The 55,135-nt window shown below is 59.0% G+C and carries 52 protein-coding genes, 2 tRNA genes and 3 rRNA genes (2 of these 57 running past the window's edge); 32 read left to right on the top strand and 25 right to left on the bottom strand.

Annotated features, from left to right (window positions below):
• Positions 1 to 258: the 5' portion of a hypothetical protein gene (locus SynMEDNS5_RS11500; RefSeq protein ID WP_186585991.1), read on the bottom strand. Its footprint begins 6 nt before the window's first position; only the first 258 of its 264 coding nucleotides appear in the window; it begins with the start codon at positions 256 to 258; its stop codon lies off the left edge, out of view.
• Positions 259 to 414: 156 nt separating this feature from the next.
• Here SynMEDNS5_RS11500 and psbD point away from each other — a divergent pair, with 156 nt between their 5' ends.
• Positions 415 to 1,470: a photosystem II D2 protein (photosystem q(a) protein) gene (gene psbD / locus SynMEDNS5_RS11495; protein ID WP_006041823.1), complete on the top strand. Its 1,056-nt coding sequence runs from the start codon at positions 415 to 417 to the stop codon at positions 1,468 to 1,470.
• A gap of 111 nt (positions 1,471 to 1,581) precedes the next feature.
• Here psbD and SynMEDNS5_RS11490 read toward each other — a convergent pair whose 3' ends face one another.
• Positions 1,582 to 2,970, bottom strand: a complete 1,389-nt coding sequence (locus tag SynMEDNS5_RS11490; RefSeq protein WP_370593539.1) for a DUF2079 domain-containing protein — start codon at positions 2,968 to 2,970, stop codon at positions 1,582 to 1,584.
• Positions 2,967 to 4,421, bottom strand: a complete 1,455-nt coding sequence (locus tag SynMEDNS5_RS11485) for a glycosyltransferase family 39 protein (RefSeq protein WP_255440158.1) — start codon at positions 4,419 to 4,421, stop codon at positions 2,967 to 2,969. The genes SynMEDNS5_RS11490 and SynMEDNS5_RS11485 overlap by 4 nt, the downstream gene beginning before the upstream one ends.
• Between SynMEDNS5_RS11485 and SynMEDNS5_RS13205 the strand changes: the two genes are divergently transcribed.
• The 7 genes from SynMEDNS5_RS13205 to SynMEDNS5_RS11455 all read left to right on the top strand — a co-directional run bounded on the left by SynMEDNS5_RS13205 (position 4,405) and on the right by SynMEDNS5_RS11455 (position 14,987).
• On the top strand, positions 4,405 to 4,638 hold the full coding sequence (locus SynMEDNS5_RS13205) for a hypothetical protein (RefSeq protein ID WP_255440157.1): 234 nt from the start codon (positions 4,405 to 4,407) through the stop codon (positions 4,636 to 4,638). The genes SynMEDNS5_RS11485 and SynMEDNS5_RS13205 overlap by 17 nt on opposite strands.
• 299 nt (positions 4,639 to 4,937) lie before the next feature.
• Positions 4,938 to 6,737 carry an iron uptake porin gene (locus SynMEDNS5_RS11480; RefSeq protein ID WP_186583487.1) on the top strand — a complete coding sequence of 600 codons (1,800 nt, stop codon included), beginning with the start codon at positions 4,938 to 4,940 and terminating at the stop codon, positions 6,735 to 6,737.
• Positions 6,738 to 6,930: 193 nt separating this feature from the next.
• A complete protein-coding gene (locus SynMEDNS5_RS11475; protein ID WP_186583486.1) occupies positions 6,931 to 8,829 on the top strand; it encodes an iron uptake porin in 1,899 nt (632 codons plus the stop codon).
• 239 nt (positions 8,830 to 9,068) lie between these two features.
• Positions 9,069 to 11,012 carry an iron uptake porin gene (locus tag SynMEDNS5_RS11470; protein WP_186583485.1) on the top strand — a complete coding sequence of 648 codons (1,944 nt, stop codon included), beginning with the start codon at positions 9,069 to 9,071 and terminating at the stop codon, positions 11,010 to 11,012.
• 200 nt (positions 11,013 to 11,212) lie between these two features.
• Entirely contained in the window at positions 11,213 to 12,181 is a 969-nt protein-coding gene (gene cysK / locus SynMEDNS5_RS11465) for a cysteine synthase A (protein ID WP_186583484.1), read from the top strand.
• Positions 12,182 to 12,186: 5 nt separating this feature from the next.
• Positions 12,187 to 12,891: a J domain-containing protein gene (locus tag SynMEDNS5_RS11460; RefSeq protein WP_186583483.1), complete on the top strand. Its 705-nt coding sequence runs from the start codon at positions 12,187 to 12,189 to the stop codon at positions 12,889 to 12,891.
• Positions 12,891 to 14,987, top strand: coding sequence for a glycosyltransferase family 39 protein (locus SynMEDNS5_RS11455; protein ID WP_186583482.1), 2,097 nt, complete (start codon positions 12,891 to 12,893; stop codon positions 14,985 to 14,987). Before SynMEDNS5_RS11460 ends, SynMEDNS5_RS11455 begins: the two co-directional genes overlap by 1 nt.
• Here the strand turns inward: SynMEDNS5_RS11455 and SynMEDNS5_RS11450 are convergent.
• Positions 14,966 to 15,223: an NAD(P)H-quinone oxidoreductase subunit O gene (locus tag SynMEDNS5_RS11450; protein ID WP_186583481.1), complete on the bottom strand. Its 258-nt coding sequence runs from the start codon at positions 15,221 to 15,223 to the stop codon at positions 14,966 to 14,968. The two genes, SynMEDNS5_RS11455 and SynMEDNS5_RS11450, sit on opposite strands and share 22 nt — an antisense overlap.
• A 43-nt stretch (positions 15,224 to 15,266) precedes the next feature.
• Between SynMEDNS5_RS11450 and SynMEDNS5_RS11445 the strand changes: the two genes are divergently transcribed.
• Both SynMEDNS5_RS11445 and SynMEDNS5_RS11440 read left to right on the top strand, forming a co-directional pair.
• Positions 15,267 to 16,535, top strand: a complete 1,269-nt coding sequence (locus SynMEDNS5_RS11445) for a cation:proton antiporter (protein ID WP_255440154.1) — start codon at positions 15,267 to 15,269, stop codon at positions 16,533 to 16,535.
• 32 nt (positions 16,536 to 16,567) lie between these two features.
• A complete protein-coding gene (locus SynMEDNS5_RS11440; RefSeq protein WP_186583480.1) occupies positions 16,568 to 17,515 on the top strand; it encodes a TIGR01777 family oxidoreductase in 948 nt (315 codons plus the stop codon).
• On the opposite strand, the gene SynMEDNS5_RS11435 is transcribed toward SynMEDNS5_RS11440, so the two are convergent.
• The 4 genes from SynMEDNS5_RS11435 to SynMEDNS5_RS11420 form a co-directional block, all read right to left on the bottom strand.
• Positions 17,451 to 17,726 (bottom strand): hypothetical protein, encoded by a 276-nt coding sequence (locus SynMEDNS5_RS11435; RefSeq protein WP_186583479.1) that lies wholly within the window; start codon positions 17,724 to 17,726, stop codon positions 17,451 to 17,453. The two genes, SynMEDNS5_RS11440 and SynMEDNS5_RS11435, sit on opposite strands and share 65 nt — an antisense overlap.
• Positions 17,723 to 18,928, bottom strand: coding sequence for a lipid-A-disaccharide synthase-related protein (locus SynMEDNS5_RS11430; protein ID WP_186583478.1), 1,206 nt, complete (start codon positions 18,926 to 18,928; stop codon positions 17,723 to 17,725). Before SynMEDNS5_RS11430 ends, SynMEDNS5_RS11435 begins: the two co-directional genes overlap by 4 nt.
• Position 18,929: 1 nt before the next feature.
• On the bottom strand, positions 18,930 to 19,349 hold the full coding sequence (locus tag SynMEDNS5_RS11425; protein WP_186583477.1) for a hypothetical protein: 420 nt from the start codon (positions 19,347 to 19,349) through the stop codon (positions 18,930 to 18,932).
• 63 nt (positions 19,350 to 19,412) lie between these two features.
• Complete coding sequence (locus tag SynMEDNS5_RS11420) at positions 19,413 to 19,823, bottom strand: iron-sulfur cluster assembly accessory protein (protein ID WP_186583476.1); 411 nt, start codon at positions 19,821 to 19,823, stop codon at positions 19,413 to 19,415.
• A 111-nt stretch (positions 19,824 to 19,934) separates the two neighbouring features.
• Here SynMEDNS5_RS11420 and zds point away from each other — a divergent pair, with 111 nt between their 5' ends.
• From zds to SynMEDNS5_RS11405, 3 genes are read left to right on the top strand one after another with little or no spacing between them, the layout of a single operon-like run.
• A complete protein-coding gene (gene zds, locus SynMEDNS5_RS11415) occupies positions 19,935 to 21,401 on the top strand; it encodes a 9,9'-di-cis-zeta-carotene desaturase (RefSeq protein WP_186583475.1) in 1,467 nt (488 codons plus the stop codon).
• Positions 21,402 to 21,405: 4 nt separating this feature from the next.
• Positions 21,406 to 21,855: an SRPBCC family protein gene (locus tag SynMEDNS5_RS11410; RefSeq protein ID WP_186583474.1), complete on the top strand. Its 450-nt coding sequence runs from the start codon at positions 21,406 to 21,408 to the stop codon at positions 21,853 to 21,855.
• On the top strand, positions 21,827 to 22,396 hold the full coding sequence (locus SynMEDNS5_RS11405; protein WP_186583473.1) for a hypothetical protein: 570 nt from the start codon (positions 21,827 to 21,829) through the stop codon (positions 22,394 to 22,396). The genes SynMEDNS5_RS11410 and SynMEDNS5_RS11405 overlap by 29 nt, the downstream gene beginning before the upstream one ends.
• Here the strand turns inward: SynMEDNS5_RS11405 and SynMEDNS5_RS11400 are convergent.
• From SynMEDNS5_RS11400 to SynMEDNS5_RS11380, 5 genes are read right to left on the bottom strand one after another with little or no spacing between them, the layout of a single operon-like run.
• A complete protein-coding gene (locus SynMEDNS5_RS11400; RefSeq protein ID WP_186583472.1) occupies positions 22,366 to 23,184 on the bottom strand; it encodes a uroporphyrinogen-III synthase in 819 nt (272 codons plus the stop codon). The genes SynMEDNS5_RS11405 and SynMEDNS5_RS11400 overlap by 31 nt on opposite strands.
• Positions 23,181 to 24,389 carry a glycosyltransferase family 2 protein gene (locus SynMEDNS5_RS11395; RefSeq protein WP_186583471.1) on the bottom strand — a complete coding sequence of 403 codons (1,209 nt, stop codon included), beginning with the start codon at positions 24,387 to 24,389 and terminating at the stop codon, positions 23,181 to 23,183. Before SynMEDNS5_RS11395 ends, SynMEDNS5_RS11400 begins: the two co-directional genes overlap by 4 nt.
• A gap of 36 nt (positions 24,390 to 24,425) precedes the next feature.
• The gene (locus tag SynMEDNS5_RS11390; RefSeq protein ID WP_186583470.1) at positions 24,426 to 26,054 is read right to left on the bottom strand and encodes a glycoside hydrolase family 3 N-terminal domain-containing protein; all 1,629 of its coding nucleotides are present in this window, start codon (positions 26,052 to 26,054) and stop codon (positions 24,426 to 24,428) included.
• On the bottom strand, positions 26,041 to 26,463 hold the full coding sequence (gene rbfA / locus SynMEDNS5_RS11385) for a 30S ribosome-binding factor RbfA (protein ID WP_186583469.1): 423 nt from the start codon (positions 26,461 to 26,463) through the stop codon (positions 26,041 to 26,043). The genes SynMEDNS5_RS11390 and rbfA overlap by 14 nt, the downstream gene beginning before the upstream one ends.
• Position 26,464: 1 nt before the next feature.
• Entirely contained in the window at positions 26,465 to 26,671 is a 207-nt protein-coding gene (locus tag SynMEDNS5_RS11380) for a DUF751 family protein (protein ID WP_006043059.1), read from the bottom strand.
• A gap of 60 nt (positions 26,672 to 26,731) precedes the next feature.
• Here SynMEDNS5_RS11380 and SynMEDNS5_RS11375 point away from each other — a divergent pair, with 60 nt between their 5' ends.
• Positions 26,732 to 27,460 (top strand): glutathione S-transferase family protein, encoded by a 729-nt coding sequence (locus SynMEDNS5_RS11375; protein WP_186585987.1) that lies wholly within the window; start codon positions 26,732 to 26,734, stop codon positions 27,458 to 27,460.
• Here SynMEDNS5_RS11375 and SynMEDNS5_RS11370 read toward each other — a convergent pair.
• Positions 27,429 to 28,118 (bottom strand): DUF6816 family protein, encoded by a 690-nt coding sequence (locus SynMEDNS5_RS11370; RefSeq protein WP_186585988.1) that lies wholly within the window; start codon positions 28,116 to 28,118, stop codon positions 27,429 to 27,431. The two genes, SynMEDNS5_RS11375 and SynMEDNS5_RS11370, sit on opposite strands and share 32 nt — an antisense overlap.
• A 31-nt stretch (positions 28,119 to 28,149) precedes the next feature.
• Between SynMEDNS5_RS11370 and SynMEDNS5_RS11365 the strand changes: the two genes are divergently transcribed.
• Positions 28,150 to 28,413, top strand: coding sequence for a chlororespiratory reduction protein 7 (locus SynMEDNS5_RS11365; RefSeq protein ID WP_186583468.1), 264 nt, complete (start codon positions 28,150 to 28,152; stop codon positions 28,411 to 28,413).
• 3 nt (positions 28,414 to 28,416) lie between these two features.
• Here the strand turns inward: SynMEDNS5_RS11365 and SynMEDNS5_RS11360 are convergent, their stop codons facing one another.
• Positions 28,417 to 28,992, bottom strand: coding sequence for a shikimate kinase (locus SynMEDNS5_RS11360; RefSeq protein WP_186583467.1), 576 nt, complete (start codon positions 28,990 to 28,992; stop codon positions 28,417 to 28,419).
• A 51-nt stretch (positions 28,993 to 29,043) separates the two neighbouring features.
• Between SynMEDNS5_RS11360 and SynMEDNS5_RS11355 the strand changes: the two genes are divergently transcribed.
• On the top strand, positions 29,044 to 29,964 hold the full coding sequence (locus SynMEDNS5_RS11355; protein ID WP_186583466.1) for a 6-carboxytetrahydropterin synthase: 921 nt from the start codon (positions 29,044 to 29,046) through the stop codon (positions 29,962 to 29,964).
• Between the two features lie 12 nt (positions 29,965 to 29,976).
• Positions 29,977 to 30,663 carry a RibD family protein gene (locus SynMEDNS5_RS11350; RefSeq protein ID WP_186583465.1) on the top strand — a complete coding sequence of 229 codons (687 nt, stop codon included), beginning with the start codon at positions 29,977 to 29,979 and terminating at the stop codon, positions 30,661 to 30,663.
• Here the strand turns inward: SynMEDNS5_RS11350 and SynMEDNS5_RS11345 are convergent.
• Positions 30,618 to 31,046 (bottom strand): hypothetical protein, encoded by a 429-nt coding sequence (locus SynMEDNS5_RS11345; protein ID WP_186583464.1) that lies wholly within the window; start codon positions 31,044 to 31,046, stop codon positions 30,618 to 30,620. The two genes, SynMEDNS5_RS11350 and SynMEDNS5_RS11345, sit on opposite strands and share 46 nt — an antisense overlap.
• Positions 31,047 to 31,162: 116 nt before the next feature.
• Between SynMEDNS5_RS11345 and SynMEDNS5_RS11340 the strand changes: the two genes are divergently transcribed.
• Positions 31,163 to 32,344 carry a GNAT family N-acetyltransferase gene (locus SynMEDNS5_RS11340; protein WP_186583463.1) on the top strand — a complete coding sequence of 394 codons (1,182 nt, stop codon included), beginning with the start codon at positions 31,163 to 31,165 and terminating at the stop codon, positions 32,342 to 32,344.
• 24 nt (positions 32,345 to 32,368) lie between these two features.
• Positions 32,369 to 32,743 (top strand): DUF4346 domain-containing protein, encoded by a 375-nt coding sequence (locus SynMEDNS5_RS11335; protein ID WP_186583462.1) that lies wholly within the window; start codon positions 32,369 to 32,371, stop codon positions 32,741 to 32,743.
• Positions 32,744 to 32,767: 24 nt separating this feature from the next.
• Here SynMEDNS5_RS11335 and SynMEDNS5_RS11330 read toward each other — a convergent pair whose 3' ends face one another.
• Positions 32,768 to 34,342, bottom strand: a complete 1,575-nt coding sequence (locus SynMEDNS5_RS11330) for a B12-binding domain-containing radical SAM protein (RefSeq protein ID WP_186583461.1) — start codon at positions 34,340 to 34,342, stop codon at positions 32,768 to 32,770.
• Between the two features lie 132 nt (positions 34,343 to 34,474).
• Between SynMEDNS5_RS11330 and SynMEDNS5_RS11325 the strand changes: the two genes are divergently transcribed.
• Entirely contained in the window at positions 34,475 to 34,591 is a 117-nt protein-coding gene (locus tag SynMEDNS5_RS11325; RefSeq protein ID WP_255440151.1) for a cytochrome B6, read from the top strand.
• On the opposite strand, the gene SynMEDNS5_RS11320 is transcribed toward SynMEDNS5_RS11325, so the two are convergent.
• Together SynMEDNS5_RS11320 and rimO are read right to left on the bottom strand one after the other, a co-directional pair.
• The gene (locus SynMEDNS5_RS11320) at positions 34,578 to 35,807 is read right to left on the bottom strand and encodes an MFS transporter (RefSeq protein ID WP_186583460.1); all 1,230 of its coding nucleotides are present in this window, start codon (positions 35,805 to 35,807) and stop codon (positions 34,578 to 34,580) included. The genes SynMEDNS5_RS11325 and SynMEDNS5_RS11320 overlap by 14 nt on opposite strands.
• Entirely contained in the window at positions 35,804 to 37,210 is a 1,407-nt protein-coding gene (gene rimO, locus SynMEDNS5_RS11315; protein ID WP_186583459.1) for a 30S ribosomal protein S12 methylthiotransferase RimO, read from the bottom strand. The genes SynMEDNS5_RS11320 and rimO overlap by 4 nt, the downstream gene beginning before the upstream one ends.
• Positions 37,211 to 37,280: 70 nt before the next feature.
• Between rimO and SynMEDNS5_RS11310 the strand changes: the two genes are divergently transcribed.
• Entirely contained in the window at positions 37,281 to 38,222 is a 942-nt protein-coding gene (locus tag SynMEDNS5_RS11310) for a vitamin K epoxide reductase family protein (protein WP_186583458.1), read from the top strand.
• A 25-nt stretch (positions 38,223 to 38,247) separates the two neighbouring features.
• Here SynMEDNS5_RS11310 and nadB read toward each other — a convergent pair whose 3' ends face one another.
• The 3 genes from nadB to SynMEDNS5_RS11295 form a co-directional block, all read right to left on the bottom strand.
• A complete protein-coding gene (nadB, locus tag SynMEDNS5_RS11305; RefSeq protein ID WP_186583457.1) occupies positions 38,248 to 39,927 on the bottom strand; it encodes an L-aspartate oxidase in 1,680 nt (559 codons plus the stop codon).
• 53 nt (positions 39,928 to 39,980) lie between these two features.
• Positions 39,981 to 40,358, bottom strand: a complete 378-nt coding sequence (psbU, locus tag SynMEDNS5_RS11300; RefSeq protein WP_186583456.1) for a photosystem II complex extrinsic protein PsbU — start codon at positions 40,356 to 40,358, stop codon at positions 39,981 to 39,983.
• Positions 40,359 to 40,470: 112 nt separating this feature from the next.
• A complete protein-coding gene (locus SynMEDNS5_RS11295) occupies positions 40,471 to 41,190 on the bottom strand; it encodes a DUF3120 domain-containing protein (protein ID WP_186585985.1) in 720 nt (239 codons plus the stop codon).
• Positions 41,191 to 41,337: 147 nt separating this feature from the next.
• Here SynMEDNS5_RS11295 and SynMEDNS5_RS11290 point away from each other — a divergent pair, with 147 nt between their 5' ends.
• From SynMEDNS5_RS11290 to SynMEDNS5_RS11240, 11 genes are all read left to right on the top strand, one after another.
• Complete coding sequence (locus SynMEDNS5_RS11290; RefSeq protein WP_186583455.1) at positions 41,338 to 42,198, top strand: undecaprenyl-diphosphate phosphatase; 861 nt, start codon at positions 41,338 to 41,340, stop codon at positions 42,196 to 42,198.
• Between the two features lie 19 nt (positions 42,199 to 42,217).
• A complete protein-coding gene (locus SynMEDNS5_RS11285; RefSeq protein ID WP_186583454.1) occupies positions 42,218 to 43,615 on the top strand; it encodes a TIGR03279 family radical SAM protein in 1,398 nt (465 codons plus the stop codon).
• 24 nt (positions 43,616 to 43,639) lie between these two features.
• Positions 43,640 to 45,361, top strand: coding sequence for a TolC family protein (locus tag SynMEDNS5_RS11280; RefSeq protein WP_186583453.1), 1,722 nt, complete (start codon positions 43,640 to 43,642; stop codon positions 45,359 to 45,361).
• 13 nt (positions 45,362 to 45,374) lie between these two features.
• Positions 45,375 to 46,178 carry an inositol monophosphatase family protein gene (locus SynMEDNS5_RS11275; RefSeq protein WP_186583452.1) on the top strand — a complete coding sequence of 268 codons (804 nt, stop codon included), beginning with the start codon at positions 45,375 to 45,377 and terminating at the stop codon, positions 46,176 to 46,178.
• Positions 46,179 to 46,776: 598 nt separating this feature from the next.
• Positions 46,777 to 48,261 (top strand): 16S ribosomal RNA (locus SynMEDNS5_RS11270).
• A gap of 185 nt (positions 48,262 to 48,446) precedes the next feature.
• Positions 48,447 to 48,520: transfer RNA gene (locus tag SynMEDNS5_RS11265), tRNA-Ile, on the top strand.
• 9 nt (positions 48,521 to 48,529) lie between these two features.
• Positions 48,530 to 48,602: transfer RNA gene (locus SynMEDNS5_RS11260), tRNA-Ala, on the top strand.
• Positions 48,603 to 49,049: 447 nt separating this feature from the next.
• Positions 49,050 to 51,915: ribosomal RNA gene (locus tag SynMEDNS5_RS11255) — 23S ribosomal RNA — on the top strand.
• Positions 51,916 to 52,030: 115 nt separating this feature from the next.
• A 5S ribosomal RNA gene (gene rrf, locus SynMEDNS5_RS11250) occupies positions 52,031 to 52,147 on the top strand.
• Together the 16S, 23S and 5S rRNA genes with 2 tRNA genes alongside form the textbook arrangement of a ribosomal RNA operon.
• A gap of 97 nt (positions 52,148 to 52,244) precedes the next feature.
• Positions 52,245 to 53,177: a YihY/virulence factor BrkB family protein gene (locus SynMEDNS5_RS11245; RefSeq protein WP_186583451.1), complete on the top strand. Its 933-nt coding sequence runs from the start codon at positions 52,245 to 52,247 to the stop codon at positions 53,175 to 53,177.
• A 50-nt stretch (positions 53,178 to 53,227) separates the two neighbouring features.
• Complete coding sequence (locus SynMEDNS5_RS11240) at positions 53,228 to 53,575, top strand: hypothetical protein (RefSeq protein WP_186583450.1); 348 nt, start codon at positions 53,228 to 53,230, stop codon at positions 53,573 to 53,575.
• Positions 53,576 to 53,593: 18 nt separating this feature from the next.
• Here SynMEDNS5_RS11240 and SynMEDNS5_RS11235 read toward each other — a convergent pair whose 3' ends face one another.
• The 3 genes in view from SynMEDNS5_RS11235 to xseA are tightly spaced (at most 47 nt apart) and all read right to left on the bottom strand, a layout consistent with a single transcriptional unit that may run on beyond the window.
• Positions 53,594 to 53,971, bottom strand: a complete 378-nt coding sequence (locus tag SynMEDNS5_RS11235; protein WP_186583449.1) for a DUF2834 domain-containing protein — start codon at positions 53,969 to 53,971, stop codon at positions 53,594 to 53,596.
• Positions 53,964 to 54,245, bottom strand: a complete 282-nt coding sequence (xseB, locus tag SynMEDNS5_RS11230) for an exodeoxyribonuclease VII small subunit (RefSeq protein WP_186583448.1) — start codon at positions 54,243 to 54,245, stop codon at positions 53,964 to 53,966. The genes SynMEDNS5_RS11235 and xseB overlap by 8 nt, the downstream gene beginning before the upstream one ends.
• Positions 54,246 to 54,292: 47 nt before the next feature.
• Positions 54,293 to 55,135, bottom strand: the 3' portion of a protein-coding gene (gene xseA, locus SynMEDNS5_RS11225; protein WP_186583447.1) for an exodeoxyribonuclease VII large subunit. It continues 306 nt past the right edge of the window; only the last 843 of its 1,149 coding nucleotides appear in the window; its start codon lies beyond the right edge, outside the window; it ends in the stop codon at positions 54,293 to 54,295.

The raw sequence follows: 55,135 nt of genomic DNA, 5'->3' as shown, positions 1-55,135 counted from the left end.
TTCGAGGGAGAAGCCCGGGCGCTTCGTGCCGCCGCTGGCGGCTGTTTTCTCATAAATCTGCACAGCCAGCAGATCGCTCGTGAGAACGCTGAGTCGCTTGCCCTCCACCTTCTCGCAGCTGAGCTCGAGCAGGCGTGGCTGTCCCTGCTCAAGGGCCGTACGCACTTGTTGGTAAAGCGCTTCTGCCGAATCGTGCTCCTTTCTTTGCACGGAGACCGGCATCGGACTCATGCGCAGAGCCAGCTCAATCACGTACACAGACCAATCCCGTAGATGGCACCATCTTCGCCAATCAGGGCGATCCCCGAGTCGTTGGGCATTTTTACTCATGTCGGGCTTGTTGTTCGGCTTTCTTGCCCACAAACAGCGCACGGCCACTAGGCTCGTCACGTAAAGCTTCATGAAGCTCCTCCAATGACGATCGCTGTAGGACGCGCGCCACAGCGGGGATGGTTCGACGTCCTCGATGACTGGCTCAAGCGCGACCGCTTCGTTTTTGTCGGCTGGTCCGGCATTCTTCTCTTTCCAACGGCCTATTTGGCCATCGGTGGCTGGCTCACCGGCACCACTTTTGTTACCTCCTGGTACACCCACGGCATTGCCTCCTCGTACCTGGAAGGTTGCAACTTCCTCACCGCTGCTGTGTCCACCCCCGCTGATGCGATGGGTCACAGCCTGCTTCTGCTCTGGGGCCCTGAGGCCCAAGGCGACTTCGTTCGCTGGTGCCAGCTCGGCGGCCTCTGGGCCTTCGTGGCCCTGCACGGCGCCTTCGCACTGATCGGCTTCATGCTGCGTCAGTTCGAGATCGCTCGTCTGGTGGGCATCCGCCCTTACAACGCCATCGCCTTCTCCGGTCCGATCGCGGTGTTCGTCAGCGTCTTCCTGATGTACCCCCTCGGCCAGAGCAGCTGGTTCTTCGCGCCCTCCTTCGGTGTGGCTGCGATCTTCCGCTTCCTCCTCTTCCTTCAGGGCTTCCATAACTGGACCTTGAACCCCTTCCACATGATGGGCGTGGCCGGCATCCTCGGCGGCGCACTGCTCTGCGCCATTCACGGCGCAACCGTGGAAAACACCCTGTTTGAGGACGGCGAGCAGGCCAACACCTTCAAGGCGTTCGAGCCCACTCAGGAAGAAGAGACCTATTCAATGGTCACCGCCAACCGCTTCTGGAGCCAGATCTTCGGGATCGCGTTCTCCAACAAGCGCTGGCTGCACTTCTTCATGCTGTTCGTGCCTGTGATGGGCCTGTGGACCAGTTCCATCGGCATCATCGGCCTGGCCCTCAACCTGCGCGCCTACGACTTCGTGTCGCAGGAGATCCGCGCTGCAGAAGATCCCGAATTCGAGACCTTCTACACCAAGAACATCCTTCTCAATGAAGGTCTGCGTGCCTGGATGGCACCGGCTGACCAGCCGCACGAAAACTTCGTCTTCCCTGAAGAGGTTCTGCCCCGCGGCAACGCTCTCTGATTGTCAGAACTCAATTCAAGTTTTCCTCGGGAATGCCTTCGGGCATCCCCTTTTTTTTGCTTGCCAGAGACCCTCGAGCATTGCAGTGGTTGGCGTATCTTCGTGATCGCATTAGCCAGCTGATTCACCAGCAAGGGGGCGCGCTGATGTTGCGCCGGGTGCAAGGCACAATTCAAGGCCTGAAGGCCACCGCCGGCAGTCCCAATCGCTGCGCTGCGCTTGGTTGAGCAATCGCTGTTGCACCTTTTGGGAAGAGCCCCAGCCGGGGTCGCTTGGGTGAAGAAGCAGAGCCGTCCAGCCCTCTGCATCCAGCGGGCCATCAAAGCTTTTCTTAGGAAAGGCGATCTGGCGCCGTTGACTCAGGTGAGGCACGAGATAACTGGTGGTGAGCATGCCGGCATCGGCTGGCACGGTGGCTGTGGCTGCGGCCGCATCACTTTGCAAAGTGATGCGTTCCAGATAGGGCCCTGTGAAGAACCAGGGTTTGGCCAGGGCCAGCCAGAAGGCTGTCGCCCAGATCAGGCTCCAGGAAAGTCGCGGGCGCGGGCGGCTTTTTGCCAACCCACCATCAACGGCCGCCAGCACAGCGACCAGCGCCAGAGGCAAGCTGTAGTGATGCACAAGGGTTCGGTAGCTAGCGGAGCCCGACAGCAAATTGACCAGCACTAGGGGTAGTGCGATCAGCAGAGTCGGCAGTGATCGCCGTCGCCAGAGCCAGATGCAGGGCAGGCAGAGCAGCAGTAGATACTGAAGACCTCCGCTCCAGTCAAGGCTCTGAAAGATCTGCATTGGTCCGCCGCTGAGATGGCTGAACATGCGAGCGGCGGCCTTGGGGCCTTCGCCATTGCGCAGCCAGGGGTACAGCCACCGACTCAGCATCAGCAACCAGCCCGCAGCCAGTCCGATGACGGCGGCACTCCACCGCCAGCGCTGGCGCCATGCCAAATCGAGCCCCATGCCGCCGAGCACCAGCACCAGCCCATCACGGGCCCCCAGCATCACCAGCAGCAGGGCCAGCCAGAGGCGCGGGCGCTCCTCCCGTTCGGCCCAGAGGGCCAAGGCGAAGGCCGGCATCGCCCAGGTCTCAGGGTGAAAGTCAAAAAGGGTTGCGTTGAACACCACCGGTTGCAGCCACCAGAGTCCGCAGGCCAGCCAACAGTTGTATCTAGTGAGTCCAGCCTGCTGCGCCAGCCACCAAATTGGGATTGCCGTAAGGCTCAACGCCAAGGCCTGTGTTAGCAGTAGCCACTGCACCGATGGCAGCAGTCGGTAGAGCGCACCAGCGCCATACAACAACCAGGCGCCGTGATCCGCCAGCACGTGAACGTGCTCCATCGAAGAGATCGGCGGCAACCCCTTGCTGATCAGCCAGACCCACTGGTCAAACAGACCCAGGTCGTAGGCGTTGCTCTGCAGCAGGCCATGCCGCAGGGCGCTGCAGCCCCAGCCCATCAGACCCAAACCGACGGCAAGACCCCAGAGCTGGCGAGGTGGTTTCATTGGCATCGCCACAGCTTCCAGTCGCCTGCGACCGGGTCATGATTTAGTAAACAGCCAGGCATCCGCTTATTGCTCACAAGCCAGAAGGGCGTCTCGGGTGATTCGCTTTTGCGGTAACGCTGCAAATTACGACCTGCGTACCAGCCAAGGGATGGCCGGGTGGGACCTTGAAGCCAAACGGACGCATTGGCCGGCAGCGCCCGCACTTGGGCGGCCACAGGTCGTGGATCCCAGCTTTCATTCAGCTCCCACAACCAAAGGCGGCTGTGCCAAAGAGCCAGCAGCGCCAGGCTCCAGGCGATCACCAGGATCCCCAGCCCTCGTCGTCGTCGCTGGGGCTGGGGATGTCTGATGACTTGACCTCCTAACAACAGTCCGAACCCCGCCAGAAGCAGGCTCAGGCCCGGCAGTTGCGGCTCGCGGATTACCAGCGTGCCCAATCCAGCCAGGCTCAGTCCAAAGCCGAGGGCCTGCCAGCACCGGGTCACCCAGTGGGGCGCACCGGAGTCGAGCAATTGAGTCAGCCCCTCGGCGCAGAGCAAGGCAAGCGGAGGCCAGAGGAGGTGGCTGTACCAGGGCAACTGGGTGCGTAGCGGCAGCACCAGTGCGGCACTGCCGATGAACAGCCCAAGCTCCCAGCGTCCGGCGCTCTGTCGCCGGTGTCCCCAGGCCCAGCGCAGTCCAATGGGGAGCAGCAGAAGCCAGGGCCAGCCCCCTTCGAGCACTTCCACCCACGGGGTCCACCAGCCATGGCCATCGCCGATGCTGCTCGTCAGGCGAGCCAGTCCCTGCCCGCCCCACATCAGCAGTGCATCGCTGCCTCGCACACTCCAGTGCCAGAGATGCCAGGCCAAACCTGGCAGGAGCCCTAAAACCAGGGTGATCCAGCCACGCCAGCGAGGCCAGCTGCTGCGGCCACCCACGATCAGAGCGATCAGGGCCAATCCCAGCAGCGCCGGCGGTTTCAAAAGCAGCACGCCACTGCCGGCAACTCCTGCAGCGAGGGCTCTTAACGGTTGCTCTCGGGACCTGACCCAGCCCCACCAGAGCAGCAGGCTGCAACTCACAAGAGTTCCATCCAGCATTGCCAGCCGACCGTGACGTGCCATCGGGAGGAGGGTCATCAAAACCACGCCAGCGAGTAGGGCCTTGCGGTTTTTGTGAGCACCACCCAGAGCCCTGCGCAGCAGAACGATCAGCGGCACTGCCAGGCTGGAAAGAAGGGCGGGCAACAGACGCACCAAGGTTTCGTTCTCGCCGTGGCTGCGGATCAGTTGCCCGATTGGTGCATGGAGACCGGGAGGTTTGTTGAGGTAGGCCTGCTGCCATTTCATCGGCAGCAAGTTTGTGGTGGAGCGGGCCACGGTGGCAACCCGTCCTTCGTCCCAGTCGCGCAGCGGCAGGTTGCCAAGTCCCGGCAACCAGAGTGCGAGCGTGAGCAGCCAGAGCAAAAGCGGAACCAGCCAGTGGCTTTGCCCTGCAAAAGTTCTCCTGCCTCCGTTATGGTTCAAGAGTTCAGACCGCAGTGATGTGGTGGTGTTCGTTGATCTTCGGATCCAGGGCTCGACCGGATGCATCACCGGCGATCATCAATCCATTCAGGAGGAGGTGTCCATGAGTTCCAGTTCTTTCACGCAGGGTCTGCTGATCGCGGAGAACGCCGGCTGACGGCTTCATCTTTTAAGTGATCAATCGGTTCCGCGCCAAAGCGGACCCGGCGAGAGCCCCCGTTCGGTTTCCGAATGGGGGCATCGTTTTAAGTGCTTGTTTTGACGATCAACCACCTTGTTGTTGGAGGTGCGATTCGTTCAGCATTTTGTTGTTTTGAACATTTGAGCCTCAAATGGCAACATCTGATACCAGACGGGTAAAAGAGCGGCACATATTGGCTGGTTAAGGGGGGGTAATGCAACATATTTCCATCATCGCTACGGCGTGTTCCCTCAATTTTTGGTGTGAGGAATCTCATGAAACTTTTCCAGCAACTGCTGGTGGCACCTGCAGCCCTTGGTTTGTTGGCTCCGCTGGCATCCGATTCAATGCGCCCCGCTTCAGCCACCGAGCTGAACATCGACGGGGTTTCGGAGTACACGGCTAAGCCTCGTAAGGCTCGTTCCAGCTCCAGCCTGGACCAGGTCACCAGCATCACTCAGTTCTCCGATGTGTATCCCACTGATTGGGCGTACCAGGCACTGAGCAACCTGATCGAGCGCTACGGCTGCGTCGCTGGCTATCCCAACGGCACCTACCGTGGCAACCGGGCCATGACCCGCTTTGAAGCGGCTGCCCTGCTGAACGCCTGTCTCGACCGCGTCACCGAAGTGACCGACGAGCTCAAGCGCCTGATGAAGGAGTTCGAGAAGGAACTCGCCATCCTCAAGGGCCGCGTGGACGGTCTGGAAGCCCGCGTTGGCGAACTGGAATCTACCCAGTTCTCCACCACCACCAAGATGAGTGGTGTGGCCACCTTCGTGACCGGTGCTAATACCTTCGGCGGGGATGCCACCGTTGTTGGTCAATATGGCATTTCTACAAAGCTTGACTCCAACCCGAATTCTCCATTTTTTGGGGTGGGTAGTCGTAAGAAAATGGCCAGCGTTGCCAACCAAAATCTCGGCGCTGCTGTCTTTAACTACGATTTGAAAATTGATTTCGATACCAGTTTTACTGGTAAAGATCTGCTGCGTACCAGACTGCGTACTGGCAATTTCACCAATAGCGCTTTTGGCTTCAGTGCCAGCTCGGGAATTGTTAGTCCGTTTGGAGGAACCTACGCAACAGCTTCTGGTTTAGAGGTTGCCTTTGAAGAAGGCCCTAAGGCCAACGCGGTTTCAATTGATCGATTGTTCTATCAGTTCCCTCTTGGTAGTGATTTCACGGTTACAGCAGGTGGTTACGTCCGTCAGGACGACATGCTTGCGGTTTGGCCGAGTGCTTATCCGTCTGACACGGTTCTTGACTTCTTCACCTACGCAGGTGCTCCTGGCGCCTACAGCCTAAATCTTGGACCTGGTGCCGGTATTTGGTGGAGCAACGACGGCTTCAGCATCAGTGCCAACTATGTGTCGAGCAACGGCAATTTTTCGGCTCCCAGCTCAGTTGATGCGAATGGCGATACCACCTGTGATAACGCTGGTGGAATCGCTACTGATTGTTCTGCCGGTACAGGAACAGTTCAGCTTGCATACGCTGGTAGTGGCTGGGGACTGGCTGCCGCTTATACCTACAGTTCTTTGAACTGGGGCACTGTTTATGAGTCAACAGGTACCCCTCTGGCTACACAGGTTGGATTGCTGGGCAACAGCAACAATGTTGCCGTCAGCGCTTGGTGGGAGCCTGAGAATTCCGGAATCATTCCCTCAATCAGTATTGGTTGGGGCCTGAATTCGACCAATGGGGACGACGAGTCAACCTTGTCTGGTTATGAGTTCGATTCTGCGACCTCCCAGTCTTGGTACGTCGGTCTCCAATGGAGTGATGTGTTCCTCGAGGGCAACAACGCTGGATTGGCTGTTGGTCAAGAGGCATTTGTCACTGGTATCGACCTCTCTGGTACAGGAACTGGACTTGGATCTTCTTCCGACGCTGAGAATTCATTAGCTCGCGATGGCCAGTACGCCTGGGAATTCTGGTATCAGTTCCAGGTCACCGACAATATCTCGGTCACACCTGCGCTCTTCTACCTCAGCCGCCCTTTGGGTGCAGCAACTCAGGGTGAAACCTTCAATCAGTTCGGCGGTCTGGTGAAGACCTCCTTCAAGTTCTGATTGGAATCAATCCAAATTCCACTTGGATCAACGCGAGTCTCCTGAGATTCCTCCCTTCCCCCTCCGCATCACTGCGGAGGGGTTTTTTGTGGACAGCTTCTGCAGCGGCCTCCTGTGCAAGCGTTGTCTTCACCATTAAGTTTCTGATGGACATATTTGTCCTATCCCTCAATTTTTGGTGTGAGGAACCCCCATGAAACTCTTCCAGCAACTGCTGGTGGCACCTGCAGCCCTGGGCCTTCTGGCTCCCATGGCCGCCAACGCCACTGAGCTGAACATCAACGGTGTGTCCGACTACGCCGAGTCCGGCGAGCAGGTCACCAGCATCACTCAGTTCTCCGATGTGTATCCCACTGATTGGGCGTACCAGGCACTGAGCAACCTGATCGAGCGCTACGGCTGCGTCGCTGGCTATCCCAACGGCACCTACCGCGGCAACCGGGCCATGACCCGCTTTGAAGCGGCTGCCCTGCTGAACGCCTGTCTCGACCGCGTCACCGAAGTGACCGACGAGCTCAAGCGCCTGATGAAGGAGTTCGAGAAGGAACTCGCCATCCTCAAGGGCCGCGTGGACGGTCTGGAAGCCCGCGTTGGCGAACTGGAAGCCACCCAGTTCACCACCACCACCAAGCTGAAGGGTCAAACCACCTTCGTGACCGGTGCTGTGACCGCCGGTGGTGACAATGGTTCCAAGTACATCTACGACACCAGCGCCACCTACTTCAGCGACAGCGACGGCACGATCAAAGAGGTCGGCAAGGTTCAGCGCTCGAACCGCAACACCGTCTTCAATAAGAACGGAACTCAAGGTGGAGCCAACGCCTACAACCGCAACTATGGCGCCTTCACCTTCAACTACGACCAGCGCCTGAAGCTGAACACCAGCTTCACCGGTAAGGACCTGCTGGTTGCCCGTCTGCGTACCGGTAACTTCACCAAGAGCGGCAACGGCAACGCTTTCGGTGGCTCGGGAGTGAATCTCACTGCCCTTGATATTGCGACCGACTCTGGTGTGCCCGGTGCTCAAAATATCGTCACCCTTGATCGTCTGTTTTATAAGTTCCCAGTCGGCAAAGAGTTCACTGTGATTGCTGGTGCGCTTGCTCGTAACACCGAATCGATTGCGCTTTGGCCTTCTGTTTACAACAAAGGTGCAACCAAAATTCTCGACTGGACGGCCCTGATGGGCACCAGTGCTGTTTACAACAAGGAAGTTGGTCAGCTAATCGGTGCTTACTGGAAGCAGAAGGTTGATAAGGGTCAGAACGCATTCAGCGTTTCGATCAACTACACAGCAGATGATGACAACGGCAACGAAACCGATCCCACCAGCGGTGGTTTCATGACGGGTAATTCCCAGGCCAGCTTCCTGGCTCAGATCGGTTACGCCGGTCCTCAGTGGGGTGTTGCTTTCGGTTATCGCTATGGGCAGTGTGAAAGCGGTAATGGATACCGTCGTGGCACCGAGTTCGCCAAGTTTGATGGCACCTGGAACAACCAGTGCTCGTATCAGCCTCGTGAAAACGTCACCATCAACGGCACTGAGTACAACGTTCCTAAGGGCAGCGTTAACTCCGATGGAGACTACGTTCTTGATGCAGCCAAGCGCTCTGGTGCTTCCACCAACAGCTATGCGCTGAACGCCTACTGGCAGCCTGAGAACTCTGGTTTCATCCCCTCCATCTCCGTGGGCTGGGGCATCAACCAGAACACCACCGAGAACAAGATCGGTGGATCACCTGTCAGCAGCCAGAGCTGGATGGTGGGCCTGAAGTGGGACGACGTGTTCCTGAAGGGCAACGACCTCGGCTTCGGCTTCGGTCAGCCCGTCTTCGCAACCGGTCTTGAAGGCTGTGAAGGCAAGCGCAGTGACGAGCGTCAAGCCTGTGGCGACACTCCTTTCGATGGCAACTACGTCTTCGAACTGTTCTACAACTTCCAGGTCACCGACAACATCAAGGTCACCCCTGCGATCTTCTACCTGTCCCGCCCCATGGGTCAGAACACAAGGCGCCTGGTGGAGAACGGCACCGGTTACGACGGTCAGTTCAACGTGTTCGGCGGTCTGATCCAGACCACCTTCAAGTTCTGATCTGACATCAGCACCATCTCTGGGGTCCGTTTGTACGGGCCCTCGAGATTCTTTTCCTCACACAGTTCACTTTTCACACACTTTGATTCCCCCTCAATTCGAGGGGGTTTTTTATTGTAATCATCTGGTTAACAGGTCAGCATTTCCTTTGGTCTGGGTCTGATTGTTTGTCGTTCTGGATAGTCTCGAGTTGGGGTGACTTGCGCCCCTATCCCTCAATTTTTGGTGTGAGGAATTCCATGAAACTTTTCCAGCAACTGCTGGTGGCACCTGCAGCCCTTGGTTTGTTGGCTCCGCTGGCATCCGATTCAATGCGCCCCGCTTCAGCCACCGAGCTGAACATCGACGGGGTTTCGGAGTACACGGCTAAGCCTCGTAAGGCTCGTTCCAGCTCCAGCCTGGACCAGGTCACCAGCATCACTCAGTTCTCCGATGTGTATCCCACTGATTGGGCGTACCAGGCACTGAGCAACCTGATCGAGCGCTACGGCTGCGTCGCTGGCTATCCCAACGGCACCTACCGTGGCAACCGGGCCATGACCCGCTTTGAAGCGGCTGCCCTGCTGAACGCCTGTCTCGACCGCGTCACCGAAGTGACCGACGAGCTCAAGCGCCTGATGAAGGAGTTCGAGAAGGAACTCGCCATCCTCAAGGGCCGCGTGGACGGTCTGGAAGCCCGCGTTGGCGAACTGGAATCTACCCAGTTCTCCACCACCACCAAGCTGAAGGGTCAAACCACCTTCGTGACCGGTGCTGTGACCGCCGGTGGTGACAATGGTTCCAAGTACATCTACGACACCAGCGCCACCTACTTCAGCGACAGCGACGGCACGATCAAAGAGGTCGGCAAGGTTCAGCGCTCGAACCGCAACACCGTCTTCAATAAGAACGGAACTCAAGGTGGAGCCAACGCCTACAACCGCAACTATGGCGCCTTCACCTTCAACTACGACCAGCGCCTGAAGCTGAACACCAGCTTCACCGGTAAGGACCTGCTGGTTGCCCGTCTGCGTACCGGTAACTTCACCAAGAGCGGCAACGGCAACGCCTTCGGCGGCTCGGGAGTGAACCTGACCGCTCTCGACATCGCCACCGATTCCGGTGTGCAGGACGAGAAGGCCAACATCGTCACCCTCGACCGTTTGTTCTACAAATTCCCGGTTGGCAAAGAGTTCACCGTGATCGCCGGTGCACTGGCTCGTAACACCGAGTCCATTGCTCTCTGGCCTTCTGTTTACAACAAGGGTGCCTCCAAGATTCTCGACTGGACTGCTCTGATGGGCACCAGCGGTGTTTACAACAAGGAGACCGGACAACTGGTCGGTGCCTACTGGAAGCAGAAGGTCGACAAGGGCCAGAATGCTTTCAGCGTGTCTGTCAACTACGTTGCTGACGACGGCGACGGTAATGAAACCGACCCCACCAAGGGTGGTTTCATGACCAGCAACTCCCAGGCCAGCTTCCTGGCTCAGATCGGTTACGCCGGTCCTCAGTGGGGTGTTGCTTTCGGTTATCGCTATGGCCAGTGCGACAGCGGCAACGGCTATCGCCGCGGCACCTCGTTTGCCAAGACCGGCAATTGGAACAACGAGTGCTCGTATCAGCCTCGTGAAAACGTCACCATCAACGGCACTGAGTACAACGTTCCTAAGGGCAGCGTTAACTCCGATGGAGACTACGTTCTTGATGCAGCCAAGCGCTCTGGTGCTTCCACCAACAGCTATGCGCTGAACGCCTACTGGCAGCCTGAGAACTCTGGTTTCATCCCCTCCATCTCCGTGGGCTGGGGCATCAACCAGAACACCACCGAGAACAAGATCGGTGGATCACCTGTCAGCAGCCAGAGCTGGATGGTGGGCCTGAAGTGGGACGACGTGTTCCTGAAGGGCAACGACCTCGGCTTCGGCTTCGGTCAGCCCGTCTTCGCAACCGGTCTTGAAGGCTGTGAAGGCAAGCGCAGTGACGAGCGTCAAGCCTGTGGCGACACTCCTTTCGATGGCAACTACGTCTTCGAACTGTTCTACAACTTCCAGGTCACCGACAACATCAAGGTCACCCCTGCGATCTTCTACCTGTCCCGCCCCATGGGTCAGAACACAAGGCGCCTGGTGGAGAACGGCACCGGTTACGACGGTCAGTTCAACGTGTTCGGCGGTCTGATCCAGACCACCTTCAAGTTCTGATCTGACATCAGCACCATCTCTGGGGTCCGTTTGTACGGGCCCTCGAGATTCTTTTCCTCACACAGTTCACTTTTCACACACTTTGATTCCCCCTCAATTCGAGGGGGTTTTTTATTGACTGTTGACCAGACCATCAACGGACTGTCCAAGAAGTGCTGATGATGGGTTGGGTAGAAAGAAGCGCGAGCCCAGGGTTTGCTATGGCGATTGCCCCAGACATCACAGCCCTTGTGGGACGTACTCCCATGGTGCGGCTTAATCGCTTGCCCAAGGCCTGGGGATGCACCGCTGAAATCGTGGCCAAGTTGGAAAGCTTCAATCCCACGGCGTCGGTGAAGGATCGGATTGCCGGCGCCATGGTGGAGGCGGCTGAAAGCGCAGGCACCATTGCACCCGAGCGGACAGTTCTGGTGGAGCCCACCAGTGGCAACACCGGAATCGCCTTGGCGATGGTGGCAGCGGCCCGTGGTTATCGGCTGATTCTCACGATGCCCGACACGATGAGTACCGAACGCAGGGCCATGCTCAGGGCCTATGGGGCTGAGCTGCAGCTCACACCAGGGATGGAGGGCATGCAAGGGGCCATTGAGCGGGCGCGGGAGCTGGTGAAGGAGATCCCCGGTTCCTATCTCCTCCAGCAGTTCGACAATCCAGCGAACCCTGCGGTGCATGCTGCATCCACGGCAGAAGAGATTTGGGCTGATACCGAGGGTGCCTTGGATGTTTTGGTCGCTGGTGTTGGTACCGGGGGGACCATCACCGGTTGCGCCAGGGTGCTGAAAGAGCGCCAACCCAAGCTTTCGGTGATCGCCGTGGAACCCGCTGCCAGTCCGGTATTGGCGGGGGGCGTTGCCGGACCCCATCGTCTGCAGGGAATCGGCGCTGGCTTCATTCCTCCTGTTTTGGAGATGGATTTGATCGATGAGATCATCGCGGTTGGCGACGATGAGGCCATGGACGTCGGTCGTCGTCTTGCTCGGGAAGAGGGTCTGCTTTGCGGGGTAAGCAGTGGCGCCGCGGTGGCTGCTGCGCTACGGCTGGGGCAACGCCCGGGCATGGAGAGCAGGCGCATCGTGGTGATCCTCGCCAGTTTTGGAGAGCGCTATCTCTCCACACCGATGTTCAGCGCCGCGGCGCCGCTTCCGGCACGCCGGGACGCTCAGCTGTGACTCTGATGCCCAACACTCTGGATCCCTACGCTGTGCTCGAGGTGTGTTCCACGGCGACCCAGGCTGAACTCAAGGCCTCTTACAGGCGCCTGGTGAAGCAGCACCACCCCGATGCCGGTGGGTCAGAGGAAAGAATCCTGGCGCTGAATGCCGCCTGGGAGCAACTGGGGGATCCAGAGAGTCGTCGCGCCTTCGATCGGAGCAGCAGACCTGAGCAGGCAGCGAGGGACGAGGCCAGGGCTCGCGGGGCCCGCAATGCTCGTGCCAGTCAGGCGGCACGTCGGGCCAGTGGTCGTTCAACAAGCGCGGATCAGGATCTTGCTGATTGGTTGAAGAAGGTCTACGCCCCGATCGACCGCTTGCTCGGCCAGGTGATCAATCCCTTCGCCGCAGAACTCCGGGCTTTGTCGGCCGATCCCTACGACGATGCCTTGATGGAGGCGTTCTGTACTTACCTCGAACAGAGCCGAAGCCGGCTCGATAAGGTCAAGACCCTGTTTCAATCCATCCCAACACCGGCTTCGGCCCGAGGCTTCGGGCTGAGCATCTACCACTGTTTCTCGCAGGTGGAGGATGCGGTGAATGAGCTCGAGCGCTACACGATGGGCTACGTGGACAGTTACCTCCATGACGGACGGGAGATGATCCGCGAAGCCAGGCAACGCCGCAAGCGCCTTCAAGACGAGCGGCGCCGGCTGGAGATCGGTTAGTGGCAGCGGGACCGTTCCGGGCGCTGCTTCTGCTGCTCTGGGTGCTTTCCACGGCAGCGGATCGGCTGTGGTGGTCGAGCCACGGCGGCCTGCCTGCCTGGGATCAGGCCGATTATCTCAACAGTGCTCTGGATCATGGCCGGGCACTTGGCCTGCTCCCGGCAGGAAGCTGGCAGGGCTGGCAGGCCCTTCTCGACCTCTCTCCAAAAATTCCGCCTCTCGGTTCTCTGGTGAATGGCGCCATCATCGCCGTGAGCGGTGATGCACCGGCCCAGGCTGCATGGAGTCTCAGCCTCTGGAACGGTTTGTTGCTGTTGGCCACTGCGGGTTGGGCACTGTCCCTTCGCTCTCCGCAGCGTCTGGCCCGGGAGTTTGCGCTGCTTGCCGCTGCAGCTGTTTCGCTTGCGCCGATGCTCCTGGAATTGCGGACGGACTATCTGCTGGAGCTGCCTCTGACCGCTTGTGTGACCTTGGCGCTGTGGCGGGTGGGGTGCTGGTTGGATAACACTCGACCCACGTCCTGGTGGCAGGCTCTCATCGCCGCACTGGCGGTGGCGGTGGCCTTGCTGGTGAAGCAGAGCGCTCTGCTCGTGCTGATTCCGGCTTGCGCCTGGGCTTTGGTTGTTGCCCTGCGCTCAGGTGTGCGTCGCCAGGCCCAACTGGCGTTGGGGCTGGCTGTGGTGACCCTCAGTCTCCTGCCTTGGCTGCACCACAACTGGATCACCACTCTGGGGGGCACCAACCGTGCTGTGATCGAGTCGGCGGCTCGTGAGGGTGACCCCGGTGTGCTCACTCTGGCCGGCTGGCTTTGGTACCCCCGCCTGATTCCCGATCAGATCGGTTGGGTGTTGCTGGTGATCGGTCTGTCGGGATTGGTGCTCTTGCTGCAGCAATGGCGCTCTGGGTTGGTGGCGCCGTCCCGGGATGGGGGCGACCGTCGGCAAGCCTGGGTCTGGCTTCTGGGGATGTTGGTGCTGGGCTGGCTGTTCACCAACCTCAGCCCGAACAAAGATTCGCGTTACATCGCCCCCTTGCTGCCACCCCTGCTCTTGCTGTTGAGTCGGGGCTGGTTGCAGTGGGGGCTCTGGATCCGGGGTCGCTGGCCTGTGCAGGCGCGCTGGCTGCCGGGCGCCGCACTGGCAATAGGGGGGCTGGCTGCAGCCACCCCCGCCTGGATGCAGCAGTCGGCACGGTTGCAGAACCCTCATCAAGGCCCCTTGGAATCAATCGTGCAGCGGGCTGGAGGGGGCGTGCCGGGTGTTGCGCCGAAAACCCTGATCGTGGTGCCGAGCACCCCTGATCTGAATCAGCACAACGTCAGCTACTACGGACGTCGCAGTGGAGGCCAGTTGGTGGGGCGTCAGCTCGGCGGCAGCCTCGATCACGTGCAACCGGTACTGAATTACGCCGAGCTGGTGCTGCTGGCCGAGGGCGATCAGGGATCGGTGCGCAAGGCCGCCCGCCGGCTTGATCGCGCCGTTCGGGATTCTGGGGTCTTTGAGCGTGTGGACACTTTCTCCCGTCCAGGAGGGGGGAGCTATTCCCTGTGGCGCCGGCGTGCTGATGTGCCTGTCTCGCTCGGGTTCGATCAGCGTTTCCCCGCGTTGGCATCTGCCCTGGAGAAAGGGCCATCAGGGTTGGATCCGATCTTCCGCAGCGTGGCGATCGAACACATGCTCGATGGCCACTTCCTTTACAGGGGCCCTGCGCGCGAGGCGGCCCTCGCCCGTCTCAGGGCCTACCCCGGCGATCGTCAGGCTAGGTGGACATTGGCGTTGCTGGCCGTGCTGGCCAATCGTCCGACCGAGGCCTCCAGGCAGTTCGCCGCCCTGGAGCAGGCTCTCCCGGATAACCCATGGCCCAGTGCATTTCGTGCTGTGGTGCTCTTGGCTGGGTGGAACCCAAGCGAGGCCGCTGCTGTGGCGTCTGCCGCGAATGAACGGCAAGGGGACCAGCCCGTGCTGATGGGGCTGGATGCAGCAGGGTCGGTGCTGTCAGGAGCGATCTGGCGGCTTCCGGATGCTGTCGACATCCTCCCCAAGGCCATTCGTGTGATTGAGCAATCGCTCAACCCTCAGGAGAACGCCTCGAGCTGATCCATCCGCAGCCACACATCGGGCACGGGTCTGCGCCAACGCACTTGGCCGTAGGTCCCTTTCACCACCAGAAGTTCTCCGGGCCCTTCGAAGATGTAGGCCGGGGGATGGGGGTCGCTGGCACCGGCTTCCGTGCTGCCCTCATAAGCCGCCTTGTTCACGCGCACCAGAGCGCCTTTTTTCAGTGCAGGAGGGGCTTTCGCGGCTGGAGCGGGGCTCGACGGTGTCTCGGCCATCACGGGTCGGTCTTTATTCGCCAGGCTAGAACCCTTGCACGCAATGCCAGCCCACCATTTGGACAACGGCCTTTCGATTTATCTGGTGGCCTTCGGCGGTCTCCTGCTCGTGTCGGTGCTCCTGGATGACCTCGCAGCGCGGGTGCGGGTGCCGGGAATCCTCATGGTGCTTCTGCTCGGTCTGCTGATCGATAACCAGGTGGAGGTGTCCAATACGCGCGAGCTCACGCTGCTGAGCCTGGATCATGCCCAGCAGATCACCCAGTCGGCACTGGTGCTTGTGCTGTTCTTTGGCGGATTGACCACGAATTGGAAGGAGGTGCGGGGGGTGATCAAGCCAGCGGCGCGCCTGGCCACGATCGGGGTGCTGATCACAGCCGCGTTGATCACCGCCGTGGGGATCGGTTTTGATCTGGCCCGAGGAGGCGAAGCCCTTACGCAGATGGTGCCGCGCAATCTCTTTATCGGAGCGATGGTGGCCAGCACGGACGCGTCGGCCGTGCTGGCACTGCTGAGGCCTCTGCAGGGGCGTCTGCCGCAGCCGCTGATGGATCTGATCGAATGCGAATCGGGGTTCAATGATCCGATGGCTGTGGTGCTGGCCGGTCTTGCCCTAGCGCTTGTCGGTGGGGAGGGGGTCGGTGCTGGCGTGCTGGTGACCGATCTGGTGCGCCAGTTTTTGCTGGGAATCCTGATCGGCTTTCTGGGTGGAAGCCTCACCGTGCAGCTTCTCGGAACACGCATGGGGCTTACCCAGGCCTCGATGCTGCCTGTCGTGAGCCTTGCTCTCTTGATGGTGCTCAGCGGGGGCACATCTCTGCTCGGAGGCAGCCCGCTGTTGGCCGCCTATGTGGCAGGGCTGGTGCTGGGCAACACAGACAGCCTGGAACAGGCGGTTCTGGAGGAAGCGCATTCGAGCTACGCCAAGATGGCTGAGTTGCTCCTGTTCCTGTGCATGGGACTGGTCGTCGCACCTCAGGATGTGGTGTATGCGGCCGGGATGGCCTTCCTGCTGTTTTTGGTGATGCAGCTTGTGCGACTAGTGATGGTGCACCTCTTGCTGTGGCGAACATCCTTCAGCTCTGGTGAACGCATCTTTGTTTGCTGGGCTGGGTTGCGAGGGGCCGTGCCGATCGCCTTGGCCATCAATGCCTGGTCTTCGGGTGTTAGCTGGGGCGTCTTGATGCCTCCCCTGGCCCTGGCAGTGGTGCTTTACGGCCTGTTCGTTCAGGGCTTTGCCCTGGTGCCCCTCGCTCGGCGCATGCATCTCACCCTTCCGGATCCCGGCGCTGATTCATCGTCGGCTGCCTAACCTCGAGCACCGTTTCTCTGCGCTCACCTCCCATGCGTCTCCTGCTGATCGGATGCACAGGCCTGGTTGGGCGCGGGCTCATCCCTCTCCTGCACGCGGCAGGCCATCAACTCACCGTGGTGAGTCGCAGGCCTGCCTCCGCAGTAGACCTGCCCGATGGCATCGCCTCTCAGCTGCACTGGATTCAGGCCGACCCTGCTGCACCCTCCAGCTGGGCCTCCTCAGCAGCACTGCCCCAGGCTCTCGCAGCCTGTGATGGGGTGGTGAATCTTGCCGGTGAGCCGATCGCAGAACAGCGCTGGACGCCGCAGCATCTGCGCCTGCTCGAATCCAGTCGCCTCGAAACCACTCGCTCTCTCGTCGAGGCGATGGCTGCGCTCGACACGCCCCCCTCCGTTCTTGTGAATGCATCGGCGGTTGGCTACTTCGGCACCAGTGCCAACGCCCAGTTCGAGGAGAGCAGTGCTCCTGGTTCAGATTTTCTGGCGGGTCTCTGCCAGCGCTGGGAACAGGCGGCCTCGGCGAAGCCGAAGGCCACCCGGCTGGTTGTATTGCGCATCGGCATTGTTCTGTCTTCAGACGGCGGTGCCCTCGCGAAGATGCTTCCGGTCTTCCGGACTGGATTCGGTGGACCGATCGGCTCGGGGCAGCAATGGATGAGCTGGATCGAGCGCAGTGATCTCTGCCGGATGATCCAGAGTGCTCTAGAGCAGCCTTCCTGGTCGGGAGCCATCAATGCCGTTGCCCCTGAGCCGGTTTCGATGGCCGACTTCGCTTCTGGGCTCGGACGCTGCTTAGGCCGTCCCAGTCTCTTGCCGGTCCCTGGTCCCGTCCTCCAGCTTCTGCTCGGTGATGGCGCTCAAGTGGTGTTGGATGGCCAGCGGGTGTGTTCTACGCGCTTGCAGGAGCTCGCGTTCAGTTTCCATTGTCCGTCGCTTGACGCTGCACTCGCCTCTGCCACCAGCTCCAGCAGCCGTTGATCAGGGCCGAGGCGATCAACAGACCGATCGCTGGAGTGAACAGGGGCTCCCAGAGGCGTTGAAATTGCCGCATGGGGCCTTCAATCCCTTGACTGCTCCCCACAATTGCCAAGGCAAACCAGGCGGCACCACCCAGAACCACGAATACGTCAAGCACTAACACCCGGTCGAGCCAGCGCTTCCAGATGGGTTCCTGCAACGGTGGAGTCATGAAGGTTGCTGCACCAAGTCTGAAATGGCCTGGGCCATCCTGGCGCCTCCTCCGGCGGGGCCAAGCCTTTGCAAGGCTTGTTGTTGACATTGCCGCTGCAGATCCGGGTCAAGGCGGCTCCTTCTGAGCAGGTCGATGGCTAACTGCGCCGAGGCTTCCAGGGTGGCGGTTTCCCCTGGTTCCCCCTGGGCACAGAACACCGTGGGCCCAAGCAGGCGTCGCTGGGCTTCAGCAAATCCCGCGGTGAACTGGGGGCCTCGGCCAGCGAGCTGCAGGACGGGGCGTGCCAGTCCCACCGCCTGTTCCGCTGCAGTTCCAGCCATGCACACCAACAGATCCGAGCTGTGCAACACGGCCGCGAATGTGCCACGGCGTACATGGATGTGGCGCGGCCCCCGCTGGAGCAGCATGCCGGAACCGTCGGATTCCTCGGCCAGGTCCCAGCCCCAGGGCTGCACCAGGTCGTGCAGGGATGGGTCGTCCAGGGAGGCCACGAGCGCCAGATCAAGCTCCAGAACTCCTTCCCCGAAAAGCTCTGTGGGCAGCCGCTCGATCATCTGCAGGAGCAGCCGCAGGTTCTGCTCCAGCTCCGGCCGGCGGCTGCCTGGCAGCAGACCGAGCCGTTGCCGAGTTGCTGGCAGTCTCCCGGCATCGGCCAGCACCGGATCCATGAATGGATTGCCGAGAAAGCGCACCTCTCGGGTCAATTGATCACTGAGGTCATCGGCTGTGCATTGATCCCGGCTGAAGATGGCCCGAAAGCGACGGCTGCTCAGGCAGGAGGCGCAGGGCCACGGCAAACGCAGCCGGCCCTCGTAATGACTGGAGTAGGCCACGAGATAGGTGACCACTGGGCGCCGGCACAGCCAGGCAGCCATCACCGGAATCACATCGCCCACTACGACCACGAGGTCGTAACGATGGCCGATGCGCAGCAGCCTCACCAACCGGCGTAGCAGATAAACCACCTGCCCTTGGATCAGTTCAGTCATTCGCCCGCGCAGGCTGGTGTAGCCCAGGCCACCGGTACTGAATTCCTGCGTGCCGCCGATCAGGCCAATGCCCGCATCCCGGTAGGGCTGACCCCGCCCCACCAGGGGCAGGGCCTCCACGGTGTGGCCCCGGTTTGCCAGTGCCTTGGCCAGCAGTGACCCTGAGAGATCTTCGCCGTGACCGTTGCTGAGCAGGAGCAGGCGCCCCACCTCAGAGCTCCAGCCAGGCCTTTACTTTCAGCAGAGCAGGCCACTCCGGGCGACGCTGCAATCCATCATCGATCGACTCGCGCAGATCACTTGCCACGTCGGGCGCCACGGCAAGAACCTGCTGAACCACTTCGATGTGGTCGCGGACACCCTTGGCTTTGGTCTCAAGCATGGCCAGGCAGAGGTTGATGCGAGCCTGCGGGTCCTGGGGATTCAGCTTGACCGCCATCCGTCCTGATCGCAGGGCTTCCTCCGGCTGTTCGCACAGGAGCTGAAGCCAGGTCAGGCAGGTCCAGCCAGCCGATTGTCTTGGCGCTGCGGCAGTGATCGTCTCGAAATCCCCTAGAAGATCTTCAGCAGGCACGCCGTCCTGGTAGCGGGCCATCGCCTGTTGGAAGAGGGAGTCCTGGGTGGCATCCATGGATGGTCGACCTAAAAAGCGATCCGATCAGATTCCCACAGCAGGCCGTGGGCACGGCCTTGTTCAGACCGCGAAAGAGCTGCCGCAGCCACAGGTTTGCGTGGCATTGGGATTGGTGAAATTGAAGCCGCCACCGATCAGCGCTGTGCTGAAGTCGAGCTGCATGCCATAGATGTAGAGCAGGCTTTTGGGGTCGCAGATCACCCTGAATTCCGCACCATCTGGAGCGACGTAGTCGTAGCACTCGTCATCAGAGAGGGTTTCAGAGGACGAAACGAAATCCATCGTGTAGCTCATCCCACTGCATCCTCCGGAGCGCACCCCCACCCGCAGAACCTGGTCACCCCCCTGGTCGGCGCAAAGTCTGGCGAGTTGCTTCATCGCGGGCTCGGTGATCAGGATTCCTTTGCCATCTCTGGAGGTGTGGGACGGTGCAGGCGCCAGGGTGTCTGCGGAGAGTTCTGCACTGGACATCGGAAGCTGATCACAGGCTTTGTCTCCACTCTATGGAGACCAGAGGACCGCCGCCCGAAGCGGTCCACCCCATCCGATTCATAGAGTCAGTGAGTTCTTGGCAGCAGAGGCGTGCGGGTCGCGATTGTGGGCGCTGGTTTGGCAGGGCTTGCCGCCGCGGTGGATTTGGTGGATGCAGGCCATGAAGTCAACCTTTACGAGGCTCGTCCGTTCATGGGCGGAAAGGTTGGAAGCTGGGTTGATCCTGAGGGCAATCACATTGAGATGGGATTGCACGTGTTCTTTTTCAACTACGCCAACCTCTTCAAGCTGATGCGGAAGGTGGGGGCGATAGACAACCTGCTTCCGAAAGATCACACCCATTTGTTCGTGAACAGTGGTGGTGACCTGCGGGAGCTTGATTTCCGCTTTCCGATCGGCGCTCCGTTCAACGGCCTCAAGGCCTTCTTCACTACGCCTCAGCTGAGCTGGATCGACAAGCTCCGCAATGCGCTTGCCCTGGGAACCAGCCCAATCGTGCGCGGTCTTGTTGATTACGAAGGGGCGATGCGCACGATCCGTGCCCTGGACTCGATGAGCTTCCAGGACTGGTTTGTCGGCCATGGCGGCAGCCCGGAAAGCATCCGACGCATGTGGAATCCCATCGCCTACGCCCTCGGTTTCATCGACTGTGAGGCCATTTCGGCTCGATGCATGCTCACCATCTTCATGATGTTCGCTGCCAAAACTGAAGCCTCCAAGCTGAATCTGCTCAAGGGTTCTCCCCATCGTTGGCTCACTGGCCCAATCCTTGAGTACATCCAGCAGCGCGGTGGCAAGCTGCACCTGCGTCATCGGGTGAAGCAGGTGCACTTCACGGAGGGTGATCGTCCAGAGGTCACCAGCCTGGAGCTAGGGACACCCGAGGGCGATGTGCAGATCGAGGCCGATGCCTACCTGGCTGCCTGTGATGTGCCAGGGATTCAGCGCTTGCTGCCTGAGGCTTGGCGCCGCTTCCCCCAATTTGAGGCAATTCACAAACTCGAGGCCGTTCCAGTCGCCACGGTGCAATTGCGCTACGACGGCTGGGTCACCGAGCTCGGAGAGGCCCATGAAGAGCGTCGCCGGGATGTGTCCGAGCCTGCTGGGCTCAACAATCTCCTCTACACAGCCGATGCCGATTTCAGTTGTTTCGCCGATCTGGCGTTGGCCAGCCCTGAGGACTACCGCAAGGATGGCGTTGGATCCCTGTTGCAATGCGTGCTGACCCCTGGTGACCCGTGGATCCCCAAATCTGTGGACGACATCGTTGCGCATACCGATCAGCAGGTCAGAAACCTGTTTCCATCAGCACGGAACCTCAAGCTCACCTGGAGCAACGTGGTGAAACTGGCTCAGTCGCTTTACCGCGAAGCCCCTGGAATGGAGCCTTACAGGCCTGAACAGAGCACCGCGGTGAACAACTTTTTTCTGGCCGGCAGCTACACCCGTCAGGACTACATCGATTCCATGGAGGGAGCCACGATGAGTGGACATCTCGCAGCCGCCGCCATCCTCAGGAAGCCGGCCCGGCTGGCCACAAACACTGCAGTCGCCTGAACCCATGGGACGCTGGCTTGAACATTCTGTGACCACCGAGGTCAACGCTCCCGTGGACCGGGTGTGGGCTGTCTGGAGCGATCTCGAGGCCATGCCCAAGTGGATGCGTTGGATCGAATCGGTGAAAACCCTTGATGATCCAGAACTTACCGACTGGACGCTTGCTGCTCAGGGGTTTCGTTTTCACTGGAAGGCACGCATTACCCAACGCGTCGAAGCTCAGCAGCTGCACTGGGAATCCGTCGGTGGCCTGCCGACGAAAGGTGCTGTTCGTTTCTACGTCGAGCAGCCGGGACGTACCGCTGTGAAGCTCACGGTCACCTATGAGCTTCCAGGGGTCTTGGCACCACTGATGGAACCCAGCATTCTTGGAGGGATTGTTACCAAGGAGCTTCAGGCAAACCTTGATCGTTTCCGGGATCTGGTTGAGCGAGAAAACGCGTCTGGGGGCTGAACGGAGTCTCCGAAGTGTCTCTTCCCGTGCTGTCGTGCGAGGGGTGAGCTTGGCCGGACTGCTCTGGATCCTGATCAGCGGTTGCGGCAGTGACACGACTCAGAACGCTGCTCCTGGGTTAAAGCCGCTTGAGGCTGAGGACGTTGCTTCTAAAACTTCCAGGGATCGTCTTGACCGGCTGGCACCTCCCTCCTCTTTTGTGCCCCTGCCCAGTCTCGAGCAGGTGCTCAGTGCGGTTCCCGATGGCCGCCCAGATCCCTTCGCTCCCGTGGCTGCTGCTGTTTCAACATCCGCTCCTGATCAACCGCTTGGCCTGGGACTCCAGGTTCAAGGGGTGCTGTCAGTTGGTGGTCAGCGTCGCGCCCTGGTGACCACATCAGAAGGTTCAGGGCCGGTCTGTGTCGGCGAGAGAGGTCGTTGCCCTGGCGAGTCGAGCGGTTTATTGCCGGTGGGATGGGTGGTTCAGACCATCGACCTGCGCCGAGGCTGCCTCACTGTTTCGGTGGCGGGTCAAACCGAAGTTCCGTTCTGCATTGCCTGAACACAAGCCATCACAAGGCCTTCGAGATCATGGGGATGGGCTTCCTGGTCCACACGGCCCAGCAGTTCGCGGCAACGTTCACTGGTTTGCGGACCGATCGACACCAAGGCAGCCCGTTTGAGCTTGGCCGTCGCCTCCTCCTCCCCCATGCTCTGTGCCAGCAGGTGTGTGGTGTGCAGCACCGTTTTGCCGCTGGTGAAACAGATCGCATCCACTGCCTCGGCTCGCAAGGCATCCAGCGTTGCTGCGGGGATCGCCTCCGGACAGCGAGACTCATAAGCCGGCACCTCCACAACCCGCGCGCCGGCTTCACCGAAAGCTTCCGCCAGAACGGTGCGTCCACCGCTCTGGACCCGTGGCAGCAGGATGCGCAGCCCCCAGCCAGACACCGGGAAGTGTTCGATCAAGCTGTCGGCGACAAACTCGGGGGGCACGAAATCCGCCTCCGAGCCAAGCTCCTCCAGGCGCCTGGCGGTCTTGCGTCCCACTGCTGCAATTTTGAGGCTGCCTGGTCGATGGGCCAGGGTCTTCCCCTGCTGTTGCAGCCGCTCTTCAACGGCTTCCACGCCGTTCGCACTGGAGAAGATCAGCCAGTGGAAGCTGTCCCATTCCGCTAGAGCATCGTCGAGTGCACCCCAGTGATCCGGAGGGCCGATCTCCAGAGCCGGCAAATCGAGAACCTTGGCACCGAGCGCCTCCAGCAGTCGGCGGCCCTCACTCTGCTGCTCCATCGCCCGGGTCATCAACACCGTGCGTCCCGTCAGCGCAGGGGCCTGGCCTCCCGTCATTGCGCACTCCCCTCGAGCTTCACAATCCCGCTCACCTGGGCTTGAAGCGCCCCGGCCTCCTCGGCACGGTTCTGTTGATGGAGCTTGTCGATCGCTGCGCGGAAGCTGGCGCGCGCACCATCGATGTCGCCACCCATCAGCCGCGCGACGGCGAAGTTCTGGTGGCTTTCCGCGTGATCGGGATTGAGCTCGAGTGAACGCTCGTAGGCGCGCAGGGATGCGGCGAGGTCGCCCCGGCGTCGTTCCATCAAGCCGAGGTTGTACCAGGCCAGCGCTACTTCAGGGGCACGCTGGCAGGCTGTGGTGGTGAGCTGAATCGCCTCATCCAGCTGATTGGCCTGCATCAGCAAGGCGGCCAGGTTCAGCCGGGCACCGAGGCTCAAACGCACATCCAAGGCCAGATCCAGCGCCTGCCTGTAGTAACTCTCAGCAGCATCAGCATCTTCAGGTGCCAAGGCGATCCCCAGATTGAGCAGCAACTCGTAGCGCTCAGCCGTTCTTCCTGCTCCATCCTGCAGCTGCTCGAGCCCTTTGCGCAGGAGATTCACGCCTCGCTCGTGGTTGCCACTGCTCACCTCCAGTGCCCCGAGCTTGGTGCAGGCATAGGGATCGTTCGGCTGATCCTCCAGCCACTGCTCCATCGAACGACGCAGTCGCTCGGCCTTGTCACTTTGGTTTAGGAGTTCAGGGCGGTAGCCGTCGTGCAGCAGCGCCGGTTCAGCGCAGTTCGCTACCCGCCAGTGAGGTTCCTGCTTCAGGATCTCGGTCACGCTGTCGTCAATCATCGAGTGATAAGGCCGACTCCAGCGGATTCGGGGATCCCGTCGGAACAGCCGGCTCACATTGGAATACGGGGCCATGGCAGCACCCAGTTCATGGCGAAGCAGATTGATCACCAGAACATCGGGTTGAGCCATCAGTGCTCGGATCGTTGGGATGGCCTCTGAGCGCAGGCGTTCATCGGCGTCCAGCACCAGCACCCAGTCCCCCTTCACGTGCTCGAGTGCCGCGTTTCTTGCTGGTGCGAAGTCCCCGGGCCAGTCCATCCGTTCTACCCGGGCACCAGCAGCTTCAGCCAGCGCGACTGTGTTGTCCGTTGAGCCGGTGTCGAGCAGAACCATCTCGTCGACGAAGCCTTTTACCGAGTTCAGGCAGGCATCGATGCGCTTGGCTTCGTCGCGGACGATCATCGAGAGGCTGAGCATGACGTCGTCCTGCACTGGCGCCGAGATTAGAGCCGTTCAGTCAGTGAATTCGCTCCCCAGCTCCAGCGTTTGCTTGTCCCCCAGCAACTGACCCATCAGCATCTGCTGGGCATCAGCCATCTGGCCGGGGCTGTAGGCGGCAGGGATCGTGTCGGGGAGAAGCACTCGCAGGCTTTCCCACCGGTAGGGGCAGCCATACACAGCCATCCCCACCAGACGGTTCAGCTTCAGAAGCTGGCGGATGGCTGCCGGCCACGGTTCATCACGATCCCGGCCTGCGCGGAATGGATTGCCGCGCAGAAACAGCTGCAGCAAGACCGGTCCGTCACCGAGTCGATCCAGATCCAAAGGATTGTCACCCTGTGGAGGTTCATGCCAGGGGCTGATTCCGAGGTCATGGCAGATGATCGGCCTGAATCCACGGCTGGTGGGCCAGCCGATGGCTGGAGCATCAGGGCGCAAGAAAGGGCAGGCCAGCACACCATCCACCCGGATCAGGGTTACACCGCCACCAGCGGGTGGTTCAATCGGAGTCCCTCCCTGTCGTTCGAGGGTTGCGCTCACCAACTCGAGAGAGAGCTGGCGCTCGTTTGAGGTTTCTTCAGCGTCAGGCGGTGAAGCGGCTTCGTTCCTGGCCTGGGCCCCGCTGCAGCGTCGCAGGGCGTCCCGACGTCTGTGCAGAGACTGCTCCAGGCGCAGGGAGGGAATGCGCCCGCTGTCGAGGGCTGCGCAGACGGCGTCAATGGCCTTGTCGGCATCGGCGGGCATCAGGATCAGGTCCGCCCCGGCTTCGAAGGCCTGTACTGCAGCTTCTCCTGGACCCACCAGACCTGTGATCGCCTCCATTACCAGGGCATCGGTGACGATGAGTCCCTGGAAATCAAAAGAATCTCTGAGCAGGTCTGTCAGCACCCTGGGAGAGAGGGTCGCGGGCCGCTCGGCATCAAGGGCTGGAACTACCAAATGCGCGGTCATCACGCTGTCCACCCCTGCAGCGATGAGCCGACGGAACGGCCTGAGTTCAATTTGTTCCAGCCGCTCCCGCGAATGCCTCAGCACAGGCAGTTCCAGATGGGAATCCTGGGCTGTGTCGCCGTGTCCGGGGAAATGTTTGGCGCAACCAAGAACGCCTCCGGCCTGAAGGCCGCGCTGGAATGCTTCAGCTAGCGCACCGGCGGCCTCAGGAATCTGGCCCCAAGCCCTCACATTGATCACTGGATTGGCTGGGTTGCTGTTGACATCGCAGACCGGTGCCAGCACCCAATTGAGTCCGCATCGGCGGGCCTGGTCAGCGGTGCAGCGCCCGTAACGTTCGGCAAGGACCATCGCCTTTTCCGGGTCGTTTGACTGCAGACGCCCTAAGGCCATCGGCGGGACCAGCCAGGTGGCGCCCTCAAAGCGCTGACCAACCCCCTCCTCCACGTCGGCGCAGAGCAGCAGATCGTCATGACCCGCCCAGGAGCGCAGCGTGCGGCAGCGCTGCTGCAGTTCTGTGGCTGTGCCTCCCAGGAGAATCACGCCGCCGATGCCTTTCGCCAGCAAGCGTTGAAGCTCCCCGTTGCTCAATTCCCAGCGGGGGTACCGCCGTTGGTGATCGCCGGCATGACCGCTGGCCCTCACCACCAGCAGCTGGGACACCGCCCGCCGCTGCTCAACTGCGTTCATCGTTGTGGCTGTCCTGAGCGTCGTCACTGCCTGCCGGGATTTCTCCCCGCTCCTGGCGTTCACGCTCGAGGTCCCCGAGCAGTCCCAGAACCGAGGCTCCCTTCTCCAGGCCACGGTCGAGATGAAAGACCACTTCCGGTGCACGCCGCATCTGCAGACGACGGCCGAGCTCCCCGCGCAGGAAGCTGCTGGCTGCCTGCAGACCGTCCATCACCTGGGCCTTGCCTTCAGGATCGGCCAGCACACTCACGAAGATTTTGCAGTGCTGCAGATCCCCGCTCACTTCCACCCCGGTAATGCTGATCAGCCCCTGATGCACCCGCTCATCGCGGATGCCATGAATCAGCAGTTCACTCGTCTCCTTGCGGATCAGAGCTGCAACACGTTCGACCCGTCGTCCAGGAGCCATCTCAGCTCATTGGTGCTGAAGACACCATGGCACGCAACACCAGTCCGAGGCTGATGAAGCCACTGATCAAGGCTCCGATCAGTGCCACAGCGGTCACGGGATTGCTGCGGCGGCGCGCCAGCGGCTCCGCAACGGAATTCAGCACGCCGAGGCTGAACGCGATCAGGTAACGCGGATAGCGGGTCACATTGACGAAGAACTCGCGCATGGCGATGGCGTTGATCCGTTTCTCATGGCTACTCTGCCGTTCCCTGCCCCGGTCTGGACAATGCTGGAGCTCCACCAGTTCCGCCACTCCGCCTTCTGCTTGAAGGTGCGGATGACGCTTCATGCGAAAGACCTGAGTTTCCGTGAGGTGGAGGTCACTCCGGGACTGGGCCAACTGTCTGTTTTCCGGATGTCGGGTCAGCGACAGGTCCCGGTTCTGGTTGATGGTGATCAGGTGTTTGCTGACTCCAGCGCCATCTGCCGGTATCTCGAAACGCTGCAACCCGATCCCGCCCTGCTTCCGTCCGATCCGCTCCAGAGGGCTCAGGTGGAGCTGATCGAGGATTGGGCAGACACCACCCTGGCCGCATCAGCCCGGGCAGCGCTCCTGCAGGCTGCAGCTGACGACACCCAACTCAGACTTGCTCTCCTGCCCGATGATCTGCCGGCGCCCCTGCGTCAGGTCATGTCCGGGGTGCCTGGTGGTTGGTTGAGCACGCTGGGCGATCTCCTCGGTCAAGAGCAGAGGGCCTCCATGCTCAGCAGTCTTACGGCTCTTGCCGAAGGCCTCGATCAGAACGGCTATCTGGTTGGCAACACGCTCACCCTGGCGGATCTTGCTGTCGCCGCTCAGCTCTCCCTGCTGCGTTTTCCTGCCTCCTCCGGAGACTCCTTGGCTGGCCGCGGCGTTCCCGGCCTCAGCGATCATCCCCGCCTGCAGTCGTTGTTCCGGTGGCGCGATCAGCTCGAGGCGCAGCTCATACAGCGGGATCCTGCGGCAACCGAGTGAGCACCAGCCGAAATCGGCTGCTGCGCCCTGCCAGAGTCTGATCCGTCTGCAACCCAGGAGCCTTGTAACTCACCTGGAGCTGATCCGCGCAGATTTCGGCTCCGCACTGTTCGTAGCGCGTGAGCGTTTCGATTCTGCTCAGTCGGGGCGCTCCCGGGCCATGCAGGATCTGGAGCACGAGCTCATCACTCAAGAATTCTTCTCTGCCCCTGTCTGTTGAGACCACGGCCTGACGGCGGCCGATCACGCTGGTCTCCAAGAGAACATCGCCGCTGAGCCTTGCGAGCTGACGGTTCACGCGCTCGGGATCCTGCTCGACCGACAGGAGCTTGTCCCCCAGCAGCGCTTTGCCGATGGCCGTGGCGTTGAACGCTCGGTCGCCCACCAGCTGTCCTGCCTGATTGCGCTGGAAGCGTGCCTTGTGCAGCAGCGTGGATTCGTTTTCAAGACGTGAACCATCACGGTCGAGCGTGTCGCTTTGCACCTGCCAGTCGCCCTCGAACCAGTCGGGATAAATCAGATCCTGACGGGCACGCGGTCGGGGGAGAGGTGCTGGAAGCGACCACTCGGGCCATTCCATCGCGCGTTGCTCCAGCAGGGATGCCTGGGCTGGTTCTGCAGCGTCAGCACCCATCACCATCAACAGCTGCAGCAGCATGGTGAACAGCACACTTAAGAGCCACCGCTTCATGTCAGACCCCCTGATCCGCTCGCTTGATCACTACGTGGTGCTTGTTCCCGGTGAATCTGAACAGCTTCTATCAGCGGCCGCCACCTTGACATGGCTGGTTGAACGACTGGTGGCTCTCGATCCATGGCCGGAGGATCTGCGTGGATGCGACGGTGCAACCGAAGCCGCAGAGCGCCTGCTCGACACCGCCTGTGAACTGGAGATCTCGCCAGGGGTTTGCGTGCAGTGGTATGCCGTCCGTCTGGAACCGCCTCAGAGCTGATGGTCAATCGGGTCGCTGTTTCGGTGGGTCTTGGATCAGCGTTGGCAGCAAGGTCAGAATCCCGTCTGCCACCTCATCCGGCGGCTCAGCATCGATCACCACGGTGAGATCGGCTTCTGCATACATCGGCTGACGTGCCGTCAAGAGCCTGTTCAAGGCCACGGCAGGGTCCTGTTCCTGCAGCAGGGGTCGAGGGGTGTCGTCCTGCTCCAGCCGTCTCAAGAGCTCTTGGTGCTTGACGTCCAGCCAGATCACAATCCCCTGGTGCATCGCTCCCCAGTTTTCAGGGCGGGTCACCGCGCCGCCGCCTGTGGCCACAACGAGGGAGTGGCGCTGACTAATCGCGCTGAGCACCTGGGTCTCGAGGCTTCGGAAACCGCTTTCACCATCGCGCTTGAAGATGTCAGGAATGGTGCAGCCAGCGGCCTGCTCAATCACGGCATCGGCATCCACAAAGCCGTACTGCAAGCGTTGGGCGAGGGGCCGACCGGTGCTGGTTTTGCCGCTCCCCATCATCCCGATGAGATACAGGTTGCGGCCGCCGAGCCGCTGTCTGAGGGATGGGACGGGATCCAGCATGGCTCCGAATTGCCGTTAGCTCATTAGGATGCCTTCCGGCCGGACCTTCACATGACTGAAACGAAGTCGATCGCCCGGCACGGCCAGGGCCGCGGTTGCGTGATCACCCGACGAGCCTGTTTCAGCGCCAGTCATCGCTACTGGTTGCCGGAACTTTCGGCTGATGACAACGCAGCGCGATTTGGTGCCTGTGCGCTGGCTCCCGGGCATGGGCACAACTACGAGCTCATCGTGTCGATGGCTGGTGGCCTTGATGCCGATGGCATGGTGCTCAATCTCTCCGAGGTGAAGCACGCCATCCGCAAGGAGGTCACCGATCAGCTCAATTTCCGATTCCTGAACGACGCCTGGTCGGATTTTGATGTCTCAAGGCCGGAAGGCTGCCTGCCGACCACCGAAGCGCTTGTGCACCGCATCTGGCAGCGTCTTGCACCGCATTTGCCGATCACGGCACTGCGCCTTTACGAACAACCGGGCCTCTGGGCCGACTACCTCGGACATCCCATGGACGCCTTCCTCACCATCCGCACCCACTTCGCTGCCGCCCACCGTCTGGCAAGACCGGAGCTGAGCCAGGAAGAGAACGAGCGCATCTACGGCAAATGTGCCCGTCCTCACGGTCATGGCCACAACTACCTGGTGGATGTGACGGTGCGTGGTGCCATCGATCCACGCACCGGCATGGTCTGCGATCTCTCTGCGCTCCAGCGCCTTGTGGATGATCTTGTGGTGGAGCCCTTCGATCACACCTTTCTCAACAAGGATGTGCCCTTCTTCGCTGAGTGCGTGCCCACCGCGGAAAACATCGCCCTGCACATCGCCGACCGTCTTTCGGGTCCAGTGGGGGCCATCGGTGCCCAGCTCCACAAGGTGCGCCTTCAGGAAAGTCCCAACAATGCGGCTGAGGTGTACGCCGAGATGCCTCAACTTGAAATGACGCCAGCCACCTTGGAAGCGACCGCCCCGGTCTGATCGCGTCCTTGGATGACCCATCAGACAACAGTCAGGCTGGTGCTGGCCGTCAGCCTGGACGGACGTTTGGCCTATCCCCGGGGAGGCCCTTCCCAGCTTGGTGGCCCCGGTGATCGCAGGGCTTTAGAGGAAGCTTTGGCCTGGTCGGACGGGGCCTTGATCGGCGCTGGAACGCTGCGGGCACATCGTTCCAGCTGTCTGATTCATGACCAGGATTTACTTGAGCAGCGCCAAACCGCGTGCCGTCCTCCACAGCCCGACCTTTTTGTGGTGAGTCGCCAAGCGGACTTCCCTCAGGACTGGCCGTTTTTTCAGCAGCCCTTTGCGCGTTACCTGCTCACCCCGGAGGGCGGCAGTGCCGAAGGATTCCTCGATGGCCATCCCCTTGCTGCGTCCTGGACCGAGTCTCTGGCCAGCTTGGCTGCCCGTGGCTGGTCGAGAGTTGTGCTCTTGGGAGGGGCTGGTCTTTGCGCATCGATGCTGGCGGACGATGCCGTTGACGAGCTGCAACTCACGCTCTGCCCGCGCGTTCTTGGTGGTCCTTTCTGCTGGGTTCCGTCATCAGCCCCAGCACTCCCTGAGAACCTGGCCGCGGCTGATTCCTGGTTGCTGGAGCACAGCAAGCCTCTCGGCGGCGGTGAGCTGCTTGTGCGTTACCGGCGTAACCGGAGCATCAAGTCCTCGAGAGGAAGGTCCTGAAGGCCTGTGGCCGGCAAGCCCAGAAGAGAGGCCAGGCAGCGTTTGATCACCACCTGGGTGTCGTCGCCTACACGACCGCTGATCAGTTCACTGAAGATGCCGAGTTCTCTTCCGCTGCGCGAGGCTTCGCGGATCAAGCATTCACTGGCTGGCACCGCTAGGTCACGACAGGGTTGCACAACTGTTTCCTCGATGCCGGAGAGCAGTTCACCCACAGGCAGGGAACTGGTGTCGATTCTGCCAATGGCCCGCTGGGCGAGCCGCTGGCATTCCCCTGCGAGCTGCTGCTCCACCTTGGGGCGCATCAACTGCAGCAAGGGCTTCAGCAGTCCGGCCCTGGCCTCGATCGCTGTCGTGCTGATGCCAACGGCCAAGGAGGCCATCAGTAGTGCCTGCCAGGGCCTGTTCCAGATCAAGGGTCGACGACATTGAACCTTGATCTTCGCCTCTTTGATCGCACCTGGTTAGGGTTCGATTTCGGCATGTGAATTGGCCTGGGATGGCGTCGCTCTCGGCCCGCTGGCATCGAAGCATCAGCGAGATCCCAGAAGAGCAGTGGGACCAGCTGCTGGGCGATCAGATCTGCCCCTTTTATCGCTGGACCTGGCTGCTGGCGTTGGAACGGTCCGGAAGCGTGGCCCCTGATCAGGGTTGGCAGCCACTGCACCTGTCGTTGTGGCGGGACAACGACCAGCTCGTTGCCGTGGCCCCTCTTTACCTCAAGGGTCACAGCTATGGCGAATTTGTGTTTGATCAGTCTTTCGCGCGCCTGGCCGGTGATCTGGGTCTGCGTTATTACCCGAAATTGATCGGGATGAGCCCGGTCAGCCCCGTGCAGGGTTACCGCTTCCATGTGGCCGCCAGCGAAGACGCTCTGGAGCTCACCAAACTGATGCTCGGCCTGATCGATGACTTCGCAGCACGACACGGAATTCTCAGTTGCAATTTTCTTTATGTGGATCCCGCCTGGCAGCCCCTCGCTCAAGCAGCCGGTTGTGCCGGCTGGCTGAATCAGCAAAGTTTGTGGTCTTCAGATGGTCAGCAAACCTTCAACGACTATCTCGCTGGTTTCAACGCCAATCAGCGTCGCAACATCAAACGGGAACGCAAGGCTGTGCGTGATGCTGGCCTCACCGTGACACCGGTTACAGGGGACGCCCTCACCCCTGCTTTGGTGTCCAGGATGCATGATTTCTACGAGCAACATTGCGCCCGTTGGGGGCCTTGGGGTAGCAAATACCTGGATGCCAGCTTTTTTGATCGGCTTTGTGAACCCTCACTGGCAGCGCATGTCGTTCTTTTCAATGCCCACCGTGGTGAGGTTGAAGACCCGGTCGCCATGTCGCTCTGCGTCAGGGACGCCCAGCACCTCTGGGGGCGCTACTGGGGGAGCGATGAGGAGATTGATTGTTTGCATTTCGAGGTTTGCTACTACGCCCCGATTGAGTGGGCCCTGCAGCAGGGGTTGGTGAGCTTTGATCCAGGAGCCGGTGGCAGTCACAAGCGCCGCAGGGGTTTCGTTGCAAAGGCCCGAACCAGTCTTCATCGCTGGTACGACCCTCAGATAGATGCTTTGATTCGTTCCTGGCTGCCTCGGGCCAATGCGTTGATGCAGGAGGAGATCGAGGCCATCAATGCGGACTTGCCGTTCCGGGCCCAGCCTCCAGAACTTGGGCGTTGACCAGCTGATTCGTAGGGTGACGAGATGACAGACGGCACCCATTCCCTCGATGACCAGCTTTCCCAGCGCTTCATTGCCCTGGATCCAAGCGGCTACTTTCTGATCCGGGTGGATCCGAGCGCAGGGGAGCTCGTGGCGGAGCATTACAGGAATGACGTTGATTCCAAGGGCCGCGCCACCGATCCAGAGACCGGTGAGGTGCTCAGTTGCCGAGGCGGGAGCGAACGCGCACCAGCCGTTTGTTATCGAGGCCGAACCGCAAAGGAGCTGGGGATTGTATTAACCGAAGGAGAAGGGCCCCATCCGGTCAGTCGTCTTGATCATGCGCTCTATCTCGGCCGGGAACTTCAGAAAGCGGAAGCTTGCCTACTCCAGGGGAGGACTTACGTCCAGGATTGATCAGATCTCAATTGGCTCTCGTTTTCAGACGGGTTGAAGTTCCTTGGACGTGCTTGGCTCCTCTGGTGGAAGTGATTCCAACTGTTCCCTGATTTCGCTTTGAACAATGGAGCGGTACTCGAGGAAGTGCTCGTTATGCGCCAAAACCACGAGGAACTGCTCCAGAAGTGCTGGATTCTGGGTGGCCATGCCAAACATGTAACGCCAGAAGCGTCCACGGGTGTTTCTCTTGAGGCCCTGTCTCCAGATCACGATCGAAAGAGCTTTGAGATCGGTCAAGCTCGGCAGCTGGGTGGATCCCTTCCAGCGTGGAGCGCCCATCTTCAGGTAATAGGAATAGACCCTGTCCATGTAGGCATTGGGCTCGTACAGAGCGCAGAATGCTTCGACGTACTCATTGGCGATGTCCCGGATCGGTCTCGTCGGTTTGAAATTCAGGAGGTTGGTCTGATTCACGCCTTTCGCAGCGTCCTTGTCTTGGATCAGGCGGCCTTCCTTCTCGAGGCGATACCAGAGAGCTGTATTGGGTAGAGCCTGCAACATGCCCATCATCGCCGCGGGAATTCCTGTACGCGTGACAAAGTCCACGATGCGACGTCCGGCACCATCTTTTTCACCATCGAAACCGATGATGAATCCAGCCATGACTCGGATGCCGTTGGCAGTGATGCGATCCACGGCCGCATCCAGTGGATTGCGAGTGTTTTGAATCTTGCGGGAGGTTTCGAGGCTGGCTTCATCGGGCGTTTCAATGCCGAGGAACACACTTTCGAAACGAGCCTCATGCATCATGCGCATCATCTCTTCGTCATCGGCAAGATCCACTGAAGCCTCTGTGGCGAAGCTGAAGGGATAACCACGCTCTTCCTGCCAGCGTTTGATCTCCGGAAGCAGCAACTTGGCATTGCGCTTATTGCCAATGAAGTTGTCATCCACGAGGAAGATCGATCGTCTCCAGCCGAGGTCGTACAGGCTCTGAAGCTCGGCCACCAGCTGGTCTGGCGTTTTGGTGCGGGGCTTACGGCCGTAGAGAACGATGATGTCGCAGAACTCGCAGTTGAAGGGGCAGCCCCGGGAAAACTGCACGCTCATGGAGTCATAAGCGTCGAGTTCGAGCAAATCGAAGCGGGGGATGGGGGTGGATGTGACATCAGGTTTTTCACCTTCCGAGCTGAATCGCCCGCCTCTGTCTCCCCTTTGGATGGCCTCGATAAACATCGGGAGGGTAATTTCTCCTTCGTCCAGCACCTTGAAATCAGCATCCGCGATTTCAGGGGCATCAGGTGTTGAGCTGGCGTAGGGGCCTCCGACGGCTACTGGAAGTCCGCGACGCTTCGCTTCTTCGATCTGTACCTGCATGTCGTCCTTCTGGACGATCATTCCTGAGATCACCACCAATTCGGCCCAGTCCCATTCAGCGTCGGTGACCTCTCGAACATTGCGGTCTACCAGCTTCATCTCCCATTCCTGGGGGAGAAGCGCTGCCACGGTGACCAGTCCCAGGGGCGGCAGCAGAACCTTGCGGTTCACCAGTTCAAGGATTTTTTCGTAGCTCCAGAACGTCTTCGGGAACAGGGGATAGATGAACAGCGTGCGCATAATCCGAAGTCGCGTTTGTTGTGCTCTGGTGCTGACGGTCGACCCTGCTTGCAGACCCGTCCGGTTCCTTTTGATTTCGATGCTCGCAAGCTTAGGCGGGATCCGTCGTCTGGAGGCCCGATTTCTGATCTAATGGATCAGCATTCTGTGATTGCAATGGGAGTTGTCATCTATCTGGGTCTGGTCGGAGCAGGTCTTGTCACCGCTGCTGGTATCAGCTTGGTGTTGCGCAGGATCAAACTGATCTGATCTCCGTAAGCACGGTGCTGCCTCGGCGGCGAATTTCTATCAACGCCAGCACAACCCCGATTCCACCAGTAATGGCAAATGTGGTGGGAAGCCCAACGCTGATGCTCAGCTGTGCGGCAATCAGGCCGCTGATTCCACCGCCGCCAAGGAAGGCGATCTGACTGAGACCGGCCATCCGGCCCCTCAAGATCTGACTGGATCCCACCTGGGTCATGAGATTGCTGCTGCTGAGTAATCCCGCGGTCCCAGCACCAATCAACAGCGTCATGAAGAGGATGAAAGGCACAGTCCCCCCTCGTGCCATGCCCAGTTGAGCCACAGCAGTGACTAGGCCAAATCCCGCCAGCGTGAGGGATGGGCGCCTGCAGAAGCGGTGACTGTTGCGTTGAAGGATGAGCCCTCCGGCGATGCTTCCCAAGGCCAGGACACTGGTGAACAGCCCCAGGTCCATCGGGTCTGTTCCCAACTCCTGAGCGGCAATCAAAGGGGCCAGGCCAGGGTGGAAAAAGCCCACAACACACATCAATCCAGTAAACACAACCACGTGGCGCAAGGTTGAGCCGCAGTCTCTCCACGCCACTGCAAGCGACGATCCCTCGGCCGATGTGCTGCGCTGCTCTTGCTCAAGCCTCGGATGCAGAAGCCAGATCACGCTGGCGATCGGCAGAAGATAGGTGGCTGCATCGAGGGTTAATGCCGTGGCCGGACCCGTGAGTGTGACCAGCCAGCCACCAATGGGTGGACCCACCAATTTGCCCACGTTGAACACCACGGAGAAACTGGTCAGAAATGGAGCGAGCTGGGCGTTGTCGTCAACCAGAAGAGCGCAATATTTGTTTCGAGCTGTGAGTTCGTAGGCCCCTGCAATTCCCACTAGGAGCGTGCTGGCCAGCAATATCAGCACCTGGGGCAGTCCATCCAGCCAAGGGATGGCCACTGCTCCGATCAGACCGGCTCCCAGTAGCGCCCATTGCGCCTGGATCAACACCGTTTCACAGCCGATGCGATCGGTGCGCACACCTGCCGGACCGCTCACCAGAAGCGTTGGCAGTGAGAGTGCTGCGAAGTGCAGTGCCAGCACCATGGGCGCTGCCGTCTCATCCATGAGGATCCACCCCTTCGCTGTCAATCCGGCGAAGGATCCGGCGGTGCTGACGCCAGAGGCGATCAGGAAAATGATGCGTTGGCGTTCATGCAGTCCTCCCCGTCTGCTCACAGGGCAGACCGAGCCGAGGCGACCATCGACGCAGCTCCCACGATCTCTGCGCGGAGGTCGTAGATGTCAGATCCTGTGATTTGGACTGGGATCATGGTTCCTGGTGCTGCCTGCAGTCCGTCGGCCCTGGGTTCGATATGAACCTCCCCATCCACCTCGGGTGCGAAGCGGGCACAGCGACCGATCATTGCGCCGGTTGCAGGGTTGTGCTGTTCGACTAGAGCATCGACCGTACGGCCGACCCAGCGAGCATTGGCCGCAGCAGAGATGGGTTGCTGAAGCATCATTAGGCGATCTTTCCTGGCTGTGGCGATGTCGGCATCGACGGGATTGGGCAATTCGGCTGCGGCCGTTCCCTGCTCCGGAGAAAAGGTGAACACCCCGACGTGATCGAACCGCTGCCGCTCCAGAAAACTCGCCAAATGCTCGAACTGCTCCTGAGTTTCTCCTGGGAAACCCACAATCAAGGTGGTGCGCAGCACCGCGTCGGGTAACTGGCTTCTGATCTGATCAAGCAGGCGCTCGTTCACATCGGCTTGCCAGGGGCGATTCATGGCGCGCAGCACCTCCGGATGGCTGTGTTGCAGTGGCAAGTCCAAGTAAGGCAGCACATTGGGCACGTCCCTGTACGCACTGATGACCTCGTTCGTCAGGCCTGTTGGGTAGGCGTAATGAACACGGATCCAGGGAATCTCCACGTCCCCGAGGGCGTGCAGCAGGTCTGCCAAGCGGGGGCGCCCATAGAGATCCAGGCCGTAATTGGTGGTGATCTGGCTGATCAAGATCAGTTCTTTCACACCTTCCGCGGCCAGCTGATGCGCTTCTGCCACGATCGATTCGATCGGTCGCGAGCGCTGATTCCCACGGAGGTGGGGAATGATGCAGAAAGCGCAGCGATAGTCGCAGCCCTCGGCAACTTTCAGGTACGCCACGGCCTCGCCGGTGGTGCGATAGCGCGGTAGTCGCTCATCGGCCACGAACGTCGGCGTGCTGCTTACCCGATTCACGCGTTCGCCGGCCTCCACCCTTTCCAGCACTTCCACGATGTGCTGGTAGTCGCCAGTCCCCACAATGGCCTTCGCTTCGGGGAGGGACTCCAGAAGCTCTTCCTGAAAGTGCTGGGCCAGGCATCCCGCGATGATCAGATCCTTCCCTTGTTCTGCCAGCCCGACCAGCGTCCTGACGGATTCCTCCCTGGCGTCTTGGATGAAGCTGCAGGTGTTCACAACCACCACACTGGCGTCGGATTCATCGCTGCTCACGCCGTAGCCCGCTTCACTCAGAAGACCGAGCATGTGTTCGGTATCGACTCGGTTCTTCTCGCAGCCCAAATGGGAAAACGCCACGGTTGGTCTGGTGCTGGCCCCGTCTCGGCCAGGACTTCGGTCCGGGGACATGAGCATGGCGAATTAATCAATCACCATAAATCCCGTTCCCACTCCTGCCACAATTCACCCATTCTCTGCAGCTCGCATGGCCGCCAGCAGACTCACCAGCCGCCGTCGCCAGGACCAGGGCTCCAAATGGGTACGGATCGTCATGGCCGTGCTGGCCACCGTGGGGGTGATTGACACCGGTTCGATCACCCTGAAGCGTTGGGGCCTGCTGGGCAACCTCACCTGCCCATTGGGTGCAGACGGTTGCGACAAGGTGCTCAACAGTCCTTGGGGAACTCTCTTTCAGGGCGATGGTTTGAGTGTGCCGCTCTCGTTTGCGGGTTTTCTGGCTTACTCGGCCGTGTTGATCATGGCCCTGGTTCCTCTGCTTCCAGGATTGTCCGAAAACCGCGGTGATCTCGCCCGACGCACGTGGTGGGGGCTCTTCACCGTGTCCCTGGGGATGGCGGTCTTCAGCCTCGTGCTGGTTGGCTTGATGGTGTTCAAGATTCAGGCGTTCTGTTTCTTTTGCGTGCTGTCAGCCACTCTTGCCATCCTTCTCTCGATTCTCGCCGTGGCTGGCGGGGGCTGGGACGACCCATCCAAGCTGTTCTTCCGTGGATTTCTACTGGCTCTTGCCGTGTTGCTGGGAAGTTTGATCTGGGCCTCCGTTCTCGATCCGGAGCGTCCGGATGCCGCTGTGACGGGTGCTGGTGCTCCTCCTGTGGTGACCACCGAAAGCACGCCGAGCAAAGTGGCTTTGGCAGAACATCTCACCGCTAACGGTGCCGTGATGTACAGCGCTTACTGGTGCCCCCATTGTCATGAGCAAAAGGAGGCGTTTGGAAAAGAAGCAGCGCAGAAGCTCACGGTGATCGAGTGTGCTGCGGATGGCCAGAACAATCAGCGTGCACTCTGTGAGAGTAAGAAAATCGAGGGTTTCCCCACCTGGGAGATCAACGGCAAGCTTGATTCCGGCGTCAAGCCTTTGAAGGTGCTTGCGCGTCTGTCTGGCTTTAAGGGGGACAGCAACTTTTAGTGGTTGAGCGGCCTGTCCGGCCGGCTTAATCGGTGACTGGCCGGGTGTGGATGCGGGCGCCCTTCACCTGGCGACTGTGGCAACGCCACTGCGGAAGCGGTGTTGGGGCATCACTGCGGAAGTGGCCTCCACGGCTTTCGGTACGGAAGAGGCAAGCCTCCAATAGCAGTTGGCTTGCCTGCTGGCGGTGGTGAAGGTCGAGGAGAAGATTGATGTTGCTGCGACAGGTTTCCTCAAGTTGGAAGCAACGATCTTTGTCCTGGTTGCGCATCTCCTCAAGCAACGGGCTGCATCGCAGCGCGTCGTTTCCCTTAAGGAGCTCTCGCAGGGTCTGCTGCATCCCGCTCACGCGTCGATCAACTCCGGCCATGTTCCAGCAGACTGATCGCAGCGCGTTGATCGATCGGTGCAGGGTTTCAGCATGCCCTGGCGATGGCATCGGGGTCTCGATACTGAAAGGTTCCGGACCTTTGCTGGAGATGGTTGGTGCGCTTCGGTCGTTCAGCGCGATGTCCCTGAGTCTTCCAGCAAACACAAGACACTCCATCAATGAGTTGCTGGCCAGCCTGTTAGCACCATGCACCCCGGTGCATGCCACCTCCCCAACGGCGAAAAGGCCGGGAATGGTTGTAGCGGCCTGTAGATCCGTGGCCACACCTCCCATCCAGTAGTGCGCGGCAGGTGCCACCGGGATCGGATTCTGCAAAGGATGGAGTCCGTACTCCCGGCAGCGTTCAAGAATCGTCGGAAAGCGTCGTTCGGCCCGTTCCGCGGGAATGGGTGAGAGATCCAGCCCCAGACTGCTCAATCCCTGGGAGCGCATGCATCGCAGCAGGGCTCGGCTCACCTGATCGCGTGGGGCAAGATCGCGTTGGGGAAGAGATCCCACAGGACTTCGTCCTGAGGGATCCACCAAGACGGCGCCTTCGCCACGCACGGCTTCTGAGATCAGGAAGCAGGGCGCCTCAGCGAGTTTGAGCGCTGTGGGATGGAACTGAACAAATTCGAGATCGTCAACTGCAGCACCGGCTTGCCACGAGAGCACAACGCCTTCACCACAGGCCTGAGGTGGATTCGTGGTGTTGGTGTAGAGATGGCCTCCTCCTCCAGTGGCCAGCACAACCGCTCGGGCTGGAACCCAGTGAAGCCATGGGCCATCAAGAATCTGAACACCGCAGCAGCGTTGGTCTTCGACCCAGAGTTGGGTGACCCGGACGCCTCGACGATGCACCAGGCCGGGTCTGGCTTCGACACGCTCTCGGAGGACATCCACCAAAGCCCTTCCGGTGCGGTCCTGCACGTGCAATACACGATGCTGGCTGTGGGCTGCTTCAAGGGTGGTCGCAAGGGACCCATCGGGATTGCGGTCGAACGCCATGCCCAGGGAAAGCAACCGTTCGACGCAGTGGGGCGCCTGGTCCACCAGGAGACGGACGGCATCGCCATCACAGAGGCCTGCTCCGGCCTTCAGGGTGTCCTCCCCATGGAGGAAACGAGAGTCTCCAGGACCCGTCACCGCGGCGATGCCCCCTTGCGCCCAGCGGCTTGAAGAGCGCCGACCTGCGTTCCTGTTGAGAAGCAGAACGTTCAGCTCGGGAGGGAGCTCCAGGCAGGTCATCAGACCCGCTGCGCCTGCTCCAACAACCACAACATCCCAGGGGCCGTTGTGGATCGGATCCTGGGATGTTGATCGCTCTCTGCTCATTGGAGCTTGTCGTAAACCACCGGTGGATCCGGCGTTTCAACCATGACGCATTCTTAGCGGTACTGCCCGTCGTTAATCCTGTCGAAGCCTTCGTTCAGGGCAATCGAGGGTGCAGTCACAGTGAAATTATCGCGATATTTCTCGAACAGTTCCTTCTGGCGGTCGGTGAGATCAAGAGAGAGCACATCATCCACACTCTCGTAAGGACCGCCCAGCACGATTTTTCCGGCCAGGGTTGGGTACATCCCGGGGAATTGCTGGAAGCGCCGCACGGATGAGTTATTCAGATCAACCTTGTCGCCACGTTCGGCGATCTTGTCGTCAGCCACATTGCGGATGTCAGCGGCCTGGACATCAGAGGGCATGGCCAGAGTCATCAGCAAGCCAGCCATGACGACGAGACCTGTCAGCCAGGACAGCAGACGCTTCATGAAATTCTCCGTCTGAGAATCGGAACGGGATATGCCGGCAGAACCGACCAGCAAACCTTACAAGTGCTCTCCCCAGGCATCGCATAAAACCGCAGGGTTTTTGCAGTTCGTTTCAGATGAGCCCGCTCAGGCCTGGTGCCAGCAAAGAAATCCCCAGGAACACACCATCAATCACCAAGGTGGTGAACAGCACAGAGGTTGCGACTGCCCATGCTGAAGAACCGTCTCCAAACTGATCAGCTCTGGAACGGCATTCAGCCACCAGTCTCGTAATCAATGCCGCAGCCAGGATCACGACCAGGAGAGACTTTGGTGTTAAGACCTGAGATGCTGCTTTTTGCAGCAGGACAGGCGCTTGGTCGGCCGTAGCCGTCACCACGTCGGGCCAGAGAGTCATCACCCCGGAGATGGCCATCGAGAGGTCAGTGAAGACAGTTCCAACCAAAGACGCCAGGTAAAAAGCACATGCGCAACGCCAGCGGGTGTTCAGTCCTGCGACCGCCAGAGGAAGCGCGAACGCCTCAACCGGCAAATGCAGAACTGGGTGCGCAGACAACCATCCCCAAAACAAACTTCCCGCCATCCAACTGCCGCTGAATCCCAAGATGAGGGCTCCAAGATCGCGCTGTTGGCTCCGCTCCGCGTTAAGGCTCAACAGGATTCCCGCAACAGCAAGAAAGAGCCCGAACAGACAGGAACTGAATGGTTGGTGACGGACCCATGGCGCCTGCACGAACACAGGCATCACCACCAGAGCAGATGCCCAAAAGGGGAGGGACGCCAGAACTGCAGCTGTAGGAAGCCTCCGCCTGCCCAGGGCCGGGTTTTGCATCAGCCCACTGGACAAGGCGTCACCTCCGGTATGTGAAGAAAGAGACGAAACCTTAGAAGATCTGAGCGTGAGCGAGGGGTGCACGCTCAATGTTCAGCAGCACTGGCATCCGAAGCCCGTTGGGCATAGCGTCCGACCACCTAACCATTGGAATCTGCGGTGTCGGAGCCCGGTCTTCTTGAAGCCATCTGGAGAGATTTCGTTCTCGGCGTTGTGCAGGGCCTCACTGAGTTTCTGCCCATCAGCAGCACAGCCCATCTCAAAATTGTGCCGGTGCTTGCCGGTTGGGGCGATCCAGGCGTCTCGGTGACCGCTGTGATTCAACTGGGCAGCATCGTTGCGGTGATCGCCTACTTCAGGGCAGATCTGGCCGGCGTTTTGCGCGGGGTCAGTGGTGCTGTGCTGAGGGGGCAGTGGCGGGAGCCGGAGGCGCGACTGGGAATCGCCATGGCGATCGGTACCTTGCCCATTCTTTTTGCCGGACTCGCTATCAAGCTGTATTGGCCTGGCTACGAAACCTCGCCGCTACGCAGCGTGCCCGCAATCGCTGGGGTGTCCATCCTGATGGCCCTGCTTCTTGCCCTCGCCGAACGCCTGGGACCGCGCTCCAAGCAGCTCGATCAGGTGCAGGGCCGGGATGGGCTGGTTGTGGGATTGGCCCAGGTTCTGGCCCTGATTCCCGGTGTTTCTCGCTCCGGCAGCACACTCACCGCGTCGCTGTTTGACAGTTGGAAACGGCCCGACGCAGCACGATTTTCTTTTCTGCTGGGCATTCCTGCGATCACCATTGCGGGACTGGTGGAGCTCAAGGATGCGTTCACTGAGCCCAGTGCGGGGGGGGTGCTGCCCCTGATGGTTGGGATCGCTTCCGCAGCAGTGGTCTCATGGTTGGCCATCGACTGGTTGCTCAAGTTCCTGCAGCGACACAGCACCTGGGTGTTTGTGATTTATCGATTGCTTTTCGGGGTTCTTTTGCTGGCCTGGTGGGCTGGCTCTGGCTCAAACTGAAATCAGTTGGATCCATTTTGTGTGGAATGAACCCTCCGCAGGTGTGGCCGTTGCCGCTCTCGATCCGTCCAGCGCTGGGCGTCAGCCCCAGCCTGCGGTTGTCGCATCGGTGGAGCCTGGTTCGATCGGTGAGGAGCTCGGCTTCGAACCCGGCGACCAGCTGCTCAGCGTTAATGGTGTTCGCCCGCGTGATCTGATTGATTACCGTTATTTGACGGTTGAGGAGGATCTCATCCTCGAGGTACAAGACAGCGCTGGGGAGCTCCATCGCGTTCAACTCGAAAAGGATGCGGATGATGGCCTCGGGCTTGCGTTCACCGAGGCGCTGTTTGATGGCTTGCGGCAATGCACCAACCGCTGCCCGTTCTGTTTCATCGATCAGCAGCCGCCTGGGCATCGCGACAGCCTTTATCTGAAAGACGACGACTACAGGCTCAGTTTTCTGTACGGCTCCTACCTAACGCTGACCAATCTCAGCGAAAGCGACTGGAGTCGCATCGAAGAGCAACGCCTTACTCCCCTGTTCGTGTCGGTGCATGCCACAGAGCCAGGTCTGCGTTCCCGACTGCTCGACAACCCCCGGGCGGGTGATCTGCTCCATCAGCTCGACTGGTTCGCGCGCCGTGGGTTGCAGATTCATGCCCAGGTGGTGGTCTGCCCAGGGCTCAACGATGGCGAGGCTTTGGTTCGCACACTCACCGACCTGGCGCAGTTTGGGACTGGGGAATGGCCCGCCGTTCTCTCAGCCGCGGTTGTTCCCGTGGGATTGACGCGCTTCCGGCCTGCTGAGGATGGACTGCGGGCTGTTACACCTGCGGATGCACGCACAGTGATTGAGGCTGTGGAATTGCTCCAAGCCCGATTCCAGCAACAGATCGGTAGTCGGTTCGCCTGGCTGTCTGATGAGTGGTATCTGATGGCTGGTCAGCCCTTGCCTCCGAGGGGTGACTACGAAGATCTTCCTCAACAGGAAAATGGTGTCGGCACGATTCGGGCTTTCCTTGAAGCTCTCGACCAGGCCACAGTGATGCTTCCCGAGAGGATCGACTCGCCTCTTCACAGCAGTTGGGTGGTGGGCCGTCTGGTGGATCGGGCTTTGGCACCGGTGCAAGCACGCTTGAATCGGGTGAACGGCGTCTCGCTGACGTTGCATGGATTGCCGAGCCCTTACTGGGGCCAGGATCAGGTGGTGACAGGCCTCTTGACCGGAGAAGACCTTGTGAAAGGACTCGCGGATCAACCGTTGGGGGATCAGCTGCTTCTCCCCTCTGTGATGCTCCGCCAGGGCCAGCCTGTGTTTCTGGATGACATGACACTGGATCAATTGCAAAGCAAGTTGCCGGTGCCGATCCGGATCGTGCATGGAGCAGCTGACATCGTGGCTGCTGTTCTCGGTCAGCAGCCCAAAACCCCCTAAGCTCCGCCCAGCCCTGGATTTGTTGTGCGTCGGACTGCTGCACGTCTTCTGTTGATCGCAGGAGTATTGCCCTCTGTCATTGGTGTAGCGGTAAGTGCGCAGGACGCCTCGAGCGTTGATGCTTCGGCGGCAGCGGATGGTTCTGCGCTGATCGATCAGTCGACGCTCCCCACTGCGACTGAGATCAAGGGGTCAAGGCCGAAAGCAGATCCCTCGGTTCTTCCCCCCGCAGCAACCACACTTCCAGAGAATCAAGAATCGCTCAAAGCCCCTCCGAGCCTTGCTCTGCCTGACAAGCCGGACCAGGTCAGAATTCGTGAGCTGCGCCCCCTCACGCTTGCCGAGGTAGAGCGTCTGGTTGAGGTCAACAATCCCAGCCTGAAAGCGGTGGCAAGCCAGGTTCAACAGGCCAAATCAAGTCTGCGTGCGGCCCTCTCGGCTTGGTACCCCACACTGAATCTCAATGCCAACGGTCTTCCCCAGTACCTAGCCGGAGAGCAGCAAACCTTCGATCGGAGCCGCTCTGAGATTGTGAACCCGGTGACGGGTCTCGAACAGCCTGAAGATCGACTCACGAATTCGGCGGTCTGGTCCGCCAATTTTGGAGCCCAATTGAACTGGAACTTGATCGACCCGGCCAGGGTTCCTCAGATTGCGGCTGCAAGAGATAACTACGAACGCACCCGAGATACCTATCTGATCGCTTTGCGTGAGATACGTCTCGAAGCAGCAATTTCCTATTTCCAGCTTCAGCGTCAAGACGAGCAGGTTCGAATCGGTCAACAATCCGTTCGAGCTTCACTGGTGAGTCTTCGCGACGCCCGAGCCCGTTACCAAGCGGGTGTGGCGACCAAACTCGAAGTATTAGAAGCCGAAACTCAGCTCGCTCGTGACCAACAGCTCCTCACCACTGCTCTTGGCGACCAGGTGAATGCGCGTCGATCCTTGGCATCGCTCATGGATCTTCCTCAGGACATCACCCCCACATCCGCTGCGCCTGCTCGTGTGCTCGGGCTGTGGGAACCATCGCTTCAGGAAAGCATCATCGCGGCCTATACCTTTCGGGAGGAACTCGATCAATTCCTTCTGGATATCTCGATCAATAACAGCAATGCCAACGCAGCCCTAGCTGCTGTTCAGCCTGTGCTGAGTATCTTTAACAATTTCACGTCCCAGCGTTTTCAGGGTGAGACCAACGCGCGGCCTCCAGTGAGCACCGAGGTGTATGGATGGAGCCTGGATAACACTGTGGGGTTGTCGGCGACCTGGAATATTTTTGATGGTGGTCGAGCCCGCGCCGAGTACCGCCGCAACAAGCAGGCTGCCGAGGAGAGTCAGTACAACTTCGCTTCCCAGCGCGACAGCATCCGCAGGGAAGTGGAACAGAGTTTCTACGATCTGAGAGATTCACAGCAAAACATCCGCACGACAACGCGAGAGGTCTTATCGGCGACTGAATCTCTGCGCCTGGCCAGGCTGCGTTTTCAAGCAGGGGTAACAACCCAGCGTGAGGTCGTCGATAACCAGCGTGACCTCACCAGTGCCGAGGTGCGTTATGCCGATGCAGTTCTTTCTTACAACGCCAGCCTGGCGGAGTTGAGGCGGCGTACAGGTTTGGACCAAGTAAAAGCTTGCCCGCCGCTCAATCTGCCCGGCAAGAAGCCTGAGGTAGACCGAATGGAGTCTGTTCCCATCGAACCGGCTCCCAATACGCCAGCTTGTGAGGCGTCTCAGCTCGGCGCTTGAGCCCTCTCGGACTGTGACTTCAGCTCCCCTCTCTCCGGCGCAGCTGCTGGCTGTTCATCAACTTCTTGATGGCGTTGCTGAAAGACAACGGCATGATTTTGGTCACATCGTCTCCGATGTGAAGCCCGACGGCAGTTTGATCACCGCCTGTGATCGTTGGAGTGATGAGACTCTCGTGCGGGGTCTTGCTCAGCTTTCCTCAGGAGAGAGCACGCTGAGTGAGGAAGGTGAGAAGCATTGCCCCACCACGTCGGCGTTCTGGGTGGTGGATCCACTGGATGGCACGACGAATTTTGCGGCAGGCATTCCCTATTGGGCAATTTCTGTTGCGCGATTTGTGGATGGTCAGCCGACGGAAGCGTTTCTTGACATCCCTTCTTTGAAACAGCGCATCGTGGCGATTCGGGGCCGTGGTGCCTGGCGCAATGGCAAACGGCTCACTGTTGAAACCCGTCTGGCGGCTGGAAGTGCTTGCGTTTCGCTCTGCAGCCGAGCGATTCGTGTGCTGCAGCGCCGTCATCAAGAGCCTTTCCCAGGCAAGATTCGTCTTCTTGGGGTTGCGAGCCTCAATCTTGTGAGTGTGGCGATGGGGCAGACCGTGGCGGCTTTGGAGGCCACCCCCAAGATCTGGGATCTCGCGGCGGCCTGGTTGGTGCTGTCTGAGCTGGGTTGCCCTGTGCTCTGGTTGCGGGAAGATCCAACCGCTCTTGTCCCCGGTCGCGATCTCTCTGATGTGGGTTTTCCTGTGCTCGCTGCCAGTTCCGAGGACCAGCTGACGCGGCTCAGGCCTTGGGGCGAGTCTTTGTTGCTGCCTTAGGGCTTGTGTTGTTGCGTTGAAGGGGTGAGGAGGTGTTATGGTTATGGACTGCGCGGGGGCTGAGGCCCGAAGCGCAGCTTTTAGATGCTTAGAGCGAGAGCTTGTAGTGTTTGGAAGTGCTTACAAGGCCAAAGGGGAGCGATCCCACGGTGTTGTAAGTTTCACAAGCGGCCGCGAGGCTGCACCGCCAACCGCTCTTGAAAGGGAGTGCGATGGCAGAACCTGGACAACTGAAAAGTTTAGGAACTGACGCTTTCATTGCGTTTGTTACTGATGAATCAACTGCGAGGTTGAGGAGTGAGTGATGAATGAAAGAGCGATGAAGGTGTGAGGTCCCGTCAACAATTATTCGTTGCAAAGAAGCATTGCGCTTACAGCTTGAGAGTTTTCACGAGCTTTGGAGTTGTCGGTGTGCGCAATGTGGAGCAACAACCGGATCTGAGATCCTGGAAAGTCATAGATAGAGAAATCTAGATGTGCACTCTTAAGAACCCTTTCTGTGTCAGCGGAAGGAGGCCTCAACTATTACCAGTATGTCTGAGTAGTGGGTGACGCAAATCAAGTTGAGATAGCGCGAGTTATCGAGAGGACTTGATCTACAACGGAGAGTTTGATCCTGGCTCAGGATGAACGCTGGCGGCGTGCTTAACACATGCAAGTCGAACGAACCTTCGGGTTAGTGGCGGACGGGTGAGTAACGCGTGGGAATCTGCCCTCAGGAGGGGGATAACGGCTGGAAACGGCCGCTAATACCCCATATGCCGAGAGGTGAAATGAATTTCGCCTGAGGATGAGCCCGCGTCTGATTAGCTAGTTGGTGAGGTAAGAGCTCACCAAGGCATCGATCAGTAGCTGGTCTGAGAGGATGATCAGCCACACTGGGACTGAGACACGGCCCAGACTCCTACGGGAGGCAGCAGTGGGGAATTTTCCGCAATGGGCGAAAGCCTGACGGAGCAACGCCGCGTGAGGGATGAAGGCCTCTGGGCTGTAAACCTCTTTTCTCAAGGAAGAAGATCTGACGGTACTTGAGGAATAAGCCACGGCTAATTCCGTGCCAGCAGCCGCGGTAATACGGGAGTGGCAAGCGTTATCCGGAATTATTGGGCGTAAAGCGTCCGCAGGCGGCCCTTCAAGTCTGCTGTTAAAACGTGGAGCTTAACTCCATCATGGCAGTGGAAACTGTTGGGCTTGAGTGTGGTAGGGGCAGAGGGAATTCCCGGTGTAGCGGTGAAATGCGTAGATATCGGGAAGAACACCAGTGGCGAAGGCGCTCTGCTGGGCCATAACTGACGCTCATGGACGAAAGCCAGGGGAGCGAAAGGGATTAGATACCCCTGTAGTCCTGGCCGTAAACGATGAACACTAGGTGTCGGGGGAATCGACCCCCTCGGTGTCGTAGCCAACGCGTTAAGTGTTCCGCCTGGGGAGTACGCACGCAAGTGTGAAACTCAAAGGAATTGACGGGGGCCCGCACAAGCGGTGGAGTATGTGGTTTAATTCGATGCAACGCGAAGAACCTTACCAGGGTTTGACATCCTGCGAACCTCTTGGAAACGAGAGGGTGCCTTCGGGAACGCAGTGACAGGTGGTGCATGGCTGTCGTCAGCTCGTGTCGTGAGATGTTGGGTTAAGTCCCGCAACGAGCGCAACCCACGTCTTTAGTTGCCAGCATTTAGTTGGGCACTCTAGAGAGACCGCCGGTGATAAACCGGAGGAAGGTGTGGATGACGTCAAGTCATCATGCCCCTTACATCCTGGGCTACACACGTACTACAATGCTACGGACAAAGAGCAGCAAGTTCGCGAGGACAAGCAAATCTCATAAACCGTGGCTCAGTTCAGATCGTAGGCTGCAACTCGCCTACGTGAAGGAGGAATCGCTAGTAATCGCAGGTCAGCATACTGCGGTGAATACGTTCCCGGGCCTTGTACACACCGCCCGTCACACCATGGAAGTTGGCCACGCCCGAAGCCGTTACTCCAACCCTTGTGGAGGAGGACGTCGAAGGTGGGGCTGATGACTGGGGTGAAGTCGTAACAAGGTAGCCGTACCGGAAGGTGCGGCTGGATCACCTCCTAACAGGGAGACAAACAACGATTTTGATGTCTGAGTGTTTTTATTCTTAGGCCGAAATCCTGTCACCTTAGGTCGATCGGTACCTCAGCTTTGAAGCCATCAAGTTTGCAGCGATGCAAGTGAGGATGGTGGAGATTTTTAGTTCCTAAACTTTGTCTAGGTCACACCCCTGAAGGGATGAGACTCCTGGGCCATTAGCTCAGGTGGTTAGAGCGCACCCCTGATAAGGGTGAGGTCCCTGGTTCAAGTCCAGGATGGCCCATTCGGTGTTGGGGGTTTAGCTCAGTTGGTAGAGCGCCTGCTTTGCAAGCAGGATGTCAGGAGTTCGAGTCTCCTAACCTCCACTGACCGAACTGTATCCCCATCTCCAAAAGGAATTGGAGTATGAGTTCGATTGGAGTGTGATTTTAGACGTGTCCGCTGGATGACCCCAGCTTCCTGTCATTCCAAATGAAAGCAAAGAGAGTTTTGCTTGTTGTGTTTGGTTGATAAGATGCTGGGCTCAAGTCAAATGATCAAGCAATTGATGGTTTGATTTGAAGTTCTAGCAGAACCTTGACAACTGCATAGGTAAGTCTGGAAAGAATAAAGCATCTCATGGATGATGCGATGACTCTAGATAATGATCCGAAAGGATGATTAAAAGGAGTGATTGCGAATTCTATAGAGCAAGAGCCGAGACTCCATCACGTTCTTTTGATTGTGTCGAGCAATCAAGAGTTTGATTCTTGATTCAGCAATGAATCAGGGAAAATCTGTTTCAACGACAGCAAGCGTGTTGGAGATTATATGGTCAAGCTACAAAGAGCTCACGGCGGATACCTTGGCACACAGAGGCGATGAAGGACGTGGTTACCTGCGATAAGTCTCGGGGAGCTGGAAACACGCTTTGATCCGGGAATTTCCGAATGGGGCAACCCCTAGAACGGCCAGCTGAATCCATAGGCTGGCGCGAGCCAACCCAGCGAACTGAAACATCTTAGTAGCTGGAGGAAAGGAAAGTAAAAACGACTCCCTAAGTAGCGGCGAGCGAACGGGGAAGAGCCTAAACCGACAGTTTCGACTGTCGGGGTTGTGGGACAGCAATGTGGATCAGGAATGTTAGTGGAAGTGTTTGAAAGACACGCCACAGAAGGTGAAAGCCCCGTACACGAAAACTGAACTGACCTAGCTGTATCCCGAGTAGCACGGAGCACGTGAAATTCCGTGTGAATCCGCGAGGACCACCTCGTAAGGCTAAGTACTCCTGTGTGACCGATAGCGAAACAGTACCGCGAGGGAAAGGTGAAAAGAACCCCGGGAGGGGAGTGAAATAGAACATGAAACCGTGAGCTTACAAGCAATGGGAGCCCTACTCATAGGGTGACCGTGTGCCTGTTGAAGAATGAGCCGGCGACTTATAGGCACTGGCGGGTTAAACCGGAAATGGTGGAGCCATAGCGAAAGCGAGTCTGAATAGGGCGTTTGTCAGTGTTTATAGACCCGAACCCGGGTGATCTAACCATGGCCAGGATGAAGCTTGGGTGATACCAAGTGGAGGTCCGAACCGACTGATGTTGAAAAATCAGCGGATGAGCTGTGGTTAGGGGTGAAATGCCAATCGAACCCGGAGCTAGCTGGTTCTCCCCGAAATACGTTGAGGCGTAGCGTCTCGTGCTCCAGCAGGGGGGTAAAGCCACCATTTCGGTGCGGGCTGCGAGAGCGGTACCAAATCGAGATGAACTCTGAATACCCTGTGTGTAGCGAGGCAGTCAGACTGTGGGGGATAAGCTCCATGGTCGAGAGGGAAACAGCCCAGACCGCCAGCTAAGGTCCCCAAATCAACACTAAGTGATAAAGGAGGTGGGATTGCCCAGACAACCAGGAGGTTTGCCTAGAAGCAGCCATCCTCAAAGGAGTGCGTAATAGCTCACTGGTCGAGCGATCCTGCGCCGAAAATGAACGGGGCTAAGTGTTGTACCGAAGCTGCGGATTTATGGTAGGGGAGCGTTCTATGTGGGGCGAAGCGTTAGCGTGAGCGGGCGTGGACTGCATAGAAGTGAGAATGTCGGCTTGAGTAGCGAAAACATGGGTGAGAATCCCATGCACCGAAACCCTAAGGGTTCCTCCGGCAGGCTCGTCCGCGGAGGGTTAGTCTGGACCTAAGGCGAGGCCGAAAGGCGTAGTCGATGGATAACAGGTCAACATTCCTGTACCGGTTATGTTTTGGGAAGAGGGACGGAGAAGGCTAGCCAAGCCAGATGTTGGTTACTGGTTCAAGCGTTCGAGGCGTTGAGGAGCGGAGAAAACGTTCCGAGCTGAGGCGTGAGTACGAGCTGCTACGGCAGCGAAGTTGGTGATGTCATGCTTCCAAGAAAAGCTCTATACCCGTTAAGGCATAACTGCCAGTACCCGAAACCGACACAGGTGGGGTGGTAGAGAATACCGAGGTGCGCGAGGTAACTCTCTCTAAGGAACTCGGCAAAATGGCCCCGTAACTTCGGGAGAAGGGGTGCCACCGCAAGGTGGTCGCAGTGAAGAGGCCCTGGCGACTGTTTACCAAAAACACAGGTCTCCGCTAAGTCGCAAGACGATGTATGGGGGCTGACGCCTGCCCAGTGCCGGAAGGTTAAGGAAGCCGGTCAGCGTAAGCGAAGCTGGCGACTGAAGCCCCGGTGAACGGCGGCCGTAACTATAACGGTCCTAAGGTAGCGAAATTCCTTGTCGGGTAAGTTCCGACCCGCACGAAAGGCGTAACGATCAGGGCGCTGTCTCGGAGAGAGGCTCGGCGAAATAGAATTGTCTGTGAAGATGCGGACTACATACACCCGGACAGAAAGACCCTATGAAGCTTTACTGTAGCTTGGTATTGTGCCCGGGCTCTGAATGCGCAGGATAGGTGGGAGACGTTGAACCAGTGCTTGCGGGTGCTGGTGAGTCAATGGTGAGATACCACTCTTTCAGAGCTAGGGTTCTAACGTTCACCCGTTATCCGGGGAGCGGACAGTATCAGGTGGGCAGTTTGACTGGGGCGGTCGCCTCCTAAAAGGTAACGGAGGCGCGCAAAGGTTTCCTCAGGCTGGTTGGAAATCAGCCGACGAGTGCAAAAGCAGAAGGAAGCTTGACTGTGAGACCTACAAGTCGAACAGGGACGAAAGTCGGCTTTAGTGATCCGACGGTTCTGAGTGGAAGGGCCGTCGCTCAACGGATAAAAGTTACTCTAGGGATAACAGGCTGATCTCCCCCAAGAGTTCACATCGACGGGGAGGTTTGGCACCTCGATGTCGGCTCATCGCAACCTGGGGCTGAAGTCGGTCCCAAGGGTTGGGCTGTTCGCCCATTAAAGCGGTACGCGAGCTGGGTTCAGAACGTCGTGAGACAGTTCGGTCCATATCCGGTGTATGCGTAGGAATATTGAGAGGATTTCTCCCTAGTACGAGAGGACCGGGAGGAACGCACCTCTGGTGTACCAGTTATCGTGCCAACGGTAAACGCTGGGTAGCCATGTGCGGAGTGGATAACCGCTGAAAGCATCTAAGTGGGAAGCCCACCTCAAGATGAGTATTCCCATGGGGTAACCCAGTAAGGTCACGGGAAGAACACCCGTTGATAGGCTCTACGTCGAAGTCCAGTAATGGATGCAGCGGAGGAGTACTAATAGACCGAGGGCTTGACCATTAATTTGGCTCTTGTCTGAGGCAAGTTTTATTCAGACAGACACGTTATGTGAAGCGAGAGCTTTGTGTAATGACCTATGCAGTTCTCAGGGTTCAATCCTTGGGAATGAAACTATCCTGGTGTCCATGGCGCTGTGGAACCACTCCGATCCATCTCGAACTCGGTTGTGAAACGCAGCAGCGGCGACGATATTTGGGGGGTAGCCCCCTGAGAAAATAGCTCGATGCCAGGTAAAACATTCCAAACGAAGAAAGCCACCCATGCGGGTGGCTTTTTTTGTGGCTTCTTTCTTGCGCGCTAGTTTGGAGGTACGGTGCAATCTTGATCTGATGGCCAAACGGCTACTTCTGCGCCGCATCTTGCGATCCCTCTGGTTGGCCTATCAACGTTGGGCGGGAACTGACTGTGTGGATCTCAGTGCTGCTTTTGCGTATTACACACTGCAGTCGATTTTTCCGATCCTTCTGATTTCATTGTCCCTTGCCTCATTCTTGTTGGGAAGGCAGGATAATCTCGATCAAGAAATCATTAGTTACGCCAGTGGCGTTTTGCCGCCTTCTGCTGTCGCAATCGTGCGGCAGACGTTGATTCAGCTGGTGCAGCAGGGTTTTGGTGCAGGACTTCTCGGTGCTGCAGTGTTGCTTGTAACGGCAGGGAATGTCTATCTAACGCTTCAGAGGGGGGCAGATCGTCTTTGGAGAGATGCTCTTCGGCCGATGCCGGATTCCATTCCTCTGGGGGCTCAAGCTTTTCAGTTTGTGCGCGTGCGTATCGAAGCCTTTTTTGTCGTCATTCTGATTGGTCTCTTGATTGTTGCGGATCAGATTGGTGCCAATTTGCGCATGATTCCCGCTGGTGCACTCGAAGATTTGCAGCAATCTCTCCCTTGGTTCGCTGATTTCCTTGATGGCTTTCCCTTGATCCAGGTTGGGCGTGTGTTGTTTTCTTTTGTAGGATTTTCTGCCATGGCTCTGCTGTTGCAGGCTCTTCTGCCAAGTCGTCGTGTGCCTTTCATCCCTTTGATCCCTGGCTCGTTGTTGATCGGGTTTTTGCTGACAGTTTTGAATCTTGCGGTGAGTCGAAGTATCCTTTCCCTAGGGGCTCGTTTTCAGGCTTATGGCGTCATTGGTGGCGTTTTGGTGCTTACATTATGGGTGTACATGGTGGGTGTTGTGATTTATTTTGGTCAGTGTTGGAGTGTTGAACTTGCTTTGCTGAGGCAGAAGCAGAGTGTTGATCCTCTCGCCTCTCACATCCACTGATCGGTGAACCAAGTCATTATGAATTCTGTTCGTTTCGTGTGAGGTTGTGAATGGGTCGTGTTCCTCCTCTTGTCTGGCTTTTAGCTCTGCTTCTGTTGCTACCCACGACAGCAGGACGCGCTTTGGTTGGGGTTTTTGGCGGAGCAGCCCTTCTATTGCTGAGCCTCTCCCTGGTTTTGGGGGGCCTTGGTTGGTTGGGCTGGAAGCGAATGAAAAGCCAGTTCAAGGTCTGCGGTAATTGCGGCGCCACCAACCTTGGTTCGGCGACGGTCTGTGTTGCCTGTGGCTCGGCTCTGGATATCGGCTCCCAACCATCGGCGAATGGTTCATTCGATGCCGACGCCACGCCAGCCAGTTCCGCAACGATTGACATCACCGCTGAGGATGTGGACTCTTGAAAACTCAATTCTGTCCGATCAGACAGAAGACTTTTCACAAGAAGCCGCAGACACGTCTGCTGCCAGTTCGTTAAGCCGTCGTTCCCGTAGATAAAGAAAGAGAGGGCCTCCGCAGGCAAAGGAAACGGTCACACATGCAAGAAGTGTGAGTCGCCAGCCCTTCACCTCCAGGCGGCGTCCTTCGAGGACAATCCAGATCGAGAATGCGCTCGCAGCTACTAAGAGATCACGGCTTAGTGAACGAGAAGCTGCAGTGAGATTGGCGTCTTTGATGAAGCCTGCGAGGTCAAAACCAGCTGCTGCGCTGGATTGCATGAATTCAAGATTGGCTTGCCATGGAAGAACGGCGCCGAGCACTGCCAGCGTTAGATAAATCCAGGGCAACGTTCTAGACACGAGGCGGACAATCAATCGATTCTCGTTCCAGCGTATCGGGGTTGAGTAGGGCAACGCTCTGTTCGACTTCTTCAAGCAGTTCTTCGCATCGGCTCAGATAGATCTCGGCCCGCTGATGACTTCCTTGCAGTTCAGCCAATGGAAGCGAATCATCCTGAAGTTTCGTTAGCAGCAGATCCAGTGCCTGGAGAGACTCCTCGTAGCTCAGAGATGCGGCATCCTCTCTCCACTGGCTTTGTTCATCGTCGTGTGATCGTTTCGATTTGCGTGGCATCGGAATGGTTGGCTGAGGTTGTGCGGTTGGTTTCAGGTGGAGGGGCCTCAGGAATTGCTCCTGATGGCCACTGTGCTGACGTCGATCTCTCCGTCGCTGAGGTGAATGACCAGTGGCTGAGACGGGCTGGCATCAGCGACGGTTTGAAGCAGGTGTCCGTCGCTGCGGGTCACGGTGGCGAAACCACGGGCCAGCCATCGTTGGGGAGACAGCGCCTGCAGCAGCTGTCCGCGTTGTTCCAAGTGTTCACGTCTCCGTACGACAACTGCTGTAGGACTGGCTTGAATCAGAGCGTCTCGTCTCTGGATCAATCGTTCCTCCTCCCTGCGTAGTCTCCAGATTTGTGACTGCAGCAGTTGCCTTCGGCATTGGCTGAGGAACTGCAATGCTGCGGAACGGGTGGGCAAAAGGCTCACAATCGCAGCAGTTGGCGTGGCTGCCCGGAAATCGGCGACAAGATCTGCGACGGTGAGGTCGTCCTCATGCCCCAGTCCTGTCACCACCGGGACTGGGAAGTGCGCCAACGTTCTGCAGAGGACTTCATCGTCGAAGACCATCAGGTCCTCTCGGCTTCCTCCCCCTCGCGCCAAGACGACCGCATTCACACGCAATGACTCCACTTGTTGTGCCAGGCGCTCCAGCACAGAGCAGATCTTTGGTGCAACATCTCCCTGTACGGGGATAGGAATCACGAGGAGCTCGGTCAAAGGCCAGCGTTCCTTCGCTGTGCGCAACATGTCGGCGAGAGCTGAGCTCGGAACGCTTGTGAGCAGGGCGATCCGCTGGGGTGCAAGTGGAAGGGACCTCTGTCTTGAGGAATCAATCAATCCTTCTTTGCTGAGAAGCGCTTTCACCGCCTCGAAGCGTCGCTCGATCGTGCTCCTGCTAGG

Origin of the sequence: Synechococcus sp. MEDNS5, from assembly GCF_014279875.1 — a bacterium.
Lineage (GTDB): Bacteria > Cyanobacteriota > Cyanobacteriia > PCC-6307 > Cyanobiaceae > Synechococcus_C.
Note: the sequence above shows the minus strand (reverse complement) of the source record. Positions and strands in the feature narration are given on the sequence as shown.

What these genes read in the sequence shown, in the direction of transcription:
- psbD (WP_006041823.1), top strand. Translation starts at nt 415, where the DNA reads ATGACGATCGCTGTAGGACGCGCGCCACAGCGGGGATGGTTCGACGTC.
- SynMEDNS5_RS11490 (WP_370593539.1), bottom strand. Translation starts at nt 2,970, where the DNA reads ATGAAACCACCTCGCCAGCTCTGGGGTCTTGCCGTCGGTTTGGGTCTG.
- SynMEDNS5_RS11480 (WP_186583487.1), top strand. Translation starts at nt 4,938, where the DNA reads ATGAAACTTTTCCAGCAACTGCTGGTGGCACCTGCAGCCCTTGGTTTG.
- SynMEDNS5_RS11475 (WP_186583486.1), top strand. Translation starts at nt 6,931, where the DNA reads ATGAAACTCTTCCAGCAACTGCTGGTGGCACCTGCAGCCCTGGGCCTT.
- SynMEDNS5_RS11470 (WP_186583485.1), top strand. Translation starts at nt 9,069, where the DNA reads ATGAAACTTTTCCAGCAACTGCTGGTGGCACCTGCAGCCCTTGGTTTG.
- cysK (WP_186583484.1), top strand. Translation starts at nt 11,213, where the DNA reads ATGGCGATTGCCCCAGACATCACAGCCCTTGTGGGACGTACTCCCATG.
- SynMEDNS5_RS11460 (WP_186583483.1), top strand. Translation starts at nt 12,187, where the DNA reads ATGCCCAACACTCTGGATCCCTACGCTGTGCTCGAGGTGTGTTCCACG.
- SynMEDNS5_RS11450 (WP_186583481.1), bottom strand. Translation starts at nt 15,223, where the DNA reads ATGGCCGAGACACCGTCGAGCCCCGCTCCAGCCGCGAAAGCCCCTCCT.
- SynMEDNS5_RS11445 (WP_255440154.1), top strand. Translation starts at nt 15,267, where the DNA reads ATGCCAGCCCACCATTTGGACAACGGCCTTTCGATTTATCTGGTGGCC.
- SynMEDNS5_RS11440 (WP_186583480.1), top strand. Translation starts at nt 16,568, where the DNA reads ATGCGTCTCCTGCTGATCGGATGCACAGGCCTGGTTGGGCGCGGGCTC.
- SynMEDNS5_RS11435 (WP_186583479.1), bottom strand. Translation starts at nt 17,726, where the DNA reads ATGACTCCACCGTTGCAGGAACCCATCTGGAAGCGCTGGCTCGACCGG.
- SynMEDNS5_RS11425 (WP_186583477.1), bottom strand. Translation starts at nt 19,349, where the DNA reads ATGGATGCCACCCAGGACTCCCTCTTCCAACAGGCGATGGCCCGCTAC.
- SynMEDNS5_RS11420 (WP_186583476.1), bottom strand. Translation starts at nt 19,823, where the DNA reads ATGTCCAGTGCAGAACTCTCCGCAGACACCCTGGCGCCTGCACCGTCC.
- SynMEDNS5_RS11410 (WP_186583474.1), top strand. Translation starts at nt 21,406, where the DNA reads ATGGGACGCTGGCTTGAACATTCTGTGACCACCGAGGTCAACGCTCCC.
- SynMEDNS5_RS11400 (WP_186583472.1), bottom strand. Translation starts at nt 23,184, where the DNA reads ATGACGGGAGGCCAGGCCCCTGCGCTGACGGGACGCACGGTGTTGATG.
- SynMEDNS5_RS11395 (WP_186583471.1), bottom strand. Translation starts at nt 24,389, where the DNA reads ATGCTCAGCCTCTCGATGATCGTCCGCGACGAAGCCAAGCGCATCGAT.
- SynMEDNS5_RS11390 (WP_186583470.1), bottom strand. Translation starts at nt 26,054, where the DNA reads ATGAACGCAGTTGAGCAGCGGCGGGCGGTGTCCCAGCTGCTGGTGGTG.
- rbfA (WP_186583469.1), bottom strand. Translation starts at nt 26,463, where the DNA reads ATGGCTCCTGGACGACGGGTCGAACGTGTTGCAGCTCTGATCCGCAAG.
- SynMEDNS5_RS11380 (WP_006043059.1), bottom strand. Translation starts at nt 26,671, where the DNA reads ATGCGCGAGTTCTTCGTCAATGTGACCCGCTATCCGCGTTACCTGATC.
- SynMEDNS5_RS11375 (WP_186585987.1), top strand. Translation starts at nt 26,732, where the DNA reads ATGCTGGAGCTCCACCAGTTCCGCCACTCCGCCTTCTGCTTGAAGGTG.
- SynMEDNS5_RS11370 (WP_186585988.1), bottom strand. Translation starts at nt 28,118, where the DNA reads ATGCTGCTGCAGCTGTTGATGGTGATGGGTGCTGACGCTGCAGAACCA.
- SynMEDNS5_RS11365 (WP_186583468.1), top strand. Translation starts at nt 28,150, where the DNA reads ATGTCAGACCCCCTGATCCGCTCGCTTGATCACTACGTGGTGCTTGTT.
- SynMEDNS5_RS11360 (WP_186583467.1), bottom strand. Translation starts at nt 28,992, where the DNA reads ATGCTGGATCCCGTCCCATCCCTCAGACAGCGGCTCGGCGGCCGCAAC.
- SynMEDNS5_RS11355 (WP_186583466.1), top strand. Translation starts at nt 29,044, where the DNA reads ATGACTGAAACGAAGTCGATCGCCCGGCACGGCCAGGGCCGCGGTTGC.
- SynMEDNS5_RS11350 (WP_186583465.1), top strand. Translation starts at nt 29,977, where the DNA reads ATGACCCATCAGACAACAGTCAGGCTGGTGCTGGCCGTCAGCCTGGAC.
- SynMEDNS5_RS11345 (WP_186583464.1), bottom strand. Translation starts at nt 31,046, where the DNA reads ATGGCCTCCTTGGCCGTTGGCATCAGCACGACAGCGATCGAGGCCAGG.
- SynMEDNS5_RS11340 (WP_186583463.1), top strand. Translation starts at nt 31,163, where the DNA reads ATGGCGTCGCTCTCGGCCCGCTGGCATCGAAGCATCAGCGAGATCCCA.
- SynMEDNS5_RS11335 (WP_186583462.1), top strand. Translation starts at nt 32,369, where the DNA reads ATGACAGACGGCACCCATTCCCTCGATGACCAGCTTTCCCAGCGCTTC.
- SynMEDNS5_RS11330 (WP_186583461.1), bottom strand. Translation starts at nt 34,342, where the DNA reads ATGCGCACGCTGTTCATCTATCCCCTGTTCCCGAAGACGTTCTGGAGC.
- SynMEDNS5_RS11325 (WP_255440151.1), top strand. Translation starts at nt 34,475, where the DNA reads ATGGATCAGCATTCTGTGATTGCAATGGGAGTTGTCATCTATCTGGGT.
- rimO (WP_186583459.1), bottom strand. Translation starts at nt 37,210, where the DNA reads ATGCTCATGTCCCCGGACCGAAGTCCTGGCCGAGACGGGGCCAGCACC.
- SynMEDNS5_RS11310 (WP_186583458.1), top strand. Translation starts at nt 37,281, where the DNA reads ATGGCCGCCAGCAGACTCACCAGCCGCCGTCGCCAGGACCAGGGCTCC.
- nadB (WP_186583457.1), bottom strand. Translation starts at nt 39,927, where the DNA reads ATGAGCAGAGAGCGATCAACATCCCAGGATCCGATCCACAACGGCCCC.
- psbU (WP_186583456.1), bottom strand. Translation starts at nt 40,358, where the DNA reads ATGAAGCGTCTGCTGTCCTGGCTGACAGGTCTCGTCGTCATGGCTGGC.
- SynMEDNS5_RS11295 (WP_186585985.1), bottom strand. Translation starts at nt 41,190, where the DNA reads ATGCAAAACCCGGCCCTGGGCAGGCGGAGGCTTCCTACAGCTGCAGTT.
- SynMEDNS5_RS11245 (WP_186583451.1), top strand. Translation starts at nt 52,245, where the DNA reads ATGGCCAAACGGCTACTTCTGCGCCGCATCTTGCGATCCCTCTGGTTG.
- SynMEDNS5_RS11240 (WP_186583450.1), top strand. Translation starts at nt 53,228, where the DNA reads ATGGGTCGTGTTCCTCCTCTTGTCTGGCTTTTAGCTCTGCTTCTGTTG.
- xseB (WP_186583448.1), bottom strand. Translation starts at nt 54,245, where the DNA reads ATGCCACGCAAATCGAAACGATCACACGACGATGAACAAAGCCAGTGG.